At 52.9% G+C, this 56,598-nt stretch carries 55 protein-coding genes and 1 other RNA gene (1 of these 56 only partly in view); 25 read left to right on the forward strand and 31 right to left on the reverse strand.

Annotated elements, in window-relative coordinates:
• Window positions 1–8: 8 nt before the first annotated feature.
• Window positions 9–2,360 (reverse strand): FAD-dependent oxidoreductase, encoded by a 2,352-nt coding sequence (locus EI77_RS14905; RefSeq protein ID WP_133796088.1) that lies wholly within the window; start codon window positions 2,358–2,360, stop codon window positions 9–11.
• Window positions 2,361–2,588: 228 nt separating this feature from the next.
• Here EI77_RS14905 and prfB point away from each other — a divergent pair.
• Both prfB and EI77_RS14915 read left to right on the forward strand, forming a co-directional pair.
• A protein-coding gene (prfB, locus tag EI77_RS14910) for a peptide chain release factor 2 (protein WP_208300368.1) occupies window positions 2,589–3,714 on the forward strand; the annotation gives its coding sequence in 2 pieces (ribosomal slippage) (window positions 2,589–2,651 and window positions 2,653–3,714; 1,125 coding nt in all).
• A 109-nt stretch (window positions 3,715–3,823) separates the two neighbouring features.
• Window positions 3,824–4,105, forward strand: a complete 282-nt coding sequence (locus tag EI77_RS14915; protein ID WP_133796090.1) for a hypothetical protein — start codon at window positions 3,824–3,826, stop codon at window positions 4,103–4,105.
• A 17-nt stretch (window positions 4,106–4,122) separates the two neighbouring features.
• Here the strand turns inward: EI77_RS14915 and EI77_RS14920 are convergent, their stop codons facing one another.
• Complete coding sequence (locus tag EI77_RS14920; RefSeq protein ID WP_133796091.1) at window positions 4,123–5,394, reverse strand: hypothetical protein; 1,272 nt, start codon at window positions 5,392–5,394, stop codon at window positions 4,123–4,125.
• A gap of 40 nt (window positions 5,395–5,434) precedes the next feature.
• Window positions 5,435–6,715, reverse strand: a complete 1,281-nt coding sequence (locus EI77_RS14925) for a (Fe-S)-binding protein (RefSeq protein ID WP_243838870.1) — start codon at window positions 6,713–6,715, stop codon at window positions 5,435–5,437.
• Between the two features lie 179 nt (window positions 6,716–6,894).
• Between EI77_RS14925 and ligA the strand changes: the two genes are divergently transcribed.
• The 5 genes from ligA to EI77_RS23595 all read left to right on the forward strand — a co-directional run bounded on the left by ligA (window position 6,895) and on the right by EI77_RS23595 (window position 11,331).
• Window positions 6,895–8,904: an NAD-dependent DNA ligase LigA gene (ligA, locus tag EI77_RS14930; protein WP_133796093.1), complete on the forward strand. Its 2,010-nt coding sequence runs from the start codon at window positions 6,895–6,897 to the stop codon at window positions 8,902–8,904.
• A gap of 39 nt (window positions 8,905–8,943) precedes the next feature.
• Complete coding sequence (locus EI77_RS14935) at window positions 8,944–9,540, forward strand: hypothetical protein (RefSeq protein ID WP_133796094.1); 597 nt, start codon at window positions 8,944–8,946, stop codon at window positions 9,538–9,540.
• Window positions 9,541–9,550: 10 nt separating this feature from the next.
• Complete coding sequence (locus EI77_RS14940; RefSeq protein ID WP_133796095.1) at window positions 9,551–9,973, forward strand: hypothetical protein; 423 nt, start codon at window positions 9,551–9,553, stop codon at window positions 9,971–9,973.
• Between the two features lie 95 nt (window positions 9,974–10,068).
• Window positions 10,069–11,088 carry a hypothetical protein gene (locus EI77_RS14945; protein ID WP_208300363.1) on the forward strand — a complete coding sequence of 340 codons (1,020 nt, stop codon included), beginning with the start codon at window positions 10,069–10,071 and terminating at the stop codon, window positions 11,086–11,088.
• 6 nt (window positions 11,089–11,094) lie between these two features.
• Complete coding sequence (locus tag EI77_RS23595; RefSeq protein ID WP_208300364.1) at window positions 11,095–11,331, forward strand: hypothetical protein; 237 nt, start codon at window positions 11,095–11,097, stop codon at window positions 11,329–11,331.
• A 138-nt stretch (window positions 11,332–11,469) separates the two neighbouring features.
• Here EI77_RS23595 and EI77_RS14950 read toward each other — a convergent pair whose 3' ends face one another.
• Window positions 11,470–12,282, reverse strand: a complete 813-nt coding sequence (locus EI77_RS14950; RefSeq protein ID WP_133796096.1) for a hypothetical protein — start codon at window positions 12,280–12,282, stop codon at window positions 11,470–11,472.
• 221 nt (window positions 12,283–12,503) lie between these two features.
• Between EI77_RS14950 and EI77_RS14955 the strand changes: the two genes are divergently transcribed.
• The 3 genes from EI77_RS14955 to EI77_RS14965 are packed head-to-tail and all read left to right on the forward strand — an operon-like array spanning window position 12,504 to window position 15,689.
• Entirely contained in the window at window positions 12,504–14,384 is a 1,881-nt protein-coding gene (locus EI77_RS14955; RefSeq protein ID WP_133796097.1) for a hypothetical protein, read from the forward strand.
• 49 nt (window positions 14,385–14,433) lie between these two features.
• On the forward strand, window positions 14,434–15,414 hold the full coding sequence (locus EI77_RS14960; protein WP_133796098.1) for an AAA family ATPase: 981 nt from the start codon (window positions 14,434–14,436) through the stop codon (window positions 15,412–15,414).
• Complete coding sequence (locus tag EI77_RS14965) at window positions 15,411–15,689, forward strand: hypothetical protein (protein ID WP_133796099.1); 279 nt, start codon at window positions 15,411–15,413, stop codon at window positions 15,687–15,689. The genes EI77_RS14960 and EI77_RS14965 overlap by 4 nt, the downstream gene beginning before the upstream one ends.
• Window positions 15,690–15,889: 200 nt before the next feature.
• On the opposite strand, the gene EI77_RS14970 is transcribed toward EI77_RS14965, so the two are convergent.
• The 6 genes from EI77_RS14970 to EI77_RS14995 form a co-directional block, all read right to left on the reverse strand.
• Window positions 15,890–16,579: a class I SAM-dependent methyltransferase gene (locus EI77_RS14970; RefSeq protein WP_133796100.1), complete on the reverse strand. Its 690-nt coding sequence runs from the start codon at window positions 16,577–16,579 to the stop codon at window positions 15,890–15,892.
• 114 nt (window positions 16,580–16,693) lie between these two features.
• Complete coding sequence (locus EI77_RS23395; protein WP_166647277.1) at window positions 16,694–17,119, reverse strand: hypothetical protein; 426 nt, start codon at window positions 17,117–17,119, stop codon at window positions 16,694–16,696.
• A gap of 36 nt (window positions 17,120–17,155) precedes the next feature.
• A complete protein-coding gene (locus tag EI77_RS24210; protein WP_425606539.1) occupies window positions 17,156–17,518 on the reverse strand; it encodes a DUF6953 family protein in 363 nt (120 codons plus the stop codon).
• 168 nt (window positions 17,519–17,686) lie between these two features.
• On the reverse strand, window positions 17,687–17,911 hold the full coding sequence (locus EI77_RS14985; RefSeq protein ID WP_133796102.1) for a hypothetical protein: 225 nt from the start codon (window positions 17,909–17,911) through the stop codon (window positions 17,687–17,689).
• Window positions 17,912–18,306: 395 nt separating this feature from the next.
• On the reverse strand, window positions 18,307–19,416 hold the full coding sequence (locus tag EI77_RS14990; protein WP_133796103.1) for a restriction endonuclease: 1,110 nt from the start codon (window positions 19,414–19,416) through the stop codon (window positions 18,307–18,309).
• A gap of 81 nt (window positions 19,417–19,497) precedes the next feature.
• On the reverse strand, window positions 19,498–20,040 hold the full coding sequence (locus tag EI77_RS14995) for a hypothetical protein (protein ID WP_133796104.1): 543 nt from the start codon (window positions 20,038–20,040) through the stop codon (window positions 19,498–19,500).
• Window positions 20,041–20,117: 77 nt separating this feature from the next.
• Here EI77_RS14995 and EI77_RS15000 point away from each other — a divergent pair, with 77 nt between their 5' ends.
• The 5 genes from EI77_RS15000 to EI77_RS15020 all read left to right on the forward strand — a co-directional run bounded on the left by EI77_RS15000 (window position 20,118) and on the right by EI77_RS15020 (window position 23,282).
• On the forward strand, window positions 20,118–20,378 hold the full coding sequence (locus EI77_RS15000; protein ID WP_133796105.1) for a hypothetical protein: 261 nt from the start codon (window positions 20,118–20,120) through the stop codon (window positions 20,376–20,378).
• Window positions 20,379–20,658: 280 nt separating this feature from the next.
• Window positions 20,659–21,258, forward strand: a complete 600-nt coding sequence (gene hisB, locus EI77_RS15005; RefSeq protein WP_133796106.1) for an imidazoleglycerol-phosphate dehydratase HisB — start codon at window positions 20,659–20,661, stop codon at window positions 21,256–21,258.
• Window positions 21,259–21,261: 3 nt separating this feature from the next.
• Window positions 21,262–21,879 carry an imidazole glycerol phosphate synthase subunit HisH gene (hisH, locus tag EI77_RS15010; RefSeq protein ID WP_133796107.1) on the forward strand — a complete coding sequence of 206 codons (618 nt, stop codon included), beginning with the start codon at window positions 21,262–21,264 and terminating at the stop codon, window positions 21,877–21,879.
• Window positions 21,880–22,070: 191 nt separating this feature from the next.
• A complete protein-coding gene (locus EI77_RS15015; protein WP_133796108.1) occupies window positions 22,071–22,508 on the forward strand; it encodes a host attachment protein in 438 nt (145 codons plus the stop codon).
• A gap of 87 nt (window positions 22,509–22,595) precedes the next feature.
• The gene (locus EI77_RS15020) at window positions 22,596–23,282 is read left to right on the forward strand and encodes an OmpA family protein (protein ID WP_133796109.1); all 687 of its coding nucleotides are present in this window, start codon (window positions 22,596–22,598) and stop codon (window positions 23,280–23,282) included.
• A 112-nt stretch (window positions 23,283–23,394) separates the two neighbouring features.
• Here EI77_RS15020 and ssrA read toward each other — a convergent pair.
• Window positions 23,395–23,747, reverse strand: a transfer-messenger RNA (tmRNA) gene (gene ssrA, locus EI77_RS15025).
• A gap of 133 nt (window positions 23,748–23,880) precedes the next feature.
• On the opposite strand from ssrA, the gene EI77_RS15030 reads away from it, so the two are divergent.
• Window positions 23,881–24,345: a L,D-transpeptidase gene (locus tag EI77_RS15030; RefSeq protein WP_243838871.1), complete on the forward strand. Its 465-nt coding sequence runs from the start codon at window positions 23,881–23,883 to the stop codon at window positions 24,343–24,345.
• 15 nt (window positions 24,346–24,360) lie between these two features.
• On the opposite strand, the gene EI77_RS15035 is transcribed toward EI77_RS15030, so the two are convergent.
• The 9 genes from EI77_RS15035 to EI77_RS15075 all read right to left on the reverse strand — a co-directional run bounded on the left by EI77_RS15035 (window position 24,361) and on the right by EI77_RS15075 (window position 36,619).
• A complete protein-coding gene (locus EI77_RS15035) occupies window positions 24,361–24,633 on the reverse strand; it encodes an HPr family phosphocarrier protein (protein ID WP_133796110.1) in 273 nt (90 codons plus the stop codon).
• Window positions 24,634–24,658: 25 nt separating this feature from the next.
• Window positions 24,659–25,609 carry an HPr(Ser) kinase/phosphatase gene (gene hprK / locus EI77_RS15040; RefSeq protein WP_243838872.1) on the reverse strand — a complete coding sequence of 317 codons (951 nt, stop codon included), beginning with the start codon at window positions 25,607–25,609 and terminating at the stop codon, window positions 24,659–24,661.
• Window positions 25,610–25,726: 117 nt separating this feature from the next.
• The gene (locus EI77_RS15045) at window positions 25,727–27,268 is read right to left on the reverse strand and encodes a sulfatase (protein WP_133796112.1); all 1,542 of its coding nucleotides are present in this window, start codon (window positions 27,266–27,268) and stop codon (window positions 25,727–25,729) included.
• Between the two features lie 126 nt (window positions 27,269–27,394).
• Window positions 27,395–28,771 carry a sulfatase family protein gene (locus EI77_RS15050; protein ID WP_166647278.1) on the reverse strand — a complete coding sequence of 459 codons (1,377 nt, stop codon included), beginning with the start codon at window positions 28,769–28,771 and terminating at the stop codon, window positions 27,395–27,397.
• Between the two features lie 16 nt (window positions 28,772–28,787).
• The gene (locus EI77_RS15055) at window positions 28,788–30,713 is read right to left on the reverse strand and encodes a sulfatase (protein WP_208300365.1); all 1,926 of its coding nucleotides are present in this window, start codon (window positions 30,711–30,713) and stop codon (window positions 28,788–28,790) included.
• 149 nt (window positions 30,714–30,862) lie between these two features.
• Window positions 30,863–32,311, reverse strand: a complete 1,449-nt coding sequence (locus tag EI77_RS15060) for a DUF1501 domain-containing protein (RefSeq protein ID WP_133796114.1) — start codon at window positions 32,309–32,311, stop codon at window positions 30,863–30,865.
• 19 nt (window positions 32,312–32,330) lie between these two features.
• Window positions 32,331–34,751, reverse strand: coding sequence for a DUF1549 domain-containing protein (locus EI77_RS15065; RefSeq protein WP_133796115.1), 2,421 nt, complete (start codon window positions 34,749–34,751; stop codon window positions 32,331–32,333).
• 170 nt (window positions 34,752–34,921) lie between these two features.
• On the reverse strand, window positions 34,922–36,040 hold the full coding sequence (locus EI77_RS15070) for a hypothetical protein (protein WP_133796116.1): 1,119 nt from the start codon (window positions 36,038–36,040) through the stop codon (window positions 34,922–34,924).
• 12 nt (window positions 36,041–36,052) lie between these two features.
• Window positions 36,053–36,619 carry a TPM domain-containing protein gene (locus EI77_RS15075; RefSeq protein WP_166647279.1) on the reverse strand — a complete coding sequence of 189 codons (567 nt, stop codon included), beginning with the start codon at window positions 36,617–36,619 and terminating at the stop codon, window positions 36,053–36,055.
• 261 nt (window positions 36,620–36,880) lie between these two features.
• Here EI77_RS15075 and EI77_RS15080 point away from each other — a divergent pair, with 261 nt between their 5' ends.
• Both EI77_RS15080 and EI77_RS15085 read left to right on the forward strand, forming a co-directional pair.
• Window positions 36,881–38,203, forward strand: a complete 1,323-nt coding sequence (locus tag EI77_RS15080) for a hypothetical protein (protein ID WP_133796118.1) — start codon at window positions 36,881–36,883, stop codon at window positions 38,201–38,203.
• Between the two features lie 164 nt (window positions 38,204–38,367).
• Entirely contained in the window at window positions 38,368–39,630 is a 1,263-nt protein-coding gene (locus EI77_RS15085; protein ID WP_243838873.1) for a Glu/Leu/Phe/Val family dehydrogenase, read from the forward strand.
• Between the two features lie 38 nt (window positions 39,631–39,668).
• On the opposite strand, the gene rpoN is transcribed toward EI77_RS15085, so the two are convergent.
• Together rpoN and EI77_RS15095 are read right to left on the reverse strand one after the other, a co-directional pair.
• Complete coding sequence (gene rpoN / locus EI77_RS15090) at window positions 39,669–41,093, reverse strand: RNA polymerase factor sigma-54 (RefSeq protein WP_133796119.1); 1,425 nt, start codon at window positions 41,091–41,093, stop codon at window positions 39,669–39,671.
• Between the two features lie 147 nt (window positions 41,094–41,240).
• Window positions 41,241–42,083, reverse strand: a complete 843-nt coding sequence (locus EI77_RS15095) for a hypothetical protein (RefSeq protein ID WP_133796120.1) — start codon at window positions 42,081–42,083, stop codon at window positions 41,241–41,243.
• Between the two features lie 176 nt (window positions 42,084–42,259).
• Here EI77_RS15095 and EI77_RS15100 point away from each other — a divergent pair, with 176 nt between their 5' ends.
• Together EI77_RS15100 and EI77_RS15105 are read left to right on the forward strand one after the other, a co-directional pair.
• The gene (locus EI77_RS15100; protein ID WP_133796121.1) at window positions 42,260–42,511 is read left to right on the forward strand and encodes a hypothetical protein; all 252 of its coding nucleotides are present in this window, start codon (window positions 42,260–42,262) and stop codon (window positions 42,509–42,511) included.
• Between the two features lie 544 nt (window positions 42,512–43,055).
• Window positions 43,056–44,171, forward strand: a complete 1,116-nt coding sequence (locus tag EI77_RS15105) for a tyrosine-type recombinase/integrase (protein ID WP_166647280.1) — start codon at window positions 43,056–43,058, stop codon at window positions 44,169–44,171.
• Between the two features lie 2 nt (window positions 44,172–44,173).
• Here EI77_RS15105 and EI77_RS15110 read toward each other — a convergent pair whose 3' ends face one another.
• Together EI77_RS15110 and EI77_RS15115 are read right to left on the reverse strand one after the other, a co-directional pair.
• Window positions 44,174–44,581 (reverse strand): MerR family transcriptional regulator, encoded by a 408-nt coding sequence (locus EI77_RS15110; RefSeq protein WP_133796123.1) that lies wholly within the window; start codon window positions 44,579–44,581, stop codon window positions 44,174–44,176.
• Between the two features lie 102 nt (window positions 44,582–44,683).
• The gene (locus tag EI77_RS15115) at window positions 44,684–45,250 is read right to left on the reverse strand and encodes a tyrosine-type recombinase/integrase (protein WP_133796124.1); all 567 of its coding nucleotides are present in this window, start codon (window positions 45,248–45,250) and stop codon (window positions 44,684–44,686) included.
• 26 nt (window positions 45,251–45,276) lie between these two features.
• On the opposite strand from EI77_RS15115, the gene EI77_RS15120 reads away from it, so the two are divergent.
• Window positions 45,277–46,071: a hypothetical protein gene (locus EI77_RS15120; RefSeq protein WP_133796125.1), complete on the forward strand. Its 795-nt coding sequence runs from the start codon at window positions 45,277–45,279 to the stop codon at window positions 46,069–46,071.
• A 4-nt stretch (window positions 46,072–46,075) separates the two neighbouring features.
• Here EI77_RS15120 and EI77_RS15125 read toward each other — a convergent pair whose 3' ends face one another.
• The 5 genes from EI77_RS15125 to EI77_RS15140 all read right to left on the reverse strand — a co-directional run bounded on the left by EI77_RS15125 (window position 46,076) and on the right by EI77_RS15140 (window position 50,389).
• Window positions 46,076–46,936: a hypothetical protein gene (locus tag EI77_RS15125; RefSeq protein ID WP_133796126.1), complete on the reverse strand. Its 861-nt coding sequence runs from the start codon at window positions 46,934–46,936 to the stop codon at window positions 46,076–46,078.
• A 75-nt stretch (window positions 46,937–47,011) separates the two neighbouring features.
• Window positions 47,012–47,986 (reverse strand): tyrosine-type recombinase/integrase, encoded by a 975-nt coding sequence (locus EI77_RS15130; protein WP_208300366.1) that lies wholly within the window; start codon window positions 47,984–47,986, stop codon window positions 47,012–47,014.
• A gap of 97 nt (window positions 47,987–48,083) precedes the next feature.
• A complete protein-coding gene (locus EI77_RS24250; RefSeq protein WP_486660001.1) occupies window positions 48,084–48,512 on the reverse strand; it encodes a type II CBASS E2 protein in 429 nt (142 codons plus the stop codon).
• Window positions 48,496–49,629 (reverse strand): cyclic GMP-AMP synthase DncV-like nucleotidyltransferase, encoded by a 1,134-nt coding sequence (locus EI77_RS15135; RefSeq protein WP_133796127.1) that lies wholly within the window; start codon window positions 49,627–49,629, stop codon window positions 48,496–48,498. The genes EI77_RS24250 and EI77_RS15135 overlap by 17 nt, the downstream gene beginning before the upstream one ends.
• 7 nt (window positions 49,630–49,636) lie before the next feature.
• Complete coding sequence (locus tag EI77_RS15140; RefSeq protein ID WP_133796128.1) at window positions 49,637–50,389, reverse strand: DUF6602 domain-containing protein; 753 nt, start codon at window positions 50,387–50,389, stop codon at window positions 49,637–49,639.
• A gap of 143 nt (window positions 50,390–50,532) precedes the next feature.
• On the opposite strand from EI77_RS15140, the gene EI77_RS15145 reads away from it, so the two are divergent.
• Complete coding sequence (locus tag EI77_RS15145; RefSeq protein ID WP_208300367.1) at window positions 50,533–50,859, forward strand: helix-turn-helix domain-containing protein; 327 nt, start codon at window positions 50,533–50,535, stop codon at window positions 50,857–50,859.
• Between the two features lie 4 nt (window positions 50,860–50,863).
• Entirely contained in the window at window positions 50,864–51,448 is a 585-nt protein-coding gene (locus tag EI77_RS15150) for an ImmA/IrrE family metallo-endopeptidase (protein WP_133796130.1), read from the forward strand.
• Here EI77_RS15150 and EI77_RS15155 read toward each other — a convergent pair.
• Window positions 51,445–52,518 (reverse strand): Fic family protein, encoded by a 1,074-nt coding sequence (locus tag EI77_RS15155; protein WP_133796131.1) that lies wholly within the window; start codon window positions 52,516–52,518, stop codon window positions 51,445–51,447. The two genes, EI77_RS15150 and EI77_RS15155, sit on opposite strands and share 4 nt — an antisense overlap.
• Window positions 52,519–52,693: 175 nt before the next feature.
• Here EI77_RS15155 and EI77_RS15160 point away from each other — a divergent pair, with 175 nt between their 5' ends.
• A complete protein-coding gene (locus EI77_RS15160) occupies window positions 52,694–54,064 on the forward strand; it encodes a hypothetical protein (RefSeq protein WP_133796132.1) in 1,371 nt (456 codons plus the stop codon).
• A 476-nt stretch (window positions 54,065–54,540) separates the two neighbouring features.
• Here the strand turns inward: EI77_RS15160 and EI77_RS15165 are convergent, their stop codons facing one another.
• The gene (locus EI77_RS15165) at window positions 54,541–55,683 is read right to left on the reverse strand and encodes a DUF4116 domain-containing protein (protein WP_133796133.1); all 1,143 of its coding nucleotides are present in this window, start codon (window positions 55,681–55,683) and stop codon (window positions 54,541–54,543) included.
• A 193-nt stretch (window positions 55,684–55,876) separates the two neighbouring features.
• Here EI77_RS15165 and EI77_RS15170 point away from each other — a divergent pair, with 193 nt between their 5' ends.
• A protein-coding gene (locus EI77_RS15170) for an SOS response-associated peptidase (protein WP_133796134.1) crosses the window boundary here: on the forward strand, window positions 55,877–56,598 show its 5' portion. Its footprint extends 64 nt past the window's final position; 722 of the gene's 786 nt are visible here — the first part of the coding sequence; it begins with the start codon at window positions 55,877–55,879; its stop codon lies beyond the right edge, outside the window.

Below are 56,598 nucleotides of genomic sequence, written 5' to 3' on the forward strand. Positions count from 1 at the left end.
TTTAGAGATTACTTTTTCACGACCTGCACGGCATCCAGATGGACATTGCCTTCGGAGCCTTCGGTGCGGAAGATAACAGCGGCTTCTTCTCCCGCATTGAACTTGAAGGTGCCCAGGCTGTGCGCACCGTTCAGGTTGGCAGCAGGCTTGGTCTGATCCACCTTGATTTCTTTTTCACCCTCTGCGCTGAGCACGGTCACTGGGGCGGATTTGGCGCGGTTGGCGTGGGGCTGATAGAAAATGCGCACGTCGTAGTCGCCGCTTTCTTTAACAGCAAAGGAGAAACGGGCGCTGGCGTTTTTTTCGCGGCCATAGCTGAAGTGGGAACCGACGTAGGGCTTCAGGCTTTCAGCCTGGGTCCACTTGCCAGTGAATTCTGCATCTTCATCATCAATGACGATGCCTTCGAGGGTTTTTGGATCAATGGTGTCGCTGGCCACTTCAGGCAGTGCCTTGGCATTTGCGGGCATGTAAAGGGGGCTTTCCAGGCTGTCACGACGCATCGCTCCAGGCTGGCTCATGAGGTCCTTGAGGATGTCCAAATACTGCTCATAAACACCACGCGGGGTGGTGTGGTGACGCACGCTGATCCAGGCAGCCTTGCCCACCACTTCACCAAACATGCCGCAGGTGCGCATGACGCGGGTGCTGCCCAGGGCAAAGCGGTCCACACTGATGTTGCGACCAGCCATGAAAAGATTGCCGATATCTTTGGAATACAGGCATCGGTAAGGCACTGGATAACCGTTTTTGCGGTCCGTGTGCTTACCGAACTGGGCACGGGAGATAAAGGGGTTTTCAGGAAACTTCACAGAGTATTGCTCTTTCGGATAATGCAGGTCCTGGTCCCAAGTCGTGGGCACACAGGCGTCTGGATGAATAACTCCTTTGACCATGTCTTCACCTGGCAGGACCAGATCGCCAACGATGCGGCGGGATTCACGAGTGCCGCCGACGTAAGCCAGCCACTGCATGTCGTAGCTGCCATACTTCTGCGGATCATTCTTTTTCAGAGAGGTGACTGCGCCATAGACTGCACGGAAGTTCCAATCGCGGATGCGCTCCAGGCCATTGATGGGGTCCTGGTCGAAACCACTCTCCCAGAACCATTCGCCATGAAGGTAGTCTTCGGAGTTTTCGACAGGTGTGTAACCGAGGTCAAAGCCTGTCATATTGGCCTTATTTTTCACACCGACAGGCTCCAGCACGCGGGGTGCCGGGAAGTCTTCCAGCTTGAGATCGAGCGCCCATGGAGTGGCGGGCCATTCTTTTGGATGGGCGGATTTTTTCAGCACCCACATGTTGCTCATGCCCATGCGGCCTTTTTCTTCCTGCATGATGGTGGCTCCGGCGAGGAATCCGACGCTGCCGTGGCCGGTGCAATCACTGAAGAATTTGCCGCGAAAGCGTGTTTCCTTGCCCGTCTTGGTGTCCAGGCCAGTTACGCTGCGGATCTTCTTATCAGCGACTTCGCCTTTTTCCATTTCCACGGCATAGACGTGAGTGTTGAGGAAAAGATCAATGGTCTTTTCAGCCTTCACGACCTCCTCTTTGAGTTTGTCATTGAACTCCTCAGGATTGGCAGCCGGGCTGTTGCTGGCACGGTCGGCGAATTCTTCCACGATCTCGCCGAGATGCGGGTAGAGACCACGACGGGTGCCGCCCATGGCCCAGACTTGGACTTCACTGGAACCATTGCCACCAAGCACGGGGCGGTTCTGGATGAAGGCCACTTTCAAGCCCTGGCGTGCGCCGGAGATGGCTGCGCCCATGCCGGAATAACCGCCACCGACGACCACGAGGTCATATTCCTCAGTCTCCGGGGCCACCTCGGGCAGGCCTAACGACTTCTTACGCAGAGAATTCGTTGCGGCGAAGTCAGCAGGCGGGGTGAAGGAGGCATCCTTGCTGAGGATGATGGCATCCACACGACCGTCGAAACCGGTCTTGTCCACCAGAGCCAGCTTGGCGTTGCCTTTCAGTTCCACCGTTCCGGCCTCTTCCCACAGCCAGTCTTTGCCTTCGGTGCCGAGCACCTTGTCCAAGACTTTGCCATTCACGCTGACCTGGAACTTCCCAGGAGCTCCTGGAGCATCCCAGGGGCCGACCCAGTTCTTCGTGCGCACCCAGACCTTGTAGCTGCCAGGTTCAGTGATGGCGACTTCGGTTTCAGCATCTTTGACCGGCGTGCCCATGCCATGGGCCAGCAGGTAGGGCGAGCCCATGATGTCAATAAACTGGGTGTCCAGCATCCAGCCGCCAGGGCTGGCAAAGGATTCGGCCTCCACCCAGACCTGCTGGGCGTGACTGGAAAGAGCGGTGGCCGCAAGGGCGGCGAGCAAGGTGCGAGGTAACTTCATGTACAGGGTTGGTTCTACAGAGCTTTTCATAAACGCCGGGAATGATCAATTACAATCAACGGATGACCGTTACGGTAACAGCTTGCTAGCATCTCGTGGAGCTGTGGATTCTTCGCGTGCCCAAATAAACAGGTCACCATGCAAGAAGGATGAAACTTCAATTCTGGTTGCAACCTCAGGAGCCATGTCCTATCAGCCATGTCTATGGAAACGACCAACAAGTCCGTCCTGACCGACCTCCAGGCGTTCGACGTGGCAAGCCTTAAAGGCCGCCTGAGCGAACTCCGGAGGTATCTTTGACTTACCGAAACTCACCGAAGAGCTGTCGGCGCTCGAACATAAGATGACCGACTCAGGCTTCTGGGACAGCCAGAATGCAGCCAAGAAAGTGATTGATCGCGCTAACGTGATCAAAAAGCAGATCTCGCCCCTGGGTGAGCTGGACTCCCGCGTGGAGGACTTCCCCGTGCTCATTGAGCTGGCCAAAGAACAGGGAGATACGCAAAGCTATCGCGAAGTGCAGACGGAATTTGATGCCCTGAGCAAGGCCATCGCGGATTACGAGCTGGAGCTACTTCTCAAAGGCCCCTTTGATCATGGCAATGCGTTCCTGACGGTTCATTCCGGAGCGGGTGGCACGGAAGCCTGTGACTGGGCAGACATGCTAATGCGCATGTTTGTGCGCTGGTCTGAACGCCGTGGCTACAAGGTACAGATCATCGACCATCAAGAAGGCGACGACATCGGCACGCGCTCAGCCACTCTGGAAATCCTGGGCGAAAACGCCTATGGCTTTCTCCAGGCGGAGCGTGGGGTTCACCGACTGGTGCGCATCTCCCCCTTTGATGCAGCCAAGAAACGGCACACCTCATTCGCCTCCATTGATGTCACTCCTGACAATGAGGAAGACATTGATATCGAGGTGCGCGATGATGATCTGAAAGTGGATACCTACCGGGCTGGCGGCAAAGGCGGCCAGAACGTGAACAAGGTGGAAACTGCGGTCCGCATCACCCACATTCCTTCAGGCGTCATCGTGGCCTGTCAGGTGGAGCGTTCCCAGCCCAAAAACCGGGCGAAGGCCATGGCCATGCTCAAGGCCAAGCTTTACCAGATCGAAGAAGATAAACGCCAGGCTGAAATCGCCCGCCAGTATGGCGAGAAGACCGACATCGGCTGGGGCAGCCAGATCCGCAGTTACGTTTTCCAGCCTTATCAAATGGTCAAAGACCATCGCACCGGGGAAAAGACCAGCGACGTCTCAGGCGTCATGGATGGAGACCTGGATGCCTTCATGGAAGCCAAACTCCGTGGCCAGAAATCTGGAGGGGACGATGGTGATGATGATGTGTAAACGAGATTCCCTATAATCAGAGCAGCCTCCCTCGAAAGTGGGGGGCTGTTTTTTTGTAGCCTCGCTTTTGTCTTTCAAGGTTCACGGCAGAAAGAATGAAATACAAACGATGGAAGTAATTGATCATGCTCCCGGTGGCTGGTTTCTTTTGAGCGAAGAAAACCGCTACTATCTGGACATTCATAGTGGCTACTCTTTCGTAAGCTGGTCCGTTTTAATCGAACTCAATCAAGAGGAGCGAGACGGTTATGCCCATGGTGGGAGCGAATACATCTCCCAACTGGTATTCGGCTTCAATAATCCACCTATGAGCTGGAATAGGAACATCGACAGTCAACTCGGCAAAAAAACGCATGAGGCCATCATGAAATGGAAGGAAACACAGGACTGATAGTCCTGTTTCTTCCATTACTCCGTAGGGACAAAGAACTCCCGGCGTAGCTTGCTAAAGACGATTTCTGAGGTGCCGAACTTCGCGTGCAAACGGCGGCGGCCGGTGGAGTAAGAGACAAACATCTCATCCCGATAAAGGAACATGAAAGGCGTGTTCACGGCGTTGTAGTCCACGATTGAAAACGCCTTCGTATATTTTTTATAAGACGGATCAATCTGGACTACATCGCATTTGTTGCGCGTCATCTGGTTGCCGCCCATGGGCACACTGGCTGCCGTAAACATGGCCACCATACCAATGGGTTTACCGAAGTTAGCAATGGTCGGCCGTCCAATGCCATAGGTCCATTTTTTCACCGGTGCATCGAATGTGTACAAGTCGGATTTCTTGGTCTTGCAAAGCACATAGCCACCTTCAACGACGTTTGTGCGGAGATGCAGATACACATAGTTGCGGTCTTGGGTTATAGCTGGCTCGGCCAAAATTTTGACCTCCGTCGTCAGCAGTCGCGGATCAGGTGCGCCCATCAGCTCCCAGGTCTGGCCTTGGTCAGAGCTGCGCATGAGTACGTTGGTCATCAGCTTCGTTACTCCGTCCACGGAGTTTTTGATCTGGATGGAGCTGTAAAGCTGGCCGTCAAATTCCGTAAAATCACAGGGCGTGCTGATGCCTCGGGCAAACTGCTCGCCAAATCCTGCGCCAAACAAAAAGTCCAGCTGCGCCTGGATCGCTGGCACTGCGAGGTCCATCACTTTGGAAGGATCCTTGCCAATGGTGCAGCGTATGGCTTTGAATCCGGCCAGCTTGCCGGTGGCAATGTCGTAGTCTTTGTAAAAGGCCCGGTAACCTGAGATCGTATCGCTGCCCAAACGACCCACGAAGAAAATGCGTAGAGTCTTTTCATTCAGGATGTGCAGCATGGGACCGGAGACAAAGGTGCCTCCAATGGTCACTCCATCGGATGTTTCCCCCACCTGCGCCACATCCACCCAAGTTGCCGTCGCGGTGGGGTTCAGAATGTTAAAAACGGCCATCCTTGCCACCTGCCCAGCCTGGTTTTCTTCCGGTGTGTTTTCGTTGCACTGATACACCACGTATCCCATCCCATTGACAATGCGCATGGAGGACTGGTGCGCGTACTGCTCCGTCGTGAACTTGCTCACCAGCATCGACTGGTCCACAAACGAGCGGGATGAAATCTCGCCATTGGGCAGCTTCGGTTTTTCAACCGGGTCTTGGGCCCGAATACTCCCCTGCCCTGCCAGCAAGAATGTGGCGATACTCAAAAATGGCAGCCAACGGCCTAACTTTATATGCTTCATCAATTTAAAGGGATGCGGTTTCTTCACGATAAGCTTTCGCCAGCAGCGTCACGGGCTGGGTCACTTGCGCTGTGTTTCCCAGGCCGTTGGCCAATTGCAGATGGCAGCCGGGGTTTGAGGTCGTAACGACCGTGACGCCTGTGCGTGCGATATTTTTGACCTTGCGATCCAGCAGCTTGGCCGATTGCTCAGGCTGCGTGATGTTGTAAATGCCTGCGCTGCCACAGCACCAGTTGCTTTCTGGCAGTTCCTTTAAGATCAAGCCGGGAATGGCCTGGAGCACCTGCCTTGGCTGACTGACGACTTTTTGCCCATGGCAGAGGTGGCAGCTTTCGTGATAGGTCACCTCAGTCACCCCGGCTCCGTGTTCGGGCTTGCGGATGCCGGTTTGCACCAGCCATTCATGGATGTCCTTCACCTTGCGATCCCACTGCTTCGCACGGACGGCATAAAACGGATCATCATGCAAAAGATGGCCGTAGGTCTTCAGGTGGGAGCCACAGCCGCCCGCATTGGTGATGATGGCATCCAGGCTGTCCAGATCGAAGCTGTCAATCTGCCGCCGGGCCAGTTCACGGGCCAGCTCCACCGCGCCGTTGTGCGCATGCAGGGAGCCGCAGCAGGACTGGGCACGCGGGGTGATGACTTCACAACCATTGGCCAGCAGGACATCTGCTGTATCGCGATTGATGTTGGAAAAGGCCAGGTCCTGAATGCAGCCCGTCAGCAACCCGACACGATATTTTTGCACCACCGGTGTCTCGCGGGCTTCAATCAGCGCATCGGAAAATTCAGGTGAAACCTTTGGCGTCTGTGGCTCCAGATCGCGCAGTTTTTTCGGCAGCAGTCCGAAGAATTTGACGTGACGCAGTTTCACATCCAGCCCCGTTTTTTGCCACAGGCGCAGGCCCCAACCTGCGAAACGGAGCAAACGCGGGTGCATAAAGAGGACATTCAGCGTGAGCCAGCGCCAGAAATCGCGCTCATTGTTTTGGCCCACCCCGGCGCGCTCCACCTCAGCACGCGCGGTTTCAAACAGCTCGGCATAATTCACGCCCGCCGGGCAGGCCGTCTGGCAGGCCAGGCAGCCGAGGCAGTAATACATTTCATCGGAGAAGGCCTTGCTGACTTCCAATTCTCCATCGGCGACACTGCGCATCAAGGAGATGCGGCCGCGTGGGCTGTTGCGCTCCTTTTTTGTCTCCACATAGGTCGGGCAGGTGGGCAGGCACATGCCGCAGTGCATGCACTGCTGGAGGACGGAATAATCGAGGGATCGAAGCAAGTTCACAGGGGGGCGAAAAAAGGAAGTGGAGGATAGCGACGGAAAGCCCATCAATCTTCCATCTTTTCGGAATCTGTCTGCCTTTGCCAGCTTGTTTCTTGAGCAGACCAGCCACCTTCCGACCGTCCCTGCAAAATTCCCTTTTCCCATCCGCCCCTTTCCAGGTAAACAAACACTGCATGACCCACGCCGAAGCCACCCACCGCGCCGAGCAGCTCCGCAGCGAGCTCCACCGCCACAACCACCTCTATTATACCGAGGCGCGGCAGGAGATTACGGATCAGGAGTTTGATGCGCTCTTGCGTGAACTTCAGGACATTGAGGCTCAGTTTCCTGACCTTTTGACGTCAGACTCCCCCACCCAACGCGTGGGCGGTGCTCCCATTGAGGGTTTCAAGCAGATCCGGCACACCATCCCCATGATGAGCCTGGACAACACTTACTCCGAAATGGAGATGGCGGCCTTCTTCGCCCGGCTACAGAAAGGTTTGGGCCGGGAGAAGATTGAGTGTGTGATCGAACCGAAAGTGGACGGCGTGGCCATCAGCATCCGATATGAAGATGGCGTTTTTAAACACGGAGTCACCCGAGGTGACGGCCAGACAGGAGACGATGTGACGGCGAACCTGCGGACGATTAAGAGCCTGCCCCTGCGGCTGCCTAAAGACGGCCCGCAGACCTTCGAAGTGCGCGGAGAGGTCTTCATGACCAAGGCCAACTTCGCCAAGCTGAACCAGGAGCGCGAGGAAGCCGGAGAGCCCCGTTTTGCCAATCCGCGTAACTCCACTGCAGGCACCCTCAAACAGCTCGACTCCAAAGCGGTGGCCAAGCGTCCTTTGGACATCGTTTTCTATGGTCTGGCGGATGCCTGGGGTATGCCGATCAACACCCAGACGGAGGTGCATGAGCTGCTGAAAAAAGCTGGACTGCGGCGTGCCGATTTCATTTGGGAAAAAGACAGTGCCGAAGGCCTGCTGGAGGCCATCCGGGAGCTGAATGAAAAACGCGGTTCACTGCCCTATGAAACCGATGGCGCGGTGGTGAAGGTCAACTCCTTTGCGGACCAGCAGGAGCTTGGCTCCACCTCCAAAGCCCCGCGTTGGGCCATTGCCTACAAATACCAGCCCGAGCAGGCCGAAACGAAGCTCCTGGCCGTGGATATCCAGGTGGGCCGTACAGGCGCATTGACGCCAGTGGCACGTCTGACCCCGGTGTTTCTCAGTGGATCTACCGTGAGCAATGCCACGCTGCACAACTTCGAGGAAATCGAGCGCAAAGACATCCGCGTGGGTGATACCGTGGTGATCGAAAAAGCGGGTGAGATTATCCCAGCCGTCGTCATTGTGAAAAAGGATCTGCGAACTGGCAGCGAAACTCCGATTCCTGTGCCGACCCAGTGCCCGATCTGCGGAACCGGGGTGCATCGAGACGAAGAACAGGTGGTCATTCGTTGCCCCAATCCCAAGTGCCCCGAAGTATCCAAGCGCCGTCTGGAACACTTCGTCAGCCGGGGTGCTATGGACATCAGCGGCCTGGGTGAATCTGTTGTCGCTCAGCTCGTTGACACCCCTTTTCACGATCGGCGCACCGTGGAAGATGCGGCTGATATTTATGCGCTTGATCAGATTAAACTCGCCCGTCTGGAGCGCATGGGCACCAAGAGCATTGATAACTTGCTCAAGGCCATCGAGGCGAGCAAGCAGCAGGACCCTTGGCGGCTGGTTTTTGGCCTCGGCATTCTCCATGTCGGTGCAGGCGGCGCACGCAAGCTGCTGGAGCACTTTGGCAGCATTGATGCCCTGGCGGCAGCCAGCATTGAGGAGCTAACGCAATGCCCCGACATCGGAGCCATCGTCGCGCCGAGCATTCATGCCTGGTTCAATGATGAGGACAATAAAGCCCTGCTCGAACGCCTGCGCGCTGCCGGATTGACCTTCTCCCAACGCACCGTCGAGGCCGCCAGCGACAAGCTCAAAGGGACTACCTGGGTCATCACCGGCACCCTCAGCCAGGACCGCGAAACCATCGCCGACACCATCCGCGCCAACGGCGGCAAAGTCAGCGGCAGCGTCAGCGGCAAAACCACCTATCTTCTCGCCGGAGAAGATGCGGGGAGTAAGATGGACAAGGCGACGAAGCTGGGCGTGAAGGTGCTAAGTGAGGAGGACTTTCGGGGGATGGTTGGCTGAAACTTTTTAGACTCACCAACGAATCAATATCCACAACTCATGAGAGCTTTCGCAGTCACCCTTTTCATTATAGGCAATCTTATCTTTCTTACGCAGTTGGGTAAGGACGTTCATCAACTTATCTGGGGCATGGAAACTTCCATGTTCGATGAGTTCGAACCAGAAAAAATCAGTGCCCGGGCGGAAACGAATACAGCAGCCTTGCTAGAGGAGTTCCGAAAAGCTGATGCGGAAATCAAGGTTCTGGAACGCAGCAAAACGTCGGATGAAACCTATCAAGTGCGTAAGGAAAATGAGTCACTCTACAACACCCGTAATGAGGCCAGAGTAGAACTGCTGGCTCGTGAATCCAAGTCTGCTGAATTGCGTGATCTTTGGGTTTTCTCTGGTTACGGCATCTTCCTGATAGCCGTGGGAGGAATTCTTTCCCGGAAAGCTGTTACATGGCCCGGACTAGCAGTCTTGGTTTCCGGTTTCTCCATTCTCGAATATTGGGCCAGTCCGCCTTTTTTCGAGGGGGCGGGCACTGAGTTTAGGACCTTACTGTGGAATAAGACTTTCCTGACCTTTTTTGCTCTCTTTGCCCTCTATGCTTGTGCGGTGATGTTTGACCGGAAACTTCCAATCAAACGCTAGATTTTACCCCATGTCTATAGCATCCATATTGGGTAATATACCTGATCCCAAAGATTGGGTTGTCAGTAGAATTCGCCATGACTATAGACGTGTTTTCATTCGTCATTCCATAGATGTAGCTCCATCAATTTGGATCAGGAAGCTGCGCAATTGCAAAAATATTTGTCAACTGCCCGACTCTGCCCGTTTACTTTTGGAGGTGCGACAAAAAGGCGGCATTGACCTTGGTGTTATAAGTGGTCGGGATGCCTATAAATTTACTCAAACTCTTGAAAAGGCAGGCTTTGAGAGTCAAGTGGAAGACGCTTCCTACATATCGTATTTCCCTGAGGGACCTGACGGCAGAATTCTCATCGAAGACGAGGCGGTAGTGCAGGCGTTCTGCCTGGAGTTGATTCGGTTGGGAGCCAACGTTCGAGAAACAGAATATTAGTGCCGTGAAGTTCGTTCGCAAGTTTTGGGCAGACCAAGAAAATGCCACACTGAAACCCTAAAGACATCCAAGCATTACCCCCGTATCCAAAGCCAGTGAAACTCCCCCTTGCTCTCTTTACTGCCCTTATTGCTGTCGTCGTCAACCTTGGTCATGCCACCACCCCGTCGGCAGCACTGGAGGCGAAGATGGACGAGGCCTGGCAGGTCACGTGGAACCGTTTTTTCCAGAAGGATGTCCAGACGTTCATGGATTATCTGAGCAGCTATGAAGCAGGCAAAGAACAAGCCCATCTCCCCACGGCGGAAGAGGTGCGCAGGCAATACCCGAATCCTTGTGGCTACGGCACCGGCATGGAAGATGGGATGATCCTGGGCGGGGCCATGCTCAGCCTGCTATGCGACCGCTTTGCCGTCACCGGGGAAGAAAACTTGCGCCACGATGCCGCCCAGGTTTTCAGCGGCATGCGGCGCTGCTCTACGGTTCCGGGGGCACCCGGATTTGTTGCCAGAAACATCTGTGTCGAAGACCAGAAGAGCATCTATTTCAACTCTTCGCGGGACCAGTATACCCACTTTGTGCATGGGCTATGGAAGTACTATCACAGCCCTCTGGCGGATGATGCCACCAAGGAGGAGATTCGCAACATTCTCGCCTCCGTTGCGGAGCGCATGATCAAGTTTGTCACCCCCGAAAACAATTTTGACTCTTGCCGCGCCGACGGCCAAAAATGCCTCGTGGGCATCTCCCGCATGTGGAATGTCCAGGCACATGAAGCGGCCCGCCTTCCTATGATTTACGCTGCAGCGTGGGACGCCACGCGAAATGAACGCTACCGGGAACAATGGCGTAAATATGCGGCGGAGGCAGTGGCCCAGTCTGCAAATCCCGACACGCACCAGCCAGGCTACGCCTTCCTGCAGATGCAATGCTCGTTGGAGCTTCTACATCATCTGGAACCCGAACCGGAACTTAAAAGCGCCATCGCCACAACGATGAAACACCTGAGCACAATCGCAGAAAAACGGCTGTCCTACATCACGATGAAAATCGCGCAAAAGAGCCCTGAGGAGATGCAGATGCTGGGCCCTGACTGGCGTCAGGTAAAGGAGTGAAAGAAAATGAAAGACTACACGAACCCCCAGTGGGGACCGTACAAGCAGATCTGGCACTTCACTCGCGAGGCCGGCGAATGTGCAGTGATCCCAATGATGGCGGAACCTCCGGTGCTGGCTGTGGCATCCAAGGAGCAACTGGAAGATCTAATCCTGAAAACCGATTACCTGCATAACTCCAGTTGCGGCATCATTTACCACCTCGCCTCTTACTGGAAAGCCCGCCGATACAAGGTTTTATGAAAATGGGGGATCAATCGCCTGAGCCTTTAAGCAGGCAGAATCGCCAGGAGTTCTTGCCCGTGGGGACATGCATCCGCGCAAGCGGGTTGGTAACGATGTTGAGATGAGCGACATGGTCCCGCTCATGTCTTACTTGCCTTAAATTACTCCGGCAGCTTCCAGAGATGACTTAAAAGCTTCAAACCGTGTTTTCAAAGACGCTTCGACCTCATGCTGTTGAAGGCAATCGGCCAGTTCGTCCAAGCTTTCAATTTTGCCCTCTAGGTCGGTCGGTGTTTCCATGGCGAACTGATCCAAAAATTGAGCGAGAAAACCTTGTGCCTGCACGACTTGGCACACATTGAACAAGCCTACAATTTGCCACTCCTGCAGCTTGGATCGCCGCCACGGTTGATTGGCAGGACCGTTGTTCAGGCCAAGCGCAACCGATGTTTCAGCAAGGACGTCTGGCCAGCATTGAAGGTCAAATAGACAACAGGTTAAAAAATAGTGGGCAAGCCAATGGGTTGGATCCATGGCGATAGCCTCCCTGTAACCGAAGACCGCATTCCGCAGGATGTCGTGCTTTAAAGAGGTGTCGGTGAAAAGGTTAGTGATGGCTGACCAGTAAACAATGCACGCCTTTAGATAGAGGCTGTCTGCCGTCGCAGGAGACTCACGCATGATCAACTGCCCGACAGCCCACTCTGCATCGGTATGGGCAGCCAAATGTACCGTTTTTGTTCGCTCAGGGTCTTGAAGGCATCCAAGCGCCGAAACAGCCATGGACCGCACAAAGGCGAGATCATAACCGCCCATCGCCAGCCCTGCATAATAAATGGCTCCAACCCGTTCCCATGAATTGCCAGCAGATTCTTCTTCGATCGCCATTCTTCGAACGACCTCAGTTGCAGAAAGTCCCGCTTCTGAAGCTTCGATCAGCGCTTGGTGGATTTGCGGCCAAGTCAACATGGTCTTTTTTGTAGCCGCCACTAATGATGCGTGCTCTAAATCTGTTCAACGGCTGAAAAGGGTTTGCAAGGCTAACCAGAGCCCCGACGGCACCAGCCCTCTCCGATGTGAAGGCATCTGTTCAGGAGATCTACCGCCCCGACGGCTCGTTTCTTTTGCTCCGGCTGCAAATCCTGCTGGAGGTTTGAGGCTCAGCGCCGTTAACTAAGAAGGACTCTCTCATGACCTCCGCCCCTCCATCCCTTACCACCTTTGCTCTAGCAGCGGAGCAGGTGCGGCGTCGGGTGTGGTTGCGCCGCTGGCTAGGATGGCTGGGGAGGACGGTGTGGCCTGTGAGCGCCCTGCTCGCACTCATTGTCGTGGGAGCGCTCGTTACCGGCAGCGGGGGGCTAGTCGGTTGGGGGACATTCCTTTTTGTCATGTGGCTAGTGGGCAGCGCTACGATGGCCACGTGGAAGATGCCGGGGGCGTACAGTGCGCTGGCTTTTTGGGATTCCCAGACAGGACGGCGTGAGGCCTTTGCCAGTGCTTGGTGGTTCGAGCAGCAGACGGCCCGAACCGCCACGGAAGAAGGGCATCTGGAGCAGCAGCGCGGGCTTTTGCCCACGGCCCAGAAAAGCCTCGCACGGGACCTGCCGCTGCCGCTTTTCAAACGCTGGCTGGAGATGCCTCTGGTCCTGCTGGTGGTGATTCACAGCATCACCCTGGTGCAAAAAGGGCGTGATGAGATCCCCCTTGATGAGGCGATGCTGGCCACGGCGAAAGCAGAAGCGGACAAGCTGGCGAAGACGGATTGGGACAAGAAAAACCTGGCCGGGCTGGAGGAGAGCGAGAAGGCGGAACTAGAAAAGCTGAAGGAAAACCTCAAAGCCACCGCCGCCAGCCTGGAAAATGCGCAGGGACAGGATGCCCGCCAAGTGATGTCTGACCTGGAGCGCCGTGCCCGTGAAGCCGAAAAACTGGCTGAGCGGCTGGGCGATGATAAGGATGCCTGGGCCTCTGAGAAGCTCGTGCAGGCGCTGCGCACCCATGCGGACACGGCGGATCTGGGTGATGCAGCCGCTGCCAAAAATGCGGCTCAGACGGCACGCGCTGCCGATACCCTGGCGGAGCAGCTTAAGTCCCCGCAGCTTCCTGAAACGACACGGGACCGGCTCAATGAGACTCTCCAAGAAGTGGAAAAAGCAGCTGAAAAAGAGGATCGCCAGCGCAGTGTCGGCCAGCATGTTTTGCAAGCGGGTGATGAGATGAAAAAAAGCCAGTCTGCCGCAGCCGGTAGCGAGTTTGAAAAGTTGGCGGAAAAAATGCGCGATCTGGCCTTGCGTGAGAAGTCACGAGAGGAGTTGGAAAAACTGGCTCAGCAGCTCCGCGATGCAGGCAGCAACATTGCTGGCCAAAACGACGCGGGAGGCATGCAGCAGATGAATGCGGCCAATGAAAACAGTCCGCAGCAGCAGGGGCAGAGCGGGCAGACGCCGCAGGTGGGTCAGGCCCAGGCAGGGCAGCAATCTCAGCAGTCTTTGCAACCTCCGGGGCTGGGCCAGATGAACCAGGGACAGACGATGCCGCAGCAAAATCCCGGCCAGCAAGGACAAGGGCAGGCCCAGCAAATGCAGGTGGGCCAGGTCGGCCAGGCAGGGCAGCCGGGACAGCAAGGCCAGGCGGGTGATCAGGGCACTCCCATGCTTATGGCACCTGTCCCTGGTCAAAAGCCGGGAGACAAACCACCGGACATGTTCATCCTGGGTGCCCCCCCCGGCCAGCCAGCCGAAGGTGCGCCCAGCATTTCCCTGAGCATGCCGGGCGGTCGCGATCCTGGAGCAGGCAAGGCCGAGCTCAATGCCGACCCAAGTGCCAAACAGGACACGACTGGCAGCAGCGTCGTCACTGCGCAGCAAAATGCCGACGGCCAGTCCAGCGTCCGTGCTGTAGAAGGGGGAACCCGCCAAGAATCAGCGACCCGCACGGCCAGCCAGACGGCGGTGGATTTTCTCCAGGCGGAAGAAGAAGCTTTGGATGATGCTGCCCTGCCACCGAGCCGCCGGGAGCAGGTGCGCCGCTACTTTAACGAACTGCGTCGGCGTTTCGAAAAACAGCCCTGAACATCCTCGCCCTGACAGCTCAAACTGAAGTGCCCTTTCCCTTTACCCCATGACCTCATTCCAGACCCTTTTCACCAGCCTCAAGAAAGAACTGCAAAAATCCATTGTCGGTTATGATGCCCTCCTGGGGGATGTCTTGGTGGCTATTTTTTCCGGCGGTCATGTGCTGCTGGAAGGGGTGCCTGGACTGGGCAAAACCTTTCTTGTCCGCACGCTTTCCCAGGTCATTGGCCTGGAGCCGGGCCGCGTCCAGTGCACGCCGGATCTCATGCCAGCAGACATTCTGGGCACCCACATCGTGAATGAGAACGAGCAGGGACGGCGCATGATGTTTTTTGAAAAAGGCCCCGTCTTTAAAAACCTGCTGCTGGTGGATGAAATCAACCGCGCCACGCCTAAGACACAAGCTGCTCTGCTGGAAGTCATGCAGGAGCGCTGCGTCACAACCGGGGGGGAGCGTCACGTGCTGCCGGAGCCCTTTTTTGTCCTAGCCACTCAAAACCCCATGGAAATGGAAGGCACCTATCCCCTTCCCGAGGCTCAGTTGGATCGATTCATGTTCAAAATCAAAGTCCCCTTCCCGGACCTGGATTCCCTGGTAGAAATCTCCCGCCGCACAACTGGCTTCACTGAGCCTGTCCTCGAGTCCATCCTTTCCGGCGCGGACCTCATGAAACTCCAGCGTGAACTGGCCGAAGTGCCCGTGGCCGAGCCTGTCGCCCGTTACGCCTCCCAGCTCATCCTGGGGACGCATCCCGAGACTCCCGGTGTGCTGCCAGAGATTCAGCGCTTTGTTTCCTATGGAGCCAGTCCGCGCGGTTTGCAGAGCCTGATCCGCGGTGCCCGAGTCTGGGCTTCCGTGCAAGGCAGTACCGCCGTATCCACCGATGACATCCGCGCCATCGCCCATGTGGCCCTGCGCCATCGCATCATCCTGAACTTTGAGGGTGAGGCCCAGCAGATCCGGGTGGACGACATCATCACCAAGGTGCTGGATCAAGTCAAGACTCCTGCGCAAATGGCTGCGTGATCTGCGTCAGTCATCTGCAATCTGACCCGCACCCAACTCCAACTGCCCCTTGCCACCGGGCCTATCTGCTGGTTTCTTTAGAACTTCCATGCAAACCCAACGGACAGCGAAACAGCACCGCCGTCTCCACGGATGACATCCGCGCCATTGCCCATGTGGCCTTGAGGCACCGCATCATCCTGAACTTTGAAGGCGAGGCCCAGCAGATCCGCGTGGACGACCTCATCACCAAGGTGCTGGACCAAGTGAAAACCCCCGCCCAGCAGGCGGCGTGAAGAGAGAGAGGAGCGCGGTCACTCCTGACAGCTTCTTGCAATGGCGGAAAGGCCGCGCAGTGAATCTCACGGGTGATCGTCATGGAAGCACTCAGCTTAAGGACGACGAAGGTTAGAGTGATGGCAACCCCACTAGCGAGAGCCAGCGTTGATCGCGGGGTGAAGGTTGATATTACGTGGGAACATCGAAAACAGATGGGCTACTGGGGGTTGCCATCCACGGCTTGTTCGCTTAATGTTGGTATGAAGGTCACAATGAGACGCCGACATTCAGGAAATCGCCGGATACTCAAATATCCTACGAAACCAGAAAACAGGTCGGTGATCTGATCGTCGCTAAAAAAGTGCTTAATCACCCTGAACGTTGACCCATCAGGCAGCGTCCTCTCCTGAATATGATTCCCTTCGGTGTCGAATTCTCTTGTTATCGAGTGTTCACCCGGAAGCTGATCAACAAACACAATTGGCGAGCCGAAACCAACTCGACCGATCACTCCAGAAAGAAATTCCGTTATCTTGGAAAGGGGGACATGCGCCAACCAGTCAACGGAAAGAATGCCGTCAAAAACTCCCAGGATAAGGTCTAGATGGTATGCGTCCGCCTGCAAAAAGGATACACGGTCAAAGGGAAATCTCTTCTTCAAAGCCTCATCGAGCGTCGACTGGTTGTAGTCAGTTGCGACGACTGAGGCCGCTGTCTCAGATGCGAATTGAGTCCAGAAACCTGGTCCGCAAGCGATCTCCAAGACGTGTCTTCCGCGCAAGGCTTCACGGACGTGCTCTATGATCGGAAGGAGAATGCGAACCTTCCCCTCATCGTCGTATCCCATCGACGAATCATACACGGACGCTCTTTGTCCATAGTAGTTCTGCATCTCTTCGATGATCATATTTTAGTAGCGGACATCTAAGCTGCAGCGACGGCGAGTGCAAGACTCCGCTGACACGACAGACGGCTACGAGCCGTTGCCACCAGCACCTTGTTCGCCTTCGCTCGTTCCGGTTCATTTTGGTTTTGTGGCTTTGGCGGCACTGCGCTTCTTGAACGTGACCTGCCCAGGGCTGATAAGAACATCCGTCCCCGATTGGCGGGCAATTTCGGCGACAACTTCTAAGAATGTCGGATCCTTCAAATCCAAGGAAATGTGACGCGTCGCATCGTCAAGTGCATCGTCAACATTGTAAGTCAAGTTGTAGCCCGTCGGAATGTAAGTGCTCAGAAAATCGGCTGCTTCCCAAATCGAAGCGTTCTGAAAGTTCGCAGCCGCCATGCGGCCCGATCCCAGAAATCTACAAGTCCACTCCATGGTCTTTTGGGGCGGCGGTCCTACTGGGTCAAATGCCGACACAGAAGACACCCCGACTGTCAGGAGGGCAATCACCACGCGCGTGATCACTCGGGACCAGAGGAATCTACAAGTGTCGATCATGGGCGGAGGACTCGGTTCTTGGGCGAACGCTTCGGATCAGGCGACGGCGAGCGGAAAGTGTTGACGACACGACAAATGCCATACGAGCCTTTGCTTGCATCCGTTTTGTTCGCCTTGGCGTTGTGATCGCACCATTCGTGTGTCGGGTGGGTCTGTCGGGCGACGAAGACGCCAGAGTTGACGACTTAGGCTCCAAACAGTGTCCTCTGGCGTGAGTCTTTGAAACTCATCTAAAATGGGTTTGTTAAGTGCCCAGTTGCGATTCTGGTTCTTGTAAAGGTGATGCTCGCCGAAACGCTGTCGAATCTCGCGAACGGCTCTCTTCTGGACAAGTCGCCCCTGTTGATTGAATTCCTCAAGCATCCATTCAGCGATTACTGTTTCTTCGGATGTTGCCATAAGTGGTTCGTAATTTAAACGTAACACGGAGTCGCCCTAACGTTCAAGCACTGGCTCCGCTGAGAGGAGGTTAGGCGTCGAGACGGGATGACGGGTTAAAAATACGGAAAGCTTGGCCGACAGAGGAACCGAGCAGTTGTCCAGCCGCGCTTGGTTGGTCGTTTGGTATCATTCGCCATAAGTCTCCTTACCATCACGATAATCTGAAAACTCCGGGCCGAGACCACCTCGCGCGGCGATGAATGCCTGCATCCGAGTGGAGTCATACCTGATGAGTTCATGCTTCTTGTAGTCGTAAGCAGCTTTATAGTCAGAGGAGGCCGAATCTCTGACTGCAACAACGCTGCCGTCCGCACTCCAGAAAACCCTGCAATCGGAACCCTCAGAATACATGACAGACTCCACAGAGAGAGGCTCCCAAAATGTGTATGGCCAATCAGAAACGCATAAAGTGTAGCTAATGTCCTGAAAACTTCTGTTCTCGACAAAAGCCCGATGCTCTGTCCCCGCTGGACCAATAAACTCCACGGCATGTTTGGGATAGAACTGCGACCACGAATAAGCCCAAAATAAAAGAGCCACCATTGCAGAGACTCCAATCAGGAGTCGCTTGGCTATCTTAATCGATCTGGATTGGCTACTGGTTGGCACGCGGCGTGTTGAGTTGGGCTAACGTTCAAGCGTTGGCAACCCTACCAGCGGGGGCGAACGTCGATCACAGGGTAAGGGTTGTAGGCAGGTGAATCATCGAAACTGAACGGCTGGTAGGGGTTGCACGATGCGGCTTGTTATACTTTTGGATTTTGGAGTCTGGCAAGCCAATCTTGGAGCCCCAAGTAGTCTTTTAAACTCATCCGATTAGCCACAGTGGTTTGGAATTCCTTTGCATCTTTGGTGAAGAAGGATGTCGTCGCAAGAATACCTGCAGTTGCACGTTCAGCCTCGACGACGCCATTTAATTGGCGAATGAGACCGACTCCGATCGTGTTGTCCGGCGCGTATCTTTTGCATTCAACGACGTAAAGAAACGATCCGAGATCGCTCTTCTTGGCAGCATAGATATCCTTCCCGCCATCCTTAGACGCAGGAGTAAGGGTGATATCATATCCAAGCCTGTAGAGGATCTCCGCCACGACGACCTCAAAATCTCTGGGCGATAGGTCATACCACAGATTTGGTGAGTCGTGCAGCTTGGTGAGAAACTCATCAGACACCGTAGTGATGTCTGAAATAATCTGGGTTTGGGAGGCACCAGCTAAAAGTGGTAAACCCGAAGGGTCATAGATTCCCGATGCAGTGAAAGCATGCAGCCTCCGAAGAAGCTCTCGGGGCGTTAAACCTTGGGCCAACATCGAATCGGCGGCGATCTTACCTGCTAGAACGTGCCCTTGAAGAAGATCTAGGAGTTCCTTCGGCACGCATGCGTCTGCAGAGAGCGAAGCGCGCTGCTCGATCATGTTTCGCATTAGGTCTGACGAGAGACCGCCCAGTCGAATAGCAGTATCCCCCTGAAGAACTGTGGGATCCCCTCCTGTTGTCAGAATGATTCCCGCATTCGGGAAGATTTGTCGTAGCTTATTGACCTCCTTGAGGACCGTTGAATTGGGGCGTTCATCAACGTCATCAATGATTATCAGCGAAGCCTTTGTCTGATCAACGAAAGTTGAAGAAACAAGGATGTCCAATGGTTCCATTGGATTGGCGTGTAGCCTACTGACACCGCCCGGGAATTCCGCGTGGTGAAGATCTGAGAACACATAACCCAGCGCAGTCTTACCAATACCGCGGGGTCCCGAGATTACAACGGTTCTCGATTGGCCACCAAGAAGTGACTTCCTAAGTATCTCAAGTTCGTAGGCTCGGCCTACGAACGATTTGCTAATTTCAGAGTCAGCCATTTTTCTGCATAACGTCGAGGTGTGGCACCGGCTACCGGCAGCGCCACTCCGCAACAGGAATAATGGTTGAAGCCATGAAGGTCATTTCGACTCGGTGCGGGTAGCCGATTGTCCACCACCGTCTTGTTGGCGTTTCGGTTGCTCCCAGATTGGAGGATGGGGCCACTGGCCAGGAGGGACAGCCGTGTACTTGTTAGACTCTGAGTAGTCGAAGATCACCCTGCCGTCCTCAAGCAACTTGGTGCCCTCGAATCTATATGGCCCACCCTGATCACGCCAATACCCCCGAACTCGAAAATTGGAGTCGTAGAAGACAAGAAACGTGTGCCCGCGTGGTGGCGGAGTCTGCTGTCCGCGCACGCCCGACCGGATAAAAAAAAGCTCTGCGATGTGGACTGTGTCGAAGGGAGCCACACACTCGCCGATATACTCGGCACGACGAAGGTAATAAACAGTGCGCTCCCCCTTCGTCGCCTTGGACTCCAACGGTTCACCGTAGCGCTGGGCTCCAGAAACGATGCGTGCAACGACCTCGGGGCCGACCGGCACACGGTCATTGGAGAAGTCTGCGTGCGCCCAACTCGAAACACCCAGAAGTAGAACTATGTTTCGCAGCGGGTTCATGTGTTTACGCCAACAATTTAGGTCATTCACAAAAACGTTGCCTTGTCATCCCTTATCTCCCACAGATTGGTTGCTTTATGACGGGACTCGAATACATGGCGTTCCATTATCCACCCCTTGAGCGTAAAGCAACAAAACAGTGGATATTCGCTCAAATAGGCGGCTTAAAATCGTGGATGACGATTGCTACTGGAGTACCGATCCTGGAACAACGGATCATTCGCGTGATGCGTTTCCGCCATTACTTGCGGCGGGCTGGTACAAGGATTTGTGCTTTGGCACAAGCAGCGTGCCGGGAACGCGATTCACCCGAAAGACATTGGGAAAGCGAAGGATGAGGCTTTCTTGACCCATCTGGGCGTGAACCGGGATTTCTCCCTCCACTCAGAATCAGGCTCTCCACGCCCTCATTTTCCTCTATCATGAAGTGCTGGACACACCGCTGGAAGGCATGGATGACACGAGAGAGTGCGCTGTGCCTCACCCTGTTTATGCTGTGGACAGAGGCACAGCCAATGAGCCGCCGATTCAACTATTCGGTTTTCAGTCTCCTGTTTTCAGTGTTCAGTGCTACAGACTGAATTGTATCCCTCGAATCCTGTTTAACTGACCCCGAAAATGCCCCGCACTGCCCAACAGCACCGCAAAACCGCCGAAACTGACATCCAGATTGAACTCAATGTGGACGGCTCCGGCCTTTCCACGATTGACACCGGAGTGCCGTTCTTTGACCACATGCTCACACTGTTCACTAAGCATGGCCTCTTTGACCTGACTGTGAAGGTCGTCGGCGATGTGGATGTTGATTATCATCACACCGTTGAGGATACCGGCATCGTGCTCGGCCAGTGCTTCCGTGAAGCTTTGGGCAACAAGGCGGGCATTGTGCGTTACGGTTTCTTCCTCCTGCCCATGGATGAGACGCTGGCAGAGGTGGCCATGGACCTCAGCGGTCGCCCTTTTCTGAGCTATCATGCACCGGAAAAGATGGAGGCCATTGGTGGGCGTGCAGGCGTGTTCAGTTATCAGCTTGTGGAGGAATTTCTTCGCGCTTTTTCCAGTGCGCTCATGTGCACCCTGCATGTCGAAATCAAACGTGGCCGTGATTCCCACCACATGGCGGAAGCTATTTTTAAAGGCCTCGCCCGCGCTCTCGATGCAGCCACACGAAATGATCCAAGAGTGGTCGGCATTCCCAGCACGAAAGACGTATTGTAATTCATGAATCTCGGAGTGCTCGACTACGGCGCTGGCAATCTGCGCAGCGTTCTCAATGCTTTTACGGCCATCGGCCATGAGGCAAAACTTGTCACTGAACCTCAGGGTTTCGAAGGATTGGACGTGCTTGTTTTTCCAGGCCAGGGGGCTTTTGGAGACAGCGTCCGCATCCTGAAGGAGCGCTTGCTCTGGGATCCACTGAAAGAGTGGCTGAAGGCGGAGCGGCCTTATCTGGGTTTTTGCCTCGGCTACCAGCTTCTTTTTGAAGCGAGTGAGGAGTCTCCTGGTGTGGAGGGCCTCGGGGTGGCCCCTGGCATCGTGCGCAAATTTCTTCCTGAACACGGTTTGAAAATCCCCCACATGGGCTGGAACCAGGTCCACTGGGAGGAGCGGGGTGCCCAATGGTGGAAGGGATTGCCAAACCCTGCCCACCTTTATTACGTGCACAGCTATTACCCCGATGTGGCTGACACATCCCTCGCACTCTGCCGCACCACTTATGGCAGTGATTTCATTGGCGGCATCTGCAAGGACAACCTCATGGCTGTGCAGTTCCACCCAGAAAAGAGCCAGGACATCGGATTGAATCTGCTGCGAAATGCGGTCAGCGTTTTCAGCTAAAGATTGGCCGGAATAAGGCAACCAAAGGCAGCATGTGAATGGCATATCCCCTCTGTACAAGAGGGGATAATTTCGCAGAACAAATAGGCAGGACCGTTCCTTTCGACGGGGGCGATAACCTTTATACAGGCCTACTAGCGTGCCCATCGCACGTGGAGAAGGTCTCAGTATAAACCAACCTTCCTACTTCCATGAAAAACTTACCCTCCCTTGTTGTCGTTACTGATCGCGGACATTTCCGCGCCTATAAAGCCAATGATGGCACCCTCGTCCAAACAGACGTAATGGAGATGGCTGAAGCTCTGGAAAAACTGAGTGACCAGCTCACGGATCAGGCAGGGGGCTTTCCATCCAGTGAATCCCAAGGACAAGGCAACTCCACGGGGGAACGCTTACCGCTGGAAGCTGAACTTGAATTGCGCTCCATCCGGAGGATCGGCCAGCGGATCCAAGAATTGCTCAACGAGCATACGATCAAAGACTGGGGCCTCATCGCGGCTCCAGAAATAAATTCCGCTATTCTGGATCAGCTATCACCGGCTGACCGTGATAAGCTCACCCTCAATTTAAAACGCAACCTCGCCCACCAATCTCCTGCGGAAATAAAACAGAGGCTGACGGAAGCGTGATTTGTCGGGTTGCAAAAGACAGGGCTAAAATCCCCTGCTCACCCGATTTAATGATGAAGCGAAATCAACCCGCCAAAATCATCTACCATGAAATCCTGTTTAATATTCCTTCCCACTCTTGCACTGGCATGTTTGCCACTGCAGGCCCAAGTCACCGTCGTTACCCCCCAGGGCAGCGCTGGCGTCGAAGTCGTTCGTCCGGCAGGTCGTGTATTGGATTCAGTTGAGGCTCGTCGCCAGCTTTCTGTGGCACCTCAAATTATGGTTCCGCCGGCTTCTGCCGTGACTGTTATCCCTGCTGATACTGTCAAAACCACCAAGACCACCACCGTTGTTCAAACTCCTGGGCAGCCTACCCGTGTTTACAATGCAGAGCGTAATGTGGTCATTGTCCAAGATCAGAATGAAAAGCGCGAACTACCTTATGTGACGCTGCCGGTTCTCTTTGTAAAAGAGACTTCCGAACTCCTGGATAACGAATCCCGCACTGCACTGGAGCAGATCGCTGGCGTGATCCTGGCCATTGCAAAAACGGAGGCTGGTACCGTTTTCGACATTGAAGGGCATACCAGCACAGATGGCACTGACGATTATAATCTGGAACTCTCAGCCGCCCGTGCCAAACGCGTGTTTGATGAACTGACTCAGAACTATGGTGTCCCTGCCAATGTGCTAAGTGCTCACGGTTATGGTGAAATGTTTCCCATGTATCCTGCTGGGACTGAGCAACAAATGCAGATGGATCGCCGTGTGCTCGTCGTCCGCACGAAGTAACCTGCTCATTTGGAGTTAAAACTCGGTCTTCGGAGTCTGCGAACCAGATTCTGAAGGCTTTTTTGTTCCCACTTTTGATCTTCAATCCGACGTACTTCGTTGGAAATCAAGGTGGTGGAGGCGAGGGGAATCGAACCCCTGTCCGAATTGCCGTAAGTTGAGGCTTCTACATGCTTATCCGGTTATTTAATCTCGGTGATCAGTCTTCAATCGGCAGAATACCTTTCACCCAGCGTCCTGTTGAATCTCGCTTTCGACCCGGTCGCCCGGTCAGCCAGCCAGTCTGGTAATGTCATCGTCGAGGCTACCAGACATTGCCTCGAAGATGTCACGGTGCTTAGGCCGCGAGAGCGAGCTCAGAAGAGTTTGCTTTTATTTGTTTGATTCGATTTTTTACGAGGCCAACGAATCATCCTCGGCATGCCACCCCGACCGCAGACTACCCGTCGAAACCAGGACGCCCCCATGTCGTGTTGACATCTTTTAGTTAATCCATCCGGTAGAAAAGTCAAGATGAATGCGCTAAATGAGGTGTCACGGAACCGACTGAGGCGAGTCTGTGATTGTCAAAACAGAGGCTATGCGGCATGGTTGGAGCGTGATTGTACACAAGCCACGAATCGAAGTTTCGGTAGCCACTCAGCGCCTCGTACTCTGGGATGGCATCCGGCAACTGCGTAGCTGGCCTTGCAGCACTTCCAAGTTTGGGCTCGGATATACCGAAGGCAGCAACAAGACACCGCTGGGCGGATTTGTGATCAAAGAGAAACATGGTGATGGAGCAGCCCAGGGAACGATTTTTAAATCGCGAAAGCCAGTAGGACAGTGGGTGCCAGGAACGGTGACGGCAGATGATCTGGTATTGAGCCGGATCCTATGGCTAGACGGTGTGGAAAAGCGCAATGCGAACACCTGGCAGCGTTACATCTACATCCATGGCACCAATGATGAGCGTGGCATCGGCCGACCTACCAGCCACGGCTGTGTGAGACTGAAAAATGCAGATGTAATGGAGCTTTTTGAGCTTGTTCCGGTGGGAACGGGCGTGTGGATCAGCGAGTGAGAATGAGCCAGGAGATTATTCTACATCGCCAAAGCCTGTGGAGATGAGCTCCTCCAGGTCTGCCATGGCGGCATCGGCGTCCACGCCTTCCGTGGTGAGTTTGATCGTCTCTCCCCTGCCTGCGGCCAGCATCATGAGGCCCATGATGCTTTTGCCATTGACGGGTTCGTCATCCTTTTCCACCCAAATATCGCACTTGTACTTGCTGGCACGCTTGACGAATTGCGCGGCCGGACGGGCGTGCATCCCCATTTTGTTGCGGATCGTGAGGTCTTTGCTGAGTGTCATGCGGGTGGTCGGGCTAAGCGCTGGGTTAACCTATCTGGTCGTCTGCCATCTTTTTCAACAATCTTTGATCAAACTCGACCGCACTATTGTAGCCAAAAGTCCGAAGTTTGTAGTTGAGAGCCGCCAACTCAATCAGGCCAGCGACGTCGCGCCCCGGGGCGACGGGGATGTCCACCTTGGCAATGGTGAGGCCCATGATGTCGGTGGTCTGGGCGGCCATGCCGACGCGCTCCAGGTCATTCGATTCCGTCAGATGGACGAGATTGACGGCAAGATCCAGCCGCTTGCTCATGCGGACGGAACCAACGCCGAAGAGGGCGGCGACGTTGAGGATGCCGAGACCGCGGATTTCGATCATGTTGCGGGTCATTTCAGGGGCGGAGCCGATGATTTCCCGTTCCTCAATGAGGCGAAGGCGTACTGCGTCGTCCGCGACGAGGCTAGCGCCGCGCTGGAGGAGGCCGATGACGCTTTCGCTTTTGCCACATCCGCTTTTTCCCTGCACCAGGACACCGATGCCCTGGACATCCACCAGGCAGCCATGGACGAGCATGGTGGGTGCGAAGGCCCACTCCAGCTTGATGGTGGCCGCATTGATGAACTTCATGGTGATCATGCTGGTCTGAAAAATGGAAATCCCGGCTTCATTGGCCACGGCGACGAGGTCCTCGCTGAGGCGCTGGCCTCGGGCGACGATGAGGCATGGGATCTCCCAGCTACAGAGCTGGCTGAAACGGGCTGCACGCAGCTTGGGATCCAGCCCTTCAAGGAAAGAGTGCTCGGAATTGCCAATGATCTGAACCCGTTTGTAGGCGAAATAGGTGAAAAAACCGGAGAGGGCCAATCCTGGTCGGTTCACGGAAGGCTCTGAGATCTTGCGTTTGAATCCCACGTCACTGCCGACAAGACGCAGCTTGAGCGCTTTTTCGTTGGTCTTGAAAAACTCCTCCACCGTAATGGCGGACGGACGTTTCATTTTCATCGAGGGATTCATGCTGGGGCAATGTAGCGAAAGATGCTAACGCCCCAAGAACAAATCTGGGCAAAAAATCGCGCTGGTAGGACGGACTAGCGCCCTGGGGCGGCACCTTGATCACTCAATGATTGGATCGCTTCGTTTGACGGTCTTGCCTTCCCAAACGGCCTCATCGGTGGCCTTGTCGTAAGTCAGGACGCGGCTGGCGCTATTGGGGGCTGGAGGGACATCGATCTTAGGCAGCCATTTTTTGTGCGCTGCAATCACTTCGGCGTATTCGGGTTTTCCGGCCAGGTTATCCCATTCTTCGGGGTCCTTTTCCATGTTGTAGAGTTCTTCGCTGCCATCGGCGTAGTGGATGTAGCGCCATTTTTCACTGCGGACACCATGATTGCCCTGGTTGTGGCTGGTGATGGCGGGTCGCTCACGCTTGGTGGAGGCATCTTTGAGTTGAGGGACAAGGCTGAGCCCTTCGAGGTCATCCCGGGCAGGAAGACTGGCGAGCTCGACAAGGGTGGGATAAATATCGAGAAGCTCCGCAGGCTGGGTGCTGCGCCCGCCCTTGCTCACACCAGGACCGGCAAAGATGAGGGGAACTTTAGTTCCACGATCCCAGAGCGTGTTTTTGCCAGTGATGGCTTTTTCGCCCAGATGCCAGCCGTGGTCCCCCCACAGAACGACGATGGTATTCTCTGCCTGGCCGCTTTCCTCCAGAGCATCCATGAGGCGACCGACCTGGGCATCCATAAAACTGGTGCAGGCAAGGTAACTGCGCACGAGGTTGCGCCACTGATTGTTTTCTTTGACCCATTTCAAACGTGGCTCAGGTAGCTCCCAATGCATGTACCAGGAAAAGCGGGGCGTGTCATCACGGTCGCCCTCTTTGACTTTCGGAAGCACGCTGTCGTCATCGGGGTAGAGATCGAACCATTTTTGAGTGGCATAACAAGGGACGTGAGGGAGAAAGAAGCCCGCAGCGAGGAAGAAAGGCTGGTCCTTGGGCGCATTCTTGATCTGCTCCACGGTCCACGAGGCGACCTGGTAATCCCCTTTCCCAGTATCATCATTGTCCAGTGGCCAGACGCCCCAATCCATAAGAGCATTATTTCCCATGGGTGTGGGAGGGATGAGTTTTTGTGGCGGCTTGCTACCGACGCCTCCGTAAGGCGCAGTGATCTGAAATTCGGGTTCAGCTGACACGCCATCCGCATTCTTTTCTTTGGCTTTTCCAGCCTTGCCCTTTTTCCCGACTTTTCCGCCCCCGCTGCCACCGTGATAAATTTTTCCCGTCGCCGCAGTGCGATATCCATGGTTGGCAAAGTGTTGTGGCAGAGCCACACGGTCCTTCCACTGCGGCAGGGTGCGGAACCAAGGTGAAAGGCCATAAATACCCGTGGTAGTGGGGCGCAGGCCTAACATCAAGCTGGTGCGCGATGGATTGCACAGTGGGGCGTTGCAGTGCGCATTGAGAAAAACGGTACCTTTAGCGGCCAACCGGTCGATGTTGGGCGTCTTGGCCATGGGATGCCCTCCAAGGGTGCCGATCCAATCGTTCTGGTCATCAATAGCGATGAATAATACGTTAGGCTTTCTGGTCTCGGATCCGAAAGCGGTGGCAGCCAGAACGAGTCCCGTGAATAAGAAGAGGAGAAATTTCATGAGATGAAAAGTGGGGCAAAGATCAATTTTGTTTCTTCCTTAACGGATCTTTTTGCGCTGGGCTCAGGGAGTTTCGTCGTGCCGTTATTTGCAGGACGAAGGTAATGCTCTCCCTGGCAGAAGGTTTTATTTCCAATTCTTGGGCTCGTCACTCCATTCGGTGAAAACCTGCCTCTCTGTCACCGGCCACCATGCGGCGATCTTATCAGCCAGGCGCTTCACGATCTCTGGATGGTCTTTGGCCAAATTTTGGTTTTCCTGCGGATCTGCCGAGAGGTCGTAGAGTTGAGGGCGTTTCTCAGTGCGTGGATGTGTCTTAGCATAGTTAGCTCCCAATTGACCATCATAGGTCAAAAGCAGTTTCCAATTGCCTTCGATGACCCAGCGAAAAAGCAGGCTGTCTTCTGGCTTGTCCACATTGGCCACATCATGGTCAAACGTCTCGCCATAGATCGTGTCCCGCTCGAGCTTTTTGCCATCACGCAGCAGAGGCATGAGATCCACACCCGGAAGATTTTCTGGTATTCTAGCACCGGCAGCACTGAGGAGAGTGGGCATCAGGTCGATGCTGCTCACAAGGTCATCACGCTTGCCGGGTTTGATCACTCCAGGCCAGCTCAGCATGATGGGCTGGCGGGTCCCCCCTTCATTGGGCGACTGTTTAGAACGAAGCGCGTAACCTTTGCTGTCTGGATCCTGGATCCAGCCATTGTCGCAGATGTAATAGACCAACGTATTTTCAGTTAGGCCTTTCTGATCCAAGTAATCCAAGAGCTGGCCGCAGGTTTCGTCGAACCATTCGCACATGGCGTAGTATTTGGCCACGTTTAGTGAGTCCACCTTGTCCCGGTATTTGGCCAGCAGGCGCTCAGGTGGCGTGTGCGGCGTATGCGGCATGAAGGGTGAATACCAGAGATAGAATGGCTTCTTCTCGGACTGAGCATGATCCACAAAATCATAGATAGGCTGAAGTCCTTCCCGGCCAATTTTGAGCCCGTCATCGCCGTGACGCCCCCCTTTTTCGGGAAATCCTCGTGTCATGCCGTGAGTGAAACCGCCACGCTGAAAAGAACCCTCCCACCATTTCCCAGACTGGTGGCTGAGATAGCCTTTTTCACCCAGCAATTTCGGCAATGTGGGCTGCTTGTCAAAGTGGCTAATCAGGCGCTCACGCAATGCATCGTAACCAGGTGAATTCTTCCCCAGATCTGATGCGGGATCGTTGCCAGAGATCATATGCTGATGTGCATAACGACCTGTCGCAAGAGTGGCCAAAGAGGGGCGGCAAAGTGCAGTGGGGACATGTCCACGAGTAAAGACTGCACTGCGCGCAGCCAGCTTATCCAGGTTTGGCGTCTTGATCACTGGATGATCCATGAATCCATAGTCTGTATAGGCCTGATCATCCGACAGAATGAATACAATGTTAGGCGGAGCATCTGCTGCTTTCGCAAATCCGGCCGTCATGGCCAGGGCGGTGATGAGGGTGAGAAGGCATTTCATGGTTGGGGAAAATGGGTCAGGGATGAGAAGCGAAGTTCCAGACCTTGGCCAGTTGGCCGGTCTTTTTGGACAAAATGGTGATGGACTCAATCTCCACCGGGGACTTTCCCGCAGGCAGATACAGACGGAAGCCTGCCAGGGAACTTGCTATTGGCATTTCAATGGAAATATCCTGCCATTCACCGCCCCCTGGAAGTGCAGAGGTGGCAACGTTCACATCCTCTGTAAAAGTCTCCTGGTCACCGGTGCGCCAATGCAGCCTCACTTCTCCCCCAGCAGTACTGCGTGCGCGCATTTTGAGGACGGTAGGTCCTGGTGATTTTACTGAGGCATTCCCAAGGAATGGATGCCTGCCGTCGGCCTCAATGTGCAGTGCGCCGTTCACCAGAGTGGCCTTGCAGAGCTTTGGCACCAGGCCACGCATGGGGTCTGCACTGACTCCTCGCCTATTCACTGGGGCATTGTAGGCGGGATTTGGCTTTGGCACCAGTGCCTCAGTGTCTTTGAGATAGACGTCTATCAATGCATCGAGTTGCTTCACTTTATCTGGCATTTTTTCTGCCAGATTTATCTTTTCTCCGATGTCAGACTTTAGGTTATACAGTTCACGAGGCACGCCAACATCGAACCATCGCACCAGCTTAAAATCCCCCTGGCACACCGTGACGCCACCTTCATTCGGTCGATATGGAAAGTAATTAAAAAAGGCGGTGCGGGCGAGGCTTCCCTGCCCTGTTAATACAGGGGCCAGAGAGATGCCATCCATCTTCTGCAATTCCGGCTTGGCAATTCCAGCCAGATCTAAAACCGTTGGATAAATGTCGATATGCCCTACAAGGCTGCCATCATTGACCGATCCAGGCTTGATTCGCTTTCCCCAGGACCAAATCATTGGCACGCGGGTGCCCCCCTCGTAGAGCGAGCTTTTACCTTCGCGGAGAGGAGAGTTGTCCGTGGGGCCCCTGTCTCCGGCCCATTTACGCCAGTCGGCCATGGCCTCGCTTTTAACCTTCTCAGCTTTGGCTGTCTTGGCTGTGCTTGCGATATTGCTATGCACATTGCCACCATTGTCAGAATAGAAGATGATGATCGTGTTTTCTGTTAGACCTTGTTTATCCAGTTCATCAATGATCCGGCCAAAGCACTCGTCCACGCTCCGCAGCATTGAGGCCATGATTGGATTTCCCTGCACACCCCGCGGGTCTGTCTTTTTGGCGAACTCCGCTGTGTATTCTGGCTTGTGGCCCCACGGGCCGTGCACTCCATAAGACCATAAGTTCAGGAAAAAAGGCTGGCCTTTGCTGGCTGCGATGAATTTTACGGCCTCCAATGCCTGGCGGTCCACGATGTATTCTCCATCTGGACTATCCGTAATGGTGCCCACTTTGTTTTTGGCAGTAGGCTGCCCTTCAGTTATTACCCCATACGGAGAGAAATAGTTCCCCGGTGGTCCAGGATCAGGAGCGCAGTGAAAGGCTACATCAAACCCCTGTTTCTCGGGCCGATGCTGCTCCTGCAAGCCCAAGTGCCACTTGCCAATGTGTGCGGTGCGATACCCCACCCCTTTTAGAGCCTCCGCTAAAGTGATTTCAGACGGATCGAGATAATTCTTGCTTTCCGGACTGATCATCGGTCGGTTTGCTGGAGCTTCATCTGGCAAGAAATTGTGCCCGGCCGCCTGAGGCGGTTGATGCCCGCTGGCTGTCAGAATTCCATGCCGGGTCGCATATTTCCCAGTCAAGACGCTCGCCCGAGTAGGTGAGCAAAGCGGATTTGCATAAGCCCTGGTAAAACGCATTCCGCGTTCAGCAAAGCGGTCAATGTTGGGCGTCTCATAATATTTGGAGCCATAGACCCCGCTGTCCATCCAGCCCATGTCATCGACAAGAAAAAGGACAATGTTAGGCTTCTGCGCCGCATTCAAGGTAACTGCACAGGACAACAGCCCGAGTGATAGCACTACAAGATAATATTGCGACCTGTGAACCAGCGCTCTGGGGGTAACGGATAATAAACGAAACAACGGGAATCTCATGGATTGATAACGCAAAATTCAGGGCTGTGTTTCGGCAAGAATCAGCGATTTCCACATCATGCAAAAATTTCGGTTACAGCCTTTCCTTTCCCATCTTCAGTCACATAAAAGGGACGGCCCTCGATAAGGTATTCCGTCTTTGGACTGATGCCCATGGCTGTCATGATCGTGGCGTGCAGATCCATCACCGTGACTGGATTTTTAGTGGCTACCAAAGGTCGTTCGTCAGCCGTTTCGCCATAAATATAGCCCCGCTTCACCCCGCCCCCAAACATCACAACACTTGTGCCTGCGGTGAAGTGACGATGAAGGCCATAGTGCTTCATTTCCTCCAATCGATCGACTTTAAAGGTAGCCTGGTCATTTGCTATGGAGCCGGGCTTCCCCTCCATGATGGCATCGCGGCTGAACTCGCTGGCAATGATGACTAGCGTCCGGTCTAACAAACCACCTTCTTCAAGGTCTTTCACCAGGGTGGCGATGGGCAGATCCATTTCCTTGTGCAGACCATCTACCGTGGTGTGCCCATCTTTGTGTGTATCCCACTGAAAGAACGGCACGTACTCGGTGGTCACTTCCACGAAACGCACACCAGCTTCAACCAGACGCCGGGCCAGCAAACAGCCACGACCAAAGCGCCCGGTGTCATACTTCGCGTAGCTTTCTTTCGGCTCCAGTGTGATGTCAAAGGCCTCGCGTTCCTTGGAACTCAACAGGCGGTAGGCATTGTCCATGCTGCGAATGAGTGACTGCTGCTGGTGATCACTCATGTAATCCCGATGAGGGCTTTGATCCACGAGCTTGCGAAAGAGTTTATCGCGGTTGGCAAACCGGTTTGCATCCATTCCCTTCGGCGGTTTGACGGAAGTGGCCGCTTCTTCTGGATAAGGCAGATTCATGGGTCCGTATTCGCTGCCGAAAAAACCCGCTGTGGTAAAAGCTTTCAGTTCTTCACTTTCACCCACGCCTTCCAGACGCTGCCCAACATTGACGAAAGCTGGCATTACATCATTCCGCGGCCCCAGCACTTTGGCCATCCATGAGCCGATGTGTGGGCATGCCACCGTCTGCGGTGGCACATATCCCGTGTGCCAATGATACTGATGACGACTGTGGAGAATGCTCCCCAGGTCTGGCTGAACGGCGCTGCGGATCAATGTCGCCCGGTCCATCACCTGGGCGATGTTTTCCAACCCGTGGCAAATTTTCATGCCATCCACAGCTGTATCAATCGCAGGAAAGGTGCTCAGCATCTGGGAGACCTCCAGGCCCTTTTCAAATGGCACATACCGCTTCGGATCAAAAGTTTCTGGAGCTGCCATCCCACCCGCCATCCACAGCAGGATGCAGGCATCTGCTTTGGCCTCAGGATGCTGCAATCCCGCTCCTCGGACCATCTTCGGCTGACCCGTCATCCAAGCCGCAGTACCTGCTGCCGCAAGCTGCCGGATGAAATCCCGCCTAACAATGGATTGAGGAGCGTGAGGATCGAGATCGAGTTTCATCTTTTGAATCGGTTAATGATTATCGAACAAACATAAACTCCGGCTGCATCACCAGCGCCCATAGCAAATCTTGGATCTGGGTCGCCGCTGGTTGATTTCCCAGCATCTCCACCGCGATGTCCAGCTCAGGAGCAGTAGGATCCCGTGTCAGCGCCTGTTGATAGACCCAGCGCACCATTTCGGCAGAGGATTTCCATTCGCGCCCGGCCAAATTGTTAGCTCCGGTAGCCATTGCATTGGTCAGCACCTCCCCGTTGGAAAGATCCAGAGCTTCCAGAGTCGTGATCTCGTTTGGCCGCATAGAAACAATCTGATCTCGGTTTGGACGTCCGAGGGATCTCATCAAAAAGTTGCTTTTCAAAAGACTGGCTCTCACCACCAGATGGCCGCTCTTTCCGCCTTGTGAAAGAAGGCCCGGGCCTTGGGCATTGAGGGCCTGCCGCCAGGAGCCGCTCGGTTTCACCACGGTCACGGGTTTCCATCCTTTGGCAGCAATCGCTCCCAGTCGGCCTTCTTTGCCTTCTGGCACATTCGGATTCCATTCCCAAGTGTTATCCGTGGTCAATGTCTCCTCGCTGCCGTCAGCCATTTTTAAACGAGCTTCAAAGTACATGCCCGCCGGGTTGGGCTTCTTGCCAGCATTGCTGGCCTTGATCACGAGATTGTTCTGCCCAACCACAAGTTTGTCATGCAAGGGCACTGACACAATCTGCTCCCAGTTCTCACTGCCCGTCACTTTGCGCCCGTTCAGATAAAGGGTAAAACCATTATCACAGGTCATGATGGCAGATCCCTGTGCAACGGCTTGGTTCAGCTTTATAACTTTGCGAAACAAGATGGTCTCCCCGGCAGGAGGCACACTTCCCGGCTTGGCTGAATCACCCCAGATCCACTGGCCTTGGAGCTGGATCTTGCGAGCCAGTTCAGGGTCAGGTTTTCCACGAAAGACTGAGGCATCCATCTTATCGGGAGCAGCCCCCGTTATACGCCAAATGCCGTCCAGAAACTGCTCTGCGGTCAGGCGCTTTGCCCTTACGCCTTTAAATACATAATGGCCATCATCCTCACTTATCATCACTTCGCCTTCAGATTGGTAAAGATCTGAGGTGGCGATCAGTGCCAGCGTCTTTTTTAAATCATAGGCATTCTCTTGCAAATGGGTGGCCAAGTAATCTAGCAAATCTGAATTCCATGGAGCCGTATCCATCGCATCCAGTGGATGTACAATCCCACGCCCCATCAAGCGGTGCCAAAGCCTGTTTACAATCGTGCGAGTGAAGCGTCCGTTTTCAGGATGCGTCATCAGGTCCGCCAGTTGTTTCAGGCGTTCTTCACGGGGAGCTTCCGCATCCACTTGTCCGATCTCGGGAAACAGCCACCCTGCCCTGGCCTGCCTTCCCACGGGCTTGTCACAGCGGTGAATATCCAGCGGCCTCTCCGCATAGATGGCCGCCAGTCCATAAGCTTCGTCGAGCTTCCATCGGTCCACAAAACTGTCATGGCAAGAAGCGCACTTCAAATTGATACCCAGGAAAGACTGCCCCACGCTTTGCGCAAACTGGATTTCCACCGTCTGTCCTGCGCTTACCTCTCCACGCCACTTAATGCCATCAATGAAGCCCCGGCTTTCCTGGGTTGGAGGCGCGATAAGCTCATGTGTAAACTGGTCAAACTTCTTGTTATGCAGCAGTGCATCATACAGCCACTTACTCACCTGCTTACGACCACCGGTAATGAAACCAGTGCCGCCGTAATCATTGCGCAGCAGATCATTCCAAAACGTGAGCCAGTGCTCAGCATAATCCACATCCCGGCCAAGCAATGTGTTAATCAACCTCGTCCGCTTATCCTCTCCCTTATCCTTTTGAAAATCCGCCAGTTCCTCGGGTGTCGGCAGCAGACCGATCAGATCAAGATAAGCGCGGCGCATAAATGCACCATCTTCCAGGGCTTTGGGGTGCGGCAGCTTCCTTTCTGCCAGATAGGCATCCATGAGCCGGTCCACTTCATTTGTCCTTCCATCAATGATGGGGGGCAAAACGACCGATCTAGGTTTCAAGGGCGGCTCATAGGCTGGTTTTTTGAAAGCAAACCCAGGCTCCCAAGGCAGACCTTCCTCCACCCACTGTCTCAGCAGCGCCACCTCTTCTTTGGCCAGGCCTTTTCCTTTCGGAGGCATTCTCAGGTCTGAATCCTCCGTGCTAACCATTTCTAACAAGATGCTTTCATGAGGCTTCTTTGAATCGACGACCAAGCCATTTTCCCCTCCCATCATCAAAGACCCCCGGTCATTCATCGAAAAGCCACCCTTCTTTTTGTCACCCATGTGGCATTCCGCGCAGTGCTTCCGCAAAATCGGCACCACCTGATGTGCAAAATCCACAGCCGCCCAACATGGAACTGCAGCCCACAGGACAAAGGGCAAAAGTATGATTTTCATTCAGAAAGGGTGGAATTGATGGCCGAGATGCGATGCCACCTCCCTCCAAACGATCCCATCGTTGGGAAATCATCAGCAAAGTTTGTGTCGGATGCCGCAAGACAAATCATTGCACGTTTCATCCACCATGGTCCGGCATAGTTCGCCACTCTCCTTTTACAATGCAGATTTTAGCGGCTTTTGGGACCGTGCTGCATGACGGCACCTGCACCCCCAGAAAAAGCTCCACCAAGTCTCGGGCGTACTTCCGTCTCGGGCAGTATCCAGACGTGGCGTATTCTCCTGGCGGCGAAATAGCGGAGGAGAGATCTCACACCATACCCCATTACAGCCAAGAAGAGAACACATCCGACGCTGATCCCCACCGTTTGAATGATGCCAGCTCCTTCTCCGTAAACAATCGCAGGGACCGTAAAACCCTGCGAGGGAGCCACCTCATGGAGTATATTGGCCTTGCCTTCTTGCGAAATCGTTGATGCTAGCGGGGGAAGTGACTTTTCCAGCCAGAAAAGACGGGTGGACAATTTGACGGCGAAACGCTGAAGCTGCTGCTCGGGATCGTTCACCAGCAGAGAGTCCTGGATACAATCTTCGGCCATCTCGGTCATACCGCCGAGGGAACTGGCTTGGCTCAGACTCGGACTCACCAAAAAGCGGGTGCGCCAGGGCTCTCCTACTGGATAGACAGCTAGGCAAAGCTCGCGGCCTGCACCGAGACGGGCGATCAGCGGATTGAGTGAGGCTGCCGAACTGAGTTTTTGGTCTCGACCAATCACTAATATGTACAGACGAATGCGAGATTCTGTGGAGTGAAATTGTAAAAGACGCTCCAGATCCAGCAACGGCACTTCGGTCAATAGCCCCTGCGGATTGATCAAGTATTCATTCACCGGCACGTTCTGCAGCCCCGCGAGTATGGACTCCGGAATATCCTGAAGGGCAAGGCTAGGAGTTGGACTGACTTTGGCTGGCTGATGCGTCTCGTTCAATAGTCCGCCGTGCAGAAACAAGGACAGATCATGTGAATCCAGCCCCGGCTCATCTAGAAGCAATGGCGGAGATTTTAGTGCGGCAGGACTTCCCAGATAAAAACTGTCTTGGGGTTCCAGGCTACTGCTTTCCGGCAGCAAATTGGAAAAATTACTGCCCGGGCTGGGCTGGATAGATTCTCCACTGTCCCAAGTGGGCAGAGGAGGCTCACTCTCCGCATATAATGGGCAGGCCAAAGCAACAATGGCCCACGCCAATGTCAGAAGCAAAGCCTGCCGTATTTTTGGAGAAGCATTCATGGTCAGATGCAGTCATGCTTTCGTGCCTGTACGCTGGTGGCGATGGGCAGCACGAAGCGGCTGCAGTCCCATTCCACCCAGATCCCCCGTGCCAGGACCCGGCGGGACATCCGGCAGGGTGCGAGTCGCAGACTGTGCCAGCCTCCGGCCAAACAGGCCGACTGCGTTTTCCAGCGCCTGCCCATATCTCCGCCGGTTCAGAAAACTGTTCATCTGGCTCAAAATATGTCTCAGCTCAGCTTCATGGATATGGCTTTCCAATGCATATCCAAGGGTAAGGGCAGCCACATGTCGCTGGCAGTCGATGACAAGAGCAGTACCGAAATCATTTCGTTTAGCAATTTGCTGAGTGTGAAATGCACCGTGATTGATTAGCCAGAACCCAAGATCTGCCGCTGTTAGCGAAGCGGGGAGAGTACCCAGATAAATGGCAAAAAAACACTGGGGGAAACGACGCTCGAAATCATCCAAAACAATCTCTAAAGCCCGATGTTCCTTGAGGCTCAAGCAGTTAGCATTATCCGTCAGTCGCTCCAGCCGCACCCAATCTGCTCCCAGGAGCGTTCTAACAGTGCTCACGCTAAAATGACACTGCGCGCATTCTTCCATATCTGGAAGTAAATTAGCCGCGCAATGTGGACATTTCATATTTTCAATAAAAGCTAAAAATCAAGCAAGCGCAATATCATTTTGAGACTGCCCCTGTAAAACCCTTAGAGTTTAATTGTTCACGAAAAAAGTGTTTACACTCTTGAGTCGTTATGGTTCAAATCAATGGAATACATTGTCAGGATTGAACGTTCAAAGTTTCTGACCCATCCCCCCTCAGCATCGCCCATCATGAGACACAAATATTTATTCACGCTGGTAGCACTTGCTTCCCTTCCACTACCAACTCAGGCCAAATGGAGCAAGTTGCCATCTGTGGATGAAAAGCCAGTGAGCATTGCAACGGTTTTTTCCGGCACGACTGTTTACGATTCCAAAGGATTTAATCCCGCCAATGCCCTTCTGATGGGAGATCCAGTGAAGCCTGTCAATCTGGCCTCTGGCAAAAGTGAAGCGATCCTGAAGTTCGCTAAACAATCAGTCATCAAAAACGTGTCTTTCGTTAATGATGGCATTGAGGGAAAAGTCGCCCTTTCCACCAGCACAGATGGCAGCGCATGGAGCCCAGTGGATAACAAAGTCTTCTCCCCTTCGGATCGCTTGATCAAGCTGGACGGCGGCACAGCCCAGGGACGTTACTTGAGAATGCAGTTCGATCTAGTCCGTGGCGGAGTGATCCGCAGTTTTCAGGCCATCGGATCCACGAGCGACGCCAATTACACGGTTACCCAATCCCCAGACGGCACTGGCATGCCAGTGAACTTTGCTGCAGGCATGGGTGGTGGCCGTCTTCTTTATATCAGCCCAGAACTCTTTGGTTCACGCAATGACGCCGTGAAGAGCAATCTTCTGGAATTCCCTGAATCCGACGAAAAATATCGTACCGCAGTTTATGACCTCGGTCAGGTACGCACGCTCAACGAATTCGGTTCGGTCCATTCCCCCCGCCCTGTTCGTTTTTCGGTTTACGCATTTGATAACCTTCCAGAAAAAGAAGACTGGCGCGGACGGTTGGCTTTTGACCCAGCAGTCTTTGATTCTTCTGAGCCTGTAGCCAAAGCTGAAGATACCTCAGGTGCTGGATTTGTTAAGGCCAAGCCCGGTAAGACGGTCAAGTCCCGCTACATTGCCCTTCGCTGGGAGCCAGATTTCAACCCACCCGCATTCAACGCCTATTCTGTCACCATCACTGGCGCAGCCAACGTTTCATTCAGCGGCGGCGGAGTCAGTGTTGATTCATCGACAGTTGACGGAAATACTGTGTTTACGGTTAATGCCGATGGCAATACCAACCTTACCATTACGGTTGGGCCTAATGGCGAGGTCAATGTAGCAGGCTCTGATGCTGGCCCAGGCGCTAACGGTCCTTCGGTTGATGTCAACAATTCAAGCAATAATGGTGAAGGCGGACAGCCACCCACAATGGGGGTAACCGTTGGTGCCCCGAGTGCCAGTGGAGCGGGGCTAGGCGGGCCGAGTGGGAATAATAATTCCGGAACCACCGATGATGAAGACGACGACGACTCTCCGACTCCGCCTAACGCCCCTAATTGATAGGACTGAGCTATATTAATTTGAAAATGCGGGACTGTGATTCAGTCCCGCATTTTTTTTGCGTCTACTATGCATTTCCCTCATCGAAGGGGGCATTCTCTGATCAAAGACAGTTGATCAATGATCTTGGCAAACGCCTGAGACGTTCTTTAATTCATTCATCCATGAGCACCTCCGTTTACGACTCCCCTGTTTTTAACATGGCTTGCCAGCAATTTGATCTGGTGGCTGATTTCCTGGACATCCCGGAAAGCTTGAGAGACCGACTCAAAATGCCACGGCGCGCGCTCACTGTCTCTATTCCTGTGCGGATGGATGATGGCAGCACCAAGGTCTTTACCGGATACAGAGTGCAACACCATCTGACACTCGGGCCGACCAAAGGAGGAATACGTTTCCATCCAGATGTAACGATGGGGGAAGTCGCCGCCCTGGCCATGTGGATGAGCTGGAAATGTGCCCTGACGGGCCTACCCTACGGTGGTGCCAAAGGCGGCGTATGCTGTGACCCTCGGCAACTTTCCATTGGTGAACTCGAACGCCTGACACGTCGATATACACAGGAGCTTATTCCTTTTATCGGCCCTCAACTGGACGTCCCAGCTCCTGACATGGGCACCAATGAGCAGGTAATGGCCTGGATGATGGATACGTATTCGCTCCAAATCGGGCATTGCGTGCCGGGTGTGGTCACGGGTAAGCCTGTGGGCCTGGGAGGTTCCCTGGGGCGCCGGGAATCAACAGGCCGCGGTGTGGCCTATTTAGTCTCACGGGCCATGGATACCTTGGGCATCCGTGCCGAGGGTGCGACGGCCGTGATCCAGGGGTATGGCAATGTCGGCTCCGTGGCCGCCACATCTCTGGCCAAACAAGGTGTTAAAATCCTGGCCGTAAGCGATGCCTACGGCGGCATCCACAATGTGCATGGCCTCGATTTGAATGCCCTCAATGCGTATGTCAGCGAGACAAAAAGCGTGGTCGGCTTTCCTGGAGCTGAGCCAGTCACCAATGCAGAGCTTCTCCTCATTCCTTGTGACATTCTGATTCCCGCAGCCCTGGAGCGCCAGATCAATGGCGAAAATGCTTCTAAAATTCAGTGCCGCATTCTTGCAGAAGGTGCCAATGGACCGACCACTCCTGACGCCGATTTGATCCTTGCAGAACGGCCGGAGATTTTCATTATCCCAGACATTTTGTGCAATAGCGGCGGCGTCATCGTCTCCTACTTCGAGTGGGTGCAGGATCTGCAAAGCTTCTTTTGGGGAGAAGGGGAAGTGATGGACAAGCTCTTCCGTATTCTGGAACAAGCTTTCAACCAGACGCTTCAACTTCACCGCAAGCAGCAGGTTTCCATGCGTTTTGCCGCTCTCAGCCTAGGGATCAAACGTGTGTGGGAGGCGAAGCAGACTCGGGGACTCTACCCATAAAAGCGCTCAGCTTCTGCCTCCAACTGCCCACCCACTCTTCAGGAAAATGATTTCCGCAAGTGGCTGGGCAGGATACCCAAGGCTTCGCGATATTTGGCCACAGTACGTCGGGCCACTTTGATGCCTTGTTTATCCAGCAGTTTCGCCAGCTTATCATCGCTCAGCGGCTTGGCCTTAGTCTCTGTCTTGATGAGGTCCGCAATGGCGTTCTTCACGCTGGTGTTGCTCAGATCCTCTCCAGAATCCGTTTTGACTCCATGGCTGAAGAAAAACTTCAACTCATAGACGCCATGCGGGCTGGCCATGTATTTCCCTGAAATGGCACGGCTGACCGTCGTCTCATGCACCCCTACTTCATCGGCGACCTGGGCCATGTTCAAGGGACGCAGAAAGCTGGTCCCCTTTTCCAAAAACTCCCGCTGATGAGCCAGGATCTGCGTGGCAATCTTGTGGATCGTCTGCTGCCTTTGATGAATGGAGCGGATGAGGAACTTGCCACTGCGGATCTTGTCACGGATATAATTGCGGACTTCTCCACTGCTGCTGGCCTGCCCCAGAAGGTCCTTATAGGCATTGCTAAGACGCAAATTCGGCAGGTCATCATTGTTCATCACCGGCACCCACTCACCGCCCTGCCGCTCGACAATGATGTCAGGGCTGACGTAGTTATTGCTGCTTGGATTGAAGCGGGAGGCTGGTCTTGGATCCAGGGTGCTGATGAAATCCGCAGCCCGGGATACCTGCTCCAGAGGCACACCCAGTTTGCGGGCAAGAATGGGATAACGCTTGTTGGCGAGATCTTCCAAATACTGCTCCACTAATCGATGCGCTAGGCTGTGCTTTTTGCCCAGACGCTCCAACTGTACCAGAAGGCATTCGCGAAGATCATCTGACCCGACACCAACGGGGTCAAACGACATCAAAACCGCCTTGGCGGCATGCAGGTCATCAATCGGGATGCTTTGATACAAGCTCATGTCCTCAATCGAGGCATTGAGAAAACCACGGTCATCCAGACTGCCGATCAAAAACTCCACGTTTTTGACCAAAATCGGATCGCTGATTTCAGCAGTTCGAAGTTGGGTGACCAAATGTTCCTGCATGGTCGTGGGGGCCACGATGGAGTCCATGAGAAACTGCCAGCGCTCCTGATCCTCAGCACTGCGGTTAGTGGTCTGCATCCGGCTCTGAGCCCAGTATTCCCGCCACTCCTCATCCATCTGGGACATGACGTCCAGTTCATCCCGGTCACCGCCATCACGGTCATCTGGGTCATCCGGCACAGCATCATCCAGGGACACCTCCGGAGATTCGAGTTCCAGCACGGGATTGATTTCAATCTCCTGCTGGATGATCTGCCTCAGCTCCAGCGTTGGAGCCTGCAAGATCTGCAAGCTCTGCTGCATCTGGGGGCCGATGGCGAGCTTCTGGGTCTGTGTCTGGTAAAGTCCTTGGTCTGCCATTGGTGGTTGGCGACACCCCTTTCACTGGTGTGACATAGAAGCAAGCATTTATCGGGCCAAAGTGCATATTTCCACGGTATCCTTAACTAATTAGTAAACTGGCACGCAATCCTAGTCAAACCTCACATCACCTCTCGGGAAATGGACTCATCGTTTGGCGGCACCACTTGGGAAAACCGCTCCGGTCACCGCCCCTTCACAATCCAGGATGACCAAGGTTCCGTCCTTCCCTTCATCCAGCTTGCGATGCTGGAGTAATAATCGCGCGACATACAGATTCCCCCATTCTGCTTCCCGGTCCAAATAACGGCCCAGCGGTGTTTCTAAAGCTGCAATCCCTAGACTGGGATTGGGAGAAGCACTGGCGGTGGTCTTCAATTCCAGACAAAGGTGCTCCGCTCTTACGTTAGCGGGCAGGGCCAAGGCATGAATCCGCCGAATCACCACATAGAACCATGAAGGCTGGCTGGCCCTAGTTTTCACAAATTCCTCCAGGCGCTGCTCATGTGTTTCTGCGAAGAGCGGCCAGTCGAGCAGGTATCCACCGTCCGTCTGCGGAACGAGTCGTAGCAGAGCACCCGATGCGTTGCCTTTGTTAGTCCTCACTTCAAAAAGTGGGACCAGCTCCTGCCCTGGCAAAGTCCGCGGAATAGCATTTGCCAGCTTGAGGGACTTTAACCTCGGATGCACCCGCTCAAAAAAACCTTCCACATCCACCTGATGCTCATCTGCTTGGGCGATCGCGGCGGCGCGCTCGGCGGCGGTTTCAGCATTGAATAGACCCTTGATCAGTTTTTCAGCAGCATCTGTGGCTTTTACCAGATCCAAAGACCCGGTAGGCTCTTCACGGGGGATTTCTCCAGGAGTGAAGGGCCTTTCAGCGCGTCGGATTTCCGGCTCATTCTGCACGGGTGGCGACGAAACCGGAGGCTCCACCGGCATGTTTTGAGATCCTACAGCTATCTTCGGATCAAGGAGCGGTTCCGGCACATCTGACACCAGAGGCTCCTTCACTTGGGGTGATGGCTTTGGGTGGGGCGCTGTGAACTCTGCCGCCAGTGGCGGCAACGCACTGTGTTTCCAAAAAAACCATCCGCCTAATCCCAGGACCAGCAGAATAAACAGCCCCAATGGTACATTCCGCTCGTCCCGTTGGGGCTTCCAAGATGGACCTGCTTCGTACTCCACTTCACCCAGAGCTTTTCCCACAGGCTCCTCCCGTGGAGCCAAGTCCATGGATGGCAGAAGTGATTTTGAAGTGCCCGGCGGCCTCGTTGAAGGTTGAGCGGGAGAAGTTGAATCCGGGGGCAGCACTGACGGAACAATCCCGAAAGGCGAAGACCCCGCATGCATCACCGGCGGCCACGCGGGAGCTGCTGCAGGAGCAGGCGGATACTGAGGAGACCCCTGGGGACTGAATAAAGGTTGTTGCTCAGGAGCAGGTGGCCAAGCAGGCGGCTGGCCCGCTGAAGGATGGATAAAACCTGCTCCAGCGGGCTTGGCAGGGGGTGAGTAACCCTGACGTGGAGGGATCACCCGCCTCTGGATGGGCAGACTGATCGCAGGCTGCCCCGGACTACCCGATGCAACGGAATAAGACTCCATTGCTGCGCTGTGAGCGCAATGCGGACACGTGACCATGGCCCCCAACTGCTGAGGCAGTGAGATGAAAGGACGGGCACACGCAGGACAGCGCAAGCTAACAACACCATTGACCATGAGGGCAAACTATTGCGTATTTTACGCATCTTGCCAGCGCTCGGTTTGCACCAAGAATCAATGAGCGGCATTTTTAAAAATGCCCAGGTGCGCCCGCCCGGATTCGAACCGAGAACCAAGGGATTATGAGTCCCCTGCCTTTAGCCTCGAAGCATCTCTACAATCCCTTTGTTTATAGGCATTCGCAGGGGTTCTAAACCGTTTTGAACTTGCTTTTTCACAGTTAAAATTCACGGTATGCACATGAAAGCTGCCTCAAAGACCGTGAAAACGTGGGAAAACACAAGGGTGCAAAACCTGAAGAGGCATAAGTCTGGCCTCTACTATGCGAGACTGTTTGAGAATGGAAAAGACGTCTGGAAACCTCTCAAAACGAAACATTTTTCTGTGGCCGAAGCACGCATTGCAGAGGCACAAAAGGAGCACCGGCAGCACCGCAAGAAAGAGGTTGCTGCTTCCAGTGTTAAAATGACTTTCCAGGATGCAGCAGACCTCCATTCAAAGCAGCTAAGCGGCAGGGTGGATATCAAGGACAGCACCCGACATTATTGGAAGCAGATTCTCACTGCGCTTGGAAAATACTGGCCGGAATTGCCAGCCTCGGAAATCAGAAAATTAACAGAATCGGACTGCCGCGAATGGGCCACACGTTTCGCCAAAACGGCAAGTGCCAATCGCTATAACAATTCCATCGCTTTTCTCCGCCATGTCTTTGATGTGGCAATCGAACAAGGAATTATCCACAAAAATCCTGCCGCTAAGCTGGAGCGCAAGCCAGTGCGGAGCAAGATTCTCGAACTCCCATCTCTTCAGCAGTTCCAAGCCTTCGTGGAGTCTATCAGAGGCCGCCATGGACGGTTTTCAACCCATTGTGCAGATTTCACGGAAGGCCTGGCATACACAGGCTGTCGTAAAACCGAGGGTGGCCGCATCGTGTGGCAGGATCTCAATTTCAAAGCGGGAGAAATTTTGGTGAAAGGTGATCCGACGGACCGCACCAAAAACGGTGAAGTCAGAAGAATTCCAATGATCCCAAGCGCCCGTGCGCTTTTCGAAAGAATGCGCCTTGAGCGCCCAGATGAAGATCCAACTGCTCCGGTTTTTAAAGTTCGTGAATGCCAGAAATCTATGGACCGTGCCGCAGAAACAATCGGAATGATCCGTATCACCCATCACGATTTGCGTCATTTCTTTGCAACCATCTGCATTGAAAGTGGGGTAGATATTCCAACCGTTTCCCGCTGGCTTGGCCACCAGGACGGAGGAATTCTCGCAATGAAAACTTACGGACACCTTCGCCGTGAACATAGTCAGTCCCAGGCCTTGAAGGTTTCCTTCAAGCCGTCAGAAGCGGCATAGGTCTATGTTGATTTCTTGCCCCAGGATCTTGCAATCTGTCCAAGAACTGAGCTCCTCGATTTTTTAGCGGCTCCAGCGCCGGGCATTGTTGAGATTTTGGTGCCCTTGGCTTTATCCTGTTCGCCCGCGCCAATCCGACGTGACTGAATGAACCGATGCCATATATTTTTCTGTTCAGTCGAAAGTTTTTCAACTCTCGCCTTGGCCTGTTTTGGTTTGTCGATGCCGTTGTAAATGCCTGCTTTTTCAAGGATGCGCTCAACCTCCTTGGCGGGAATCAGAATCCTGCCATGCTCTGTGATAGCGTTCACCTTTCCTGCATAAATTTGGCGATAACCCCAGGTCTGGGATTTCCCGAACAGTTCGGCGAATTCGCCAGGAGAATAAGCAACACGGTTCGGGGAAGCCATATCAGCCAGAATGTTCACCTACAAGTGGACGTGAAACAGTTTCATGGGATTCTGTTTCATTTTATTACGCCATTTCGGGGCATTCTCAATCACCAAATCCGGCTATTTCCAAGTCCTCTGGATCAGCGTTCGCTCTTCATCATCCCTCACATCCAGATAAATTGCAGTAGTCGCCGACTGCGAATGGCCGAACCAAAGTTGCAGCAGATTCAGTGGTATCTTTGCAAGGGCTCCGCGAACGCCAAACGCATGACGAAGGCCCTTCGTGGTGGCGTGGATGCCAGTTACCTCCGCTGCCTCCATGACCTGCTTGATGATCCTCCACCCGGTGGTGCGGGAGAAGGTCCATAAAGGGCCTTCGGCTTTTTCATCCGCCAGATGACGCAGGCCCGATAGCAAAGAGTTGGGCACGGGAATTCGCCGGTATTCCCGCCGCTCTCGTTTTTTCAGCGTGCAGATGCGAACCGCGCCAGTAGAGAAATCAACATCCTGTGCGGTCAGGGACAATGCTTCTGATATCCGCATCCCCGTATAATAGATCGCCATGCAGAACAGCGCTTCAAGACGCGGCATTTTACGAGCACATTTGAGGAATCTCCGCCCTTCCGAATGGGTCAGGTATTTGCGCCGCCCTTCGTGGTCATATGCGCTGTAGTTCTCTCGGCTCATGTTTCACCTCCATGAAACAGAATCCCATGAAACTGGTTCACAAATCGTTAACGTCCTGGTTTTCAGGCATCTGCGTTGTGTTAATTGCTATCTCAACTGTGGCAACTGCACAGACGCCCGCCCAACCTGAATATGTTGCTTATTACAACCCGGAGACAGGCTTCAAACCTGCCCAAACCAGCCTGACACAAATCTTCCTGCAACTGGCAGGCAGCCTTGAGCATCATGGCAGCCCAGAGCCTTACATCCGCCACATGCAGGCTGAGCATAAACGCATTTCCTCTCTGTATGAGCAGAAAACTGGCAAGCCACACAAAGGACGCATGCCAGCTCACATGGCAGATGAGTATTTGCAGCAGCTCGTTTCGAACTGGAATGCCCTTTCGCCCCGATTGGGGCTTGATACATTTTCCAAAGAGATTGGCCGCTGTGCGCGTGAGGGCATACGCGGCACCCGCAATACTGGCACCATAGCCATTGAGATTTTCAATCAGCACCAGGACCTTGTGATTGAAGGCATGAAGTCGGGTGCAGGTAAAGGGAACGATTTTGAACGATTACGGTCCAAGATCAAAACAGAATTGGAGTTCGATAAGCCAGGTGTAACCTTGGTCGGATATGAAACGCAGCGCCGTGATGCTGTTCGTTATGCTCTCGTTATCGAAGGCCGTTTTCACGCATTGGATAAGAAGATCGATGCTGCACTTCCCACAGAGCAAGCCAGCGAGCTCAAAAACGTGATGCACTGCTTTTTTATGGACCTCTGTGAACTGGCGCATTCAGAGTTTGAAATCGGCATGCTGAATTGGTCGTTACAGTGAATTCCTATTGCGGACCTCTCTCGACATTTCCAGTCGGCGTTGGCAGATCGGTTGGTTTTGACGCGGAATTATCCAGACCAGCCAGTAAATCGGTTGAAAAGACCTTGCCGCCATTCCTCACGGAATTTCTCGGGGGGCTTGGAACTTCAACTTCATTGACTTGCTCGTTATCAGCAAGTTCTCGGCGGCTGGAAGTTTGGTGAACCTCACCATTTCTCTCCAGAACCGGCGTTGTAGAAATCGCTACGTTCTCTTTGAACGAAGACCTGTCCAGCACAGTGTAGGCTTCGTCCTTGCGCCCTGAATCCCACGCTCTGGTGAAATCGTTGCGGTCAGTCACTGGAATCCTTTTCATTTCCGGAGGCATCTCTTTGAGCGCAGACAACATGTCCCGGACACTCTGAGCTTCTTTCTCTTTAACCTCGTCTGGCAATTCAGAGAATTGATACTCATCACGTCGCACACCTTCCCACACACGGTGGCTCATTTGTGCTTTGCCTCCAGCCGTCAATCTGTCCCAAGCGCTTGCGTAGAAATTCTCAAGCTCGTTGAAATCATTCTTTGTGAAAAATTCTTCCTGAATGAAAGCGCCGTATTGCTGGCGCTCACGCTGATTCAAAGCGGTTTCTTGAGTCACCAAATGCACGACCGCGACGAGTTGCGCGTCTGCTTTTCGCCGCTCCTCGTCATTGTGGCTTTGCTCCTTCATTTGCAAACCAGTGAGCTGCTTTTTGGCCTCATTCAGAATTCCTACCAGCATGCTGGTGGAGCTTCCTACCGAAGCTCCACTGCTTGAAAGTTGATGTTCAAGATCCGAAATCCTCGACTGAAGTTTCGAGCTCTCAATTTCATCGATTTTCGACATAGACTCTCCTGCGCATCAGTATAACAAATAATTATTTCACTTTTATTACAGTGGATTGAGCTACCTGAATCGTCTTTAATAGGTCACCTTGAATGTCGGCGAATCCTCGGGCTTCATTGAACGCCTGTCATACAGCCGAGTGGTCGAGATGCTTGAATGCCCGAGCCATTCTTGAACCTTTGCAATGTCCGCATCGTGATCCAGGGCATTGGTCGCTGCCGTTGCTCGCAAGCCATGAACACAAATGGCGCTGGCTTCGATGCCAATTTGGCGGGCGTATTTGCGCACTACGTCTTTATATATTGCATGGCCTGTAAGCGGAGAGGGGCAACCGTCAGCATCACGACTCCGTGCCTTTAGAAACAAAGGCGCTCGAACATCACTCTTGTGCGCGGTGATTGCCAGGTAATCGCTGATTCGCTGGCTGGTATGCGGGTGTATCGGGATGAATCGAATTTTGCCTCCTTTGCCTTCGACGAGGAAATGCATCACTCCACGACGCTCCTGGATATCCCCCACCTTGAGCGAGCAAAGCTCAGCTCGCCGTAGCCCATGAAACAGCAGGGCGGAGAGAATCGCCCGGTCGCGAACCCCTTTCAATGTATCTGGAGCAGGGGCTTCCAAAATGGCTTTGGCACGTTCGTCAGACAGAGCCGGGGACTTCCCTTCATTCGAGCCCATGTTGGGACGCTTCACCCCGTCAGCAGGATTGAATGGCACCGCGTTGCACTCACACAGGTAATCAAAGAGCGATGCCACCGCAGAGAGCTTTCTGCGAACAGTTGCAGCTTCGAGAGTCCTTGCCTCAAGCTGTTTTCGCCAAGCGATCAAATGCGACCGCTTCACGAGTCGAAATTCCTCTGCCTGCCGAATTCCGGCAAACGCCATGAAATCCTGGACATCGCTTTTGTATGCCCGCCGGGTGTTCTTGTTTTCGATATTCGCGAACCACTCGACCTCAGGCGGCACATCTGCCAGTGACTGAAACTCAACTGCCGTCAGCAACCGAGCTTTTGATTTATCAACCAGACCATTTTTGTAATTTTCCAAATTAACCTCTCAATCAATTTATTATAGTATTGATAAAATACATTATCAATACTATATATAAAAATATTAATTCTGAAGGCAATTATCTTGATTCGAGTTAATTTATGGTTCCATGCTGAATCTCTGGACCAAGCCACTTTCCTTCTTCAAGGAATAACTCATAATATGTCAACCATTCTGAAGTCCATGGAATAATCGTCTTGTGGAGATCGTTGCTGGATAGCCATGGCTGAGTTGGCGGATGATATAGGCACAACCTTCCATCACTATACATGTGAATTATGGAACGAGCTTTGATTTCAGGTTTCAAAATTCGCACCTCTGGAATACCCCACTCTGTGTAGCAAATCTGTACAGTATATCTTGTTGAATAAGTAGTGGGACTTATATCCCCCACGCATTCCAACTTTCCGCACTTAAGCTTACAGTGAAAAATAGGGAAGTGTTTCTCTATAAGGTGCTTCTGAACCACGAAATGGCGGTAATGACCAGCCCGGTTTCTCGGTGGTTTAGAAATCCTCGCCATAGAATGAATGAGCTAGATTCGGCACCACTGTAGCACAGGCAGCAACAATTCGACCGTTTCTATCAGTGCCTGCACTCCTAGATGCTAAAATTGCAGCTGCTTTTTGGAGTTCCTGTTTTTTTGCTTTTGCCTCTTCCTCCAATTCTTTAAAGAATCCATCTGACTGGAAGACCCAATCCCATGCTTTGCGAGCCTGGTTTTCGGTGCATTCATCCGAGGACAAAACTTCTAACTCGGAAAGAGCATCTGCGATCCGTCCCTCGAGATTCAACACATTTTGATCCGCTGTGGACTTTGTGAGCTTGGATTTTGGCCAACCTTTATCAGCAAGATTTTCAATTTCCAGATTCCAAGCCAAGCGATTCTTCATTGCTGACAATGTGCCGTGAAATGCTTCATCAAACCGCTCACTCCACTGGAAACATTCAGAAATGAGCATAGTGAGTTTCATTCCGTTAGGGAGGTCCCAATCTTCATTACTGTCCGCATTTCTGCTTCTGCAAAACCTCTTCATGAGTTTGACCATCCTTCGCATTTGGCCCCCGGAGCCTGATATTTGTGCGTTACGGTCGATAACCTCGTCTTCAATCCATTCATTTACACGAGTCGGGTTCGACCTGATCCAGTCCTCTTCTCCCGCGAGTTGAGTAACTCTAATACCAGCATCGTCTTCGAATTCCCGGTAGATTGGAATATCGACGTGGTGTGCATAATCATCTTCATCAGCATAAAACACGCGGACGCAATTTGTCATCAACTTGGGTTGGCGATTGAATCGCTTGTCTCTCAATGCCGCTCTAACCAACTCCCGAACTTCCTGAGCTGTCATTTCTGAACCATCTTCATTTACAAGTTGAGACCGACGGATGACGACGCCGTAGTCAATATCATACTCCTCTGCGGTAAATCGGGTCTGGACCACAGTATCCATGGCAAATGAACCCTGGCTTTGGAAATTGGACTCACCAATCCTGATTTTAGGATGCAGCTCAGGAAGCCTCTTTATCAAACGATCTGCATTAGCTTTTCGGTGAGCGAGAAGCATTTTCCGCATCTCGGGCGGCAGTGATACTTTCTTGTCGTAGAAAGTTTTGATTTGTGAATTGTAGTTATACATATATAGATCACTTTGAAAGTTGCTTCGCGTATGCTGCCCAATCAACAGCTGGAACGGTTCCTACGGATTGCAGTTTTTGCAGCAGCCGGAATAGGAAAAAAACGAGAGCATTTGCTTTGGGTCCAAAAGAGTATTTCCCTGCATCAAATGTATCAAAACAAGCTCCCGTAACAGCAAGTCCACAATCAACCCGCCGTTCATCCTTTAGTTTATTATTGAGCTTCTGGAATGTCGCGCCAAAGCCATCAGACCATTCGATATCCAGAGCCACAATCCCACTTACAAGTTCTATTTGTGGTTTTGGAGGATAAACTCCTCCAGCGTGAGGAATTCCTACCGATGTTCGCTGCATCCGTCGGACGGTTGCGGCTTTATCGGCTGCATATTCCAGATACTTTTTATTAATAGTCGGTTTGCACTCGAACACTGCATAAACAGCCTCTGCTGGCACATAACGATGATGCTTATTATCCAGAAGCGTGGGCGTATATTGTCGATCAAAAACCACTACATCTATTGAATCCGTGGTGTTGCCGGTGCTGTCTAAGATGATGGCTTTTTCAACAGTGTAACGATCAGGCAGATAAAGTCGCAGCACTTCTATGAAATGCTGTTCGTTAACCTCGCCCATATCCCCATTATGGGTGATCCGCTCCGAGGACCTCAGCTTGGATGCTAGGAGACATTGTTCTGAGGCAAAAGCTTCCTGAAGGAACGCTTTGCCATCGGTTTTTGAAAGTGATTTGGCTCGACTGGACATATGCATTAACGCAACACTGTGCCACATGTGATACAACTCTTCACTTGTCCGTCAAGTGCAACAGTGTATTATTCATCTGATTTTTTTAAATCCAGACCATGCCCACTGACTCGTCACAATCCGACATCACACGACTCGCTGCAATGTTACGAGCCCGCCGGGGAACTCGCGGGCTCAGGAGTGTAGCCCAGGAAATCGGTGAAATAAGTGCGTCTACCCTCTCACGTATCGAGCAGGGAGGCGTTCCAGATCTCGAAACCTATTTGCGTATCACCAAATGGTTAGGGATCCAGACCGAGCACCAAGGACTTTCGGGAGCGGGAGAAACCGCCACCCCAGAATTAATTGAAGCACATTTTCGGGCCGAAAAAGTCCTTCCCCCAGATACGATACAAGCTCTCTCTGACATGATTCGTCAGGCTTATAAATGGGCCGAAAACAGGGGCATCGGCACCAATCCATCGAAATAGTTTCATGAAACATGGGTTCAAAACATGGGCCGAAAAAGAGGCTCTTCGTCTGCGTTCCGAAATGCAACTTTCGGAAGATGCCACGTTGCCTGCAAGAGGGCTGGCGCAGCATCTTAAAATCGAAATCGCCACCCCACCAGAAATTGGCGTTGATGAAAAAACTTTGGGTGTTCTGCTTGGTCCTGGGACATCCAGATGGTCAGCTGTTACGCTCTATCTGCATAAAACTCCCTTTGTGGTTTTTAACCCAACGCATAGTGAACAACGCCAGGAGAGCGACTTGATGCATGAATTCGCTCACATTCTTTGCAAACACTCTCCAACAAAGGTCCTTGTAGGGGGAGGCTTTCCCTTCCCAATCCGGGAATATAATAAGGATCAGGAAGAAGAAGCTGACTGGCTTGGGGCAACCTTAAAGTTGCCCCGGAACGCCCTGCTATCGGCTGTGAAAAAGGGCCTTACCGATGAAGAGTTAGCAGAGCAATTTAAGTGCTCTGTACCTCTTGCTCGTATGAGGCGAAACCGCTCTGGCGTGAAAATGCAATTGCAGAGGCTGCAAGCATTGAAGGCCAACAGAGGTTGGAACTAATTCTCTGGTTCAAATTTTCCTCTGGTATAGTATACCCCCCTCCCGCGACCGTGTCGTGTGAGCAGCCCTGCATCAACGAGTTCTGAAATTTTTGCTTTCAGTGTATTGCGATTTCCACCGGTAGCTTTTACGGCCTCCGCGAGTGTGATTCGATCCGTGTCATCAAGCATTTGTATGACCGCTGCCGCTAATGGTGAACTGGCTTCTACACGGTTTTGCTCAATCCTAATTTTCGCGTTGAGATTTTCTTTCTGACGGACAAGGCAGCGCAGAAAATAAACCAACCAGGATCCCCAATCTGGTGTGTTGCCCCTCAAAGTGGATTGGGTCTTTCTCAGCGCCTTATAATAGAATTCTTTGTTCTCTTCGATCACTGATTCCAAAGAAGCATAAGGCACATAGCTATAACCGTAGCGAAGCAGCAGCAGGGTCGTGAGCACTCGCGACAGCCTGCCATTCCCATCTTGGAAGGGATGGATGGCAAGGAACCAGACCACAAATATGCCGGTTACAAGCAATGGATGAAGATCCCCATCACGTTCTGCTTCAATCACCCAATCCACCAGGCGCTTCATAGCAAAAGGGGTTTCAAAGGGAGATGCCGTTTCAAACACGATTCCGAGTTCTTTCCCATGCTCGTCAAACGCAGCCACATGGTTATCCAAAGATTTATAGTCACCTCGATGCCGCTCGTCTTTCCCCGAATATTGAAGCAGCGTTCGGTGCAGTTGGCGGATGTGATTCTCAGTGACAGAAATGTGCTCGAACGATTCGAAGACCATATCCATCGCCGCTGCGTATCCTGCGACTTCTTCTTCATCCCTGCTTCTAAACTCTTGGATTTTGAGCCCGGACAAGAGCGTTGCCACTTGCTGGTCCGAGAGCTTGCTGCCCTCAATACGGGTTGAGGAGCCAATGCTCTCAATGGTAGCGACCTTTTTAAGCTGCGAAAGCTGATCTCGGGACAGACGTTTGAATGCCCGCCACTGCCCCTTGAACTCATCAAGAGAAGCAATCAGCTTCAGCATTTCTGCTGTAATTATGGGTTCAGGATTCAGATTTCGTAACATTTCGCATCCATTCAATATCCAATTATATCCATTTCACATCCATTCTTCAATACAAAAAAACTCATAAGATCTATTTGCATTTTCGTGGAAAAAACTGGCAGTGGTTTTCTCATCAGGCTTCGCTCAGATTTGTGAGCTTTAGAGCCCAAGTAACGTTTCATTTCATCCACTCACCATGCCCGACCAAGCCATAAAGGACCGCTATCGCTCAGCTCAACGACTAGATAACTGCTTTTACCGCAGTCTAGGGAGCTATTGCTTCTACACTCAGTCGATTGAGCTTCCGAGCATCTCTGAGCAAGATTTTGCTGAGGCGGCAAAACTGGCGACTGATTTGAAGTCTAGCGGTGCAACGACGATCTCCCCGGCACTTTATGAAAAGCTAAAGCATATCCATCCAGTTTCAGCTCACGAATACACCCACTTCCTGGATTGCACGGCAACCGTGTGGGGAATTGATCTTCTTTTAAGCCTCTTTCGTGCATATGGCTTGGGTGATGATGAAACGAAGTACTTTCACGCGAAGGAAGCGAATGAGCAAATTCAAGGGATCAAGATGCCTGACTATTACTCGGTCATTCAGGAATCAGTTTCGCCGACACGCCCTTGGAAATACAGAATCTCTACAGGTTCCATTTTTGACAAAAACGGTAAACCCTCATCTCGCCAAATTCCTTTTCTACACTTTTTGAATGCTGAAAATGAATTCCTCGCAAGAGCACCGATAAGCCTGCTCTCTATGCTGGAGGCCTCATCAACGTTTCAAGAGTTGAGGTCACATGCACTCTTGATCCGTCAGTTACCGGATGATTCAAAATGGGTCGAAAACTCAACATTTGGTCAAACCTTCATGAACCGATTGTACGATCACCAGCTTACAGAATATTCGGTTTGCACCCACCTCATCGCCAACCGGAACAATATCACTGATCCAATGATAGCCTACTATTATGCGGCGATTATTTCTCGCTTCTGCCTAAATCTTAGAGCTTCAGACATTCCGAAATTTTCAATAGTTGATGCAGTAGCAACAGCACTTTCTTTGGACGGGTCGCCTCACCGGCAGGAGATAATCTCCCGTCTAAATGCGTCTCTGGCAGCTGGCGACCGAGCAGTGCTCTTTTCGGTTTTAGCTCGATCTTGTGATATCGTGGGAGCACTCGCCAGCAAAACTACGCCACGAACCAGCCTTTCACAAGCATGCCAACTGTTCGGCGTAGAATTGGCCGAATTGGAGACCTCCGCAAAGGAAGCATTTTCGGAACTACATGAGCAATTGTCTCATCTTCCCAATGTTCCCCCAGCAATTGCTGCATCGTGCCTCCACAATTTCCAAGCCCAAGGAGATATCTATAACGTAAAATTTGATTTCACGGCAATGGAACTCCCCCCTGCAATGTATGGGGATGGCGAGCTAAGACCAGCTTTTATCGGAGGACGAAAGATATTCAAAGACTTTGATGTGGAGGAGCATTTTCTAGCAGTTCAGCCAAAGCGGGATTGGATGAGGCAGTTTAGTGAGGCCTGTTTCGTAAAACCGAATTAGTGGAAGCCAAACTGTATCGCGCCCGCCCATCCGCCCTTGTGGCTCCGCGCCATTCGTCCCCCAAGCTTCCCGCCACGCGCCTGCTCGGAACAATCTCCTTCGCTGCCACCTGGCCAGACGCTTCCCTTCCTACCAGCCGAAACAGAACCACTGCGCTCACAAGGCGACAACATATCGCCCTCCTTCGCCCACCGCTTCGATTGTCGCACTTTCCACGCCTTTAGTTCCGTTTGTTTAAAACCTCAATGACCATTAATCAGTCGATGGGCAAAAAACTGAATTGAGCCGCTTGCCCTTCACCCGGTGCCGGGCACCTTTTGAACCATGTGCGGACGCCTTAACCAGTATGCCAGGATCCCGACTTTCATGGTTGCTGGGCTAGCGCTTGAGATTAAGCGCCATTTGGCAAAGGCTCGTAGAACACGCATGTCGCTATGTCGTAATCCAAGGATTCCAAGCCAGAGACTCAGAAACATTCAAACGCTGGCAACCCTTCTCCCCTTGTCTTTTGATGAGGCTGTAGCCAGCGCTTCCTTGGATTGAATGACAGATTTCTCAGCTGGTGCCTTGTCATTCGGCTTAGTTCCTTTAGCCGTTTGCTTTACTCTATCCACGAACTGCTGTACCTCTTCACACGGATTTTCGATATGCCGAATTGCGTGAACATTTTGTTCCACTGCGGCGAGCTGCACCTCTTTACTCGGTTCTTTGATATACTGAATTACGCGACCTTCTTTTTGCACTGCGGCGATCTGTACCTTTATGGTTGGGTTATTAATATACTGAATTGCACTTGCCCATTTTTCTAAAGCAGCGAGTTGAACCTCTTCACTAGGATCCTTTATATACTGAATCGCGTAACCATCTTTTTCCACTGCGGCGAATTGAATATTTTCACTCGGTTTTTTAATATACTGAATTGCATGACCATTTTGTTCCACTGCAGCGAGTTGAACTTTTTCACTTGGTCTTTTGATATACTGAATTGCGCGGCCATCTTTTTGCACTGCCGTTAGTTCAAGATCCTCACTAGGCGCTCTTATATGTTGAATTAACTCTGGCTTTCTCGCTACGGCAAGAAGTTGAACTTTTTCAGTCGGTTTCTGTATTTCTAGTAGCAATGTGGGATCCGATTTCACCGCAATTAATTGAGCTACCTCGCACGGTTCTGACATTTCTCTTATTCTCCACCCATCATACCCCCCTGATAAATCTACAACCTGTTGGCGATTCCGAGCCGCCCTTGTAACTTGCTCAGTTGGATTAATAATATACTGAATTGCTATCGGATCTCGTTTTATGGCAGCAAGTTGGATTTTTTTAATGGGATCTATTATATACTGAATTGCATGGCCACTTCTTCGCACTGCAGCGAGCTGTACTTCTTCACTCGGTTCTTCGATATACTGAATTGCGTATGCCCATTTTCTCACAGCAGCAAGTTGAACCTTTTCACTAGGAGCCTTTATATACTGAATTGCGTGACCATTTTTTTCCACTGCGGTGAGTTGAACCTTTTCACTTGGATTTTCAATATACTGAATTGCCATCCCGTCTTGTTTCACTGCGGCGATTTGCAGTTCTGTATTCGGAATTATATTACCATCTGATACCAACATCTTAATCCTGCCTTTACATATGTTATATATTTACCGTATTAAATTAATAAATAATAATTTGCAATAGATAATATTTGTATAGTTAGTGATAATTAACACTTTTTGAAAAAGTCTTCGCGACCTTGATTCAGTCGTGGGGCAAAACCTGAATGAGCTGCTTGCCCTTCATCCGGTGCCGGGCACCTTCTGAATCATGTGCGGACGCCTAAACCAGTATGCCAGAATCCCGAGTTTCCGGGTTGCAGGGCTGGCGCTTGAGATCAAGCGACATCTGGCAAAGGCTCGTGAAGACAAGCGTTCACGGATTTACATCCTCAACAACATCTGCCCGACTGATTACGCCGACGTGGTCATTCAGGAGGAAGACGGTCTCGCTGTTGAGCGAATGCGGTTCGGGTTGATTCCAAACTGGGCGCGAGGCTCCAAAGCGGAAGTGTCCAAGAAGTTCACCCGCACCTTTAACGCTCGCTCCGACAGCATTTTTGAGCTGGGCTCATATCGGCAAGCCATCCGCAAGCGGCGCTGCATTGTCCCAGCGCGGGGCTGGCATGAATGGCCTGACCGCACCACCCCCTACTACATCCACAGATCAGACGATCAGCCGCTGTGGCTGGCTGGCATCTGGGATGTTTGGGAGAGCAATGCCGCAGATGACCAGGAAGAGCCGGTCATCACCTCAATGAGCGTGGTTACGACCCCGCCCGGAACCTATATGAGCAAATTCCACGACCGAAGCCCGTTGGTCTTGGAGGGCGACGCCATCTCGAATTGGTTGAAGCCTAATCTACAGGAATCGGACCTCCGGACGCTCCTAGAGCCCTACGAATGCCCGCATTTGGAAGCCTACCGCGTTTCCACCAGTGCCAATTCTGCAAAAAACAAGACCGAGGAAGTTCTTCATCCAATTTCTCCCCC

Source organism: Prosthecobacter fusiformis (assembly GCF_004364345.1).
GTDB lineage: Bacteria > Verrucomicrobiota > Verrucomicrobiia > Verrucomicrobiales > Verrucomicrobiaceae > Prosthecobacter > Prosthecobacter fusiformis.

Bases quoted from the DNA above. Each gene is read 5' to 3' on its own strand.
- EI77_RS14905 (WP_133796088.1), bottom strand. From the start codon at position 2,360: ATGAAGTTACCTCGCACCTTGCTCGCCGCCCTTGCGGCCACCGCTCTT.
- EI77_RS14915 (WP_133796090.1), top strand. From the start codon at position 3,824: ATGGAAGTAATTGATCATGCTCCCGGTGGCTGGTTTCTTTTGAGCGAA.
- ligA (WP_133796093.1), top strand. From the start codon at position 6,895: ATGACCCACGCCGAAGCCACCCACCGCGCCGAGCAGCTCCGCAGCGAG.
- EI77_RS14935 (WP_133796094.1), top strand. From the start codon at position 8,944: ATGAGAGCTTTCGCAGTCACCCTTTTCATTATAGGCAATCTTATCTTT.
- EI77_RS14940 (WP_133796095.1), top strand. From the start codon at position 9,551: ATGTCTATAGCATCCATATTGGGTAATATACCTGATCCCAAAGATTGG.
- EI77_RS23595 (WP_208300364.1), top strand. From the start codon at position 11,095: ATGAAAGACTACACGAACCCCCAGTGGGGACCGTACAAGCAGATCTGG.
- EI77_RS14950 (WP_133796096.1), bottom strand. From the start codon at position 12,282: ATGTTGACTTGGCCGCAAATCCACCAAGCGCTGATCGAAGCTTCAGAA.
- EI77_RS14955 (WP_133796097.1), top strand. From the start codon at position 12,504: ATGACCTCCGCCCCTCCATCCCTTACCACCTTTGCTCTAGCAGCGGAG.
- EI77_RS14960 (WP_133796098.1), top strand. From the start codon at position 14,434: ATGACCTCATTCCAGACCCTTTTCACCAGCCTCAAGAAAGAACTGCAA.
- EI77_RS14970 (WP_133796100.1), bottom strand. From the start codon at position 16,579: ATGATCATCGAAGAGATGCAGAACTACTATGGACAAAGAGCGTCCGTG.
- EI77_RS23395 (WP_166647277.1), bottom strand. From the start codon at position 17,119: ATGATCGACACTTGTAGATTCCTCTGGTCCCGAGTGATCACGCGCGTG.
- EI77_RS24210 (WP_425606539.1), bottom strand. From the start codon at position 17,518: ATGGCAACATCCGAAGAAACAGTAATCGCTGAATGGATGCTTGAGGAA.
- EI77_RS14985 (WP_133796102.1), bottom strand. From the start codon at position 17,911: ATGTATTCTGAGGGTTCCGATTGCAGGGTTTTCTGGAGTGCGGACGGC.
- EI77_RS14990 (WP_133796103.1), bottom strand. From the start codon at position 19,416: ATGGCTGACTCTGAAATTAGCAAATCGTTCGTAGGCCGAGCCTACGAA.
- EI77_RS14995 (WP_133796104.1), bottom strand. From the start codon at position 20,040: ATGAACCCGCTGCGAAACATAGTTCTACTTCTGGGTGTTTCGAGTTGG.
- EI77_RS15000 (WP_133796105.1), top strand. From the start codon at position 20,118: ATGACGGGACTCGAATACATGGCGTTCCATTATCCACCCCTTGAGCGT.
- hisB (WP_133796106.1), top strand. From the start codon at position 20,659: ATGCCCCGCACTGCCCAACAGCACCGCAAAACCGCCGAAACTGACATC.
- hisH (WP_133796107.1), top strand. From the start codon at position 21,262: ATGAATCTCGGAGTGCTCGACTACGGCGCTGGCAATCTGCGCAGCGTT.
- EI77_RS15015 (WP_133796108.1), top strand. From the start codon at position 22,071: ATGAAAAACTTACCCTCCCTTGTTGTCGTTACTGATCGCGGACATTTC.
- EI77_RS15020 (WP_133796109.1), top strand. From the start codon at position 22,596: ATGAAATCCTGTTTAATATTCCTTCCCACTCTTGCACTGGCATGTTTG.
- EI77_RS15035 (WP_133796110.1), bottom strand. From the start codon at position 24,633: ATGACACTCAGCAAAGACCTCACGATCCGCAACAAAATGGGGATGCAC.
- hprK (WP_243838872.1), bottom strand. From the start codon at position 25,609: ATGAAACGTCCGTCCGCCATTACGGTGGAGGAGTTTTTCAAGACCAAC.
- EI77_RS15045 (WP_133796112.1), bottom strand. From the start codon at position 27,268: ATGAAATTTCTCCTCTTCTTATTCACGGGACTCGTTCTGGCTGCCACC.
- EI77_RS15050 (WP_166647278.1), bottom strand. From the start codon at position 28,771: ATGAAATGCCTTCTCACCCTCATCACCGCCCTGGCCATGACGGCCGGA.
- EI77_RS15060 (WP_133796114.1), bottom strand. From the start codon at position 32,311: ATGAAACTCGATCTCGATCCTCACGCTCCTCAATCCATTGTTAGGCGG.
- EI77_RS15065 (WP_133796115.1), bottom strand. From the start codon at position 34,751: ATGAAAATCATACTTTTGCCCTTTGTCCTGTGGGCTGCAGTTCCATGT.
- EI77_RS15070 (WP_133796116.1), bottom strand. From the start codon at position 36,040: ATGAATGCTTCTCCAAAAATACGGCAGGCTTTGCTTCTGACATTGGCG.
- EI77_RS15080 (WP_133796118.1), top strand. From the start codon at position 36,881: ATGAGACACAAATATTTATTCACGCTGGTAGCACTTGCTTCCCTTCCA.
- EI77_RS15085 (WP_243838873.1), top strand. From the start codon at position 38,368: ATGAGCACCTCCGTTTACGACTCCCCTGTTTTTAACATGGCTTGCCAG.
- rpoN (WP_133796119.1), bottom strand. From the start codon at position 41,093: ATGGCAGACCAAGGACTTTACCAGACACAGACCCAGAAGCTCGCCATC.
- EI77_RS15100 (WP_133796121.1), top strand. From the start codon at position 42,260: ATGGACCTGCTTCGTACTCCACTTCACCCAGAGCTTTTCCCACAGGCT.
- EI77_RS15105 (WP_166647280.1), top strand. From the start codon at position 43,056: ATGAAAGCTGCCTCAAAGACCGTGAAAACGTGGGAAAACACAAGGGTG.
- EI77_RS15110 (WP_133796123.1), bottom strand. From the start codon at position 44,581: ATGGCTTCCCCGAACCGTGTTGCTTATTCTCCTGGCGAATTCGCCGAA.
- EI77_RS15115 (WP_133796124.1), bottom strand. From the start codon at position 45,250: ATGAGCCGAGAGAACTACAGCGCATATGACCACGAAGGGCGGCGCAAA.
- EI77_RS15120 (WP_133796125.1), top strand. From the start codon at position 45,277: ATGAAACTGGTTCACAAATCGTTAACGTCCTGGTTTTCAGGCATCTGC.
- EI77_RS15125 (WP_133796126.1), bottom strand. From the start codon at position 46,936: ATGTCGAAAATCGATGAAATTGAGAGCTCGAAACTTCAGTCGAGGATT.
- EI77_RS24250 (WP_486660001.1), bottom strand. From the start codon at position 48,512: ATGGCGAGGATTTCTAAACCACCGAGAAACCGGGCTGGTCATTACCGC.
- EI77_RS15135 (WP_133796127.1), bottom strand. From the start codon at position 49,629: ATGTATAACTACAATTCACAAATCAAAACTTTCTACGACAAGAAAGTA.
- EI77_RS15140 (WP_133796128.1), bottom strand. From the start codon at position 50,389: ATGTCCAGTCGAGCCAAATCACTTTCAAAAACCGATGGCAAAGCGTTC.
- EI77_RS15145 (WP_208300367.1), top strand. From the start codon at position 50,533: ATGTTACGAGCCCGCCGGGGAACTCGCGGGCTCAGGAGTGTAGCCCAG.
- EI77_RS15150 (WP_133796130.1), top strand. From the start codon at position 50,864: ATGAAACATGGGTTCAAAACATGGGCCGAAAAAGAGGCTCTTCGTCTG.
- EI77_RS15155 (WP_133796131.1), bottom strand. From the start codon at position 52,518: ATGTTACGAAATCTGAATCCTGAACCCATAATTACAGCAGAAATGCTG.
- EI77_RS15160 (WP_133796132.1), top strand. From the start codon at position 52,694: ATGCCCGACCAAGCCATAAAGGACCGCTATCGCTCAGCTCAACGACTA.
- EI77_RS15165 (WP_133796133.1), bottom strand. From the start codon at position 55,683: ATGTTGGTATCAGATGGTAATATAATTCCGAATACAGAACTGCAAATC.